Source organism: uncultured Ferrovibrio sp. (assembly GCF_937960835.1).
GTDB lineage: Bacteria > Pseudomonadota > Alphaproteobacteria > Ferrovibrionales > Ferrovibrionaceae > Ferrovibrio.
Window position 1 is genome coordinate 110,873 of sequence record NZ_CALGPC010000010.1, and the last position, 56,503, is coordinate 167,375.

The 56,503-nt window shown below is 63.1% G+C and carries 54 protein-coding genes and 1 tRNA gene (2 of these 55 cut by a window edge); 32 read left to right on the forward strand and 23 right to left on the reverse strand.

Features of this window, described 5'->3' with window-relative positions:
* Both Q0603_RS10590 and Q0603_RS10595 read left to right on the forward strand, forming a co-directional pair.
* On the forward strand, positions 1-691 hold the 3' portion of the coding sequence (locus tag Q0603_RS10590; RefSeq protein ID WP_298725393.1) for an EAL domain-containing protein. It extends 560 nt beyond the left edge of the window; only the last 691 of its 1,251 coding nucleotides appear in the window; its start codon lies off the left edge, out of view; its stop codon occupies positions 689-691.
* Between the two features lie 134 nt (positions 692-825).
* Entirely contained in the window at positions 826-1,197 is a 372-nt protein-coding gene (locus tag Q0603_RS10595) for a hypothetical protein (RefSeq protein WP_298725394.1), read from the forward strand.
* Between the two features lie 45 nt (positions 1,198-1,242).
* Here Q0603_RS10595 and Q0603_RS10600 read toward each other — a convergent pair whose 3' ends face one another.
* Positions 1,243-2,043 carry a hypothetical protein gene (locus Q0603_RS10600; RefSeq protein ID WP_298725395.1) on the reverse strand — a complete coding sequence of 267 codons (801 nt, stop codon included), beginning with the start codon at positions 2,041-2,043 and terminating at the stop codon, positions 1,243-1,245.
* A gap of 174 nt (positions 2,044-2,217) precedes the next feature.
* Here Q0603_RS10600 and purU point away from each other — a divergent pair, with 174 nt between their 5' ends.
* Positions 2,218-3,069 (forward strand): formyltetrahydrofolate deformylase, encoded by an 852-nt coding sequence (purU, locus tag Q0603_RS10605; protein WP_298725397.1) that lies wholly within the window; start codon positions 2,218-2,220, stop codon positions 3,067-3,069.
* Positions 3,070-3,320: 251 nt separating this feature from the next.
* On the forward strand, positions 3,321-4,070 hold the full coding sequence (locus Q0603_RS10610; RefSeq protein WP_298725399.1) for a DUF1194 domain-containing protein: 750 nt from the start codon (positions 3,321-3,323) through the stop codon (positions 4,068-4,070).
* 1 nt (position 4,071) lies between these two features.
* Here Q0603_RS10610 and Q0603_RS10615 read toward each other — a convergent pair whose 3' ends face one another.
* From Q0603_RS10615 to Q0603_RS10635, 5 genes are all read right to left on the reverse strand, one after another.
* Positions 4,072-4,359, reverse strand: coding sequence for a SelT/SelW/SelH family protein (locus tag Q0603_RS10615; protein WP_298725400.1), 288 nt, complete (start codon positions 4,357-4,359; stop codon positions 4,072-4,074).
* Between the two features lie 23 nt (positions 4,360-4,382).
* Positions 4,383-4,934, reverse strand: a complete 552-nt coding sequence (locus Q0603_RS10620) for a MarR family transcriptional regulator (protein WP_298725402.1) — start codon at positions 4,932-4,934, stop codon at positions 4,383-4,385.
* A 3-nt stretch (positions 4,935-4,937) separates the two neighbouring features.
* On the reverse strand, positions 4,938-6,242 hold the full coding sequence (locus Q0603_RS10625) for a TRAP transporter large permease (RefSeq protein WP_298725404.1): 1,305 nt from the start codon (positions 6,240-6,242) through the stop codon (positions 4,938-4,940).
* Between the two features lie 4 nt (positions 6,243-6,246).
* Complete coding sequence (locus Q0603_RS10630) at positions 6,247-6,711, reverse strand: TRAP transporter small permease (protein WP_298725406.1); 465 nt, start codon at positions 6,709-6,711, stop codon at positions 6,247-6,249.
* A 107-nt stretch (positions 6,712-6,818) separates the two neighbouring features.
* On the reverse strand, positions 6,819-7,880 hold the full coding sequence (locus Q0603_RS10635) for a TRAP transporter substrate-binding protein (protein ID WP_298725408.1): 1,062 nt from the start codon (positions 7,878-7,880) through the stop codon (positions 6,819-6,821).
* A gap of 172 nt (positions 7,881-8,052) precedes the next feature.
* On the opposite strand from Q0603_RS10635, the gene Q0603_RS10640 reads away from it, so the two are divergent.
* Positions 8,053-10,209, forward strand: a complete 2,157-nt coding sequence (locus tag Q0603_RS10640) for an indolepyruvate ferredoxin oxidoreductase subunit alpha (RefSeq protein ID WP_298725409.1) — start codon at positions 8,053-8,055, stop codon at positions 10,207-10,209.
* 2 nt (positions 10,210-10,211) lie between these two features.
* Positions 10,212-11,705, forward strand: coding sequence for an indolepyruvate oxidoreductase subunit beta family protein (locus Q0603_RS10645; RefSeq protein WP_298725411.1), 1,494 nt, complete (start codon positions 10,212-10,214; stop codon positions 11,703-11,705).
* On the opposite strand, the gene Q0603_RS10650 is transcribed toward Q0603_RS10645, so the two are convergent.
* From Q0603_RS10650 to Q0603_RS10660, 3 genes are all read right to left on the reverse strand, one after another.
* Entirely contained in the window at positions 11,706-12,680 is a 975-nt protein-coding gene (locus Q0603_RS10650) for a lipid A deacylase LpxR family protein (protein WP_298725412.1), read from the reverse strand.
* 176 nt (positions 12,681-12,856) lie between these two features.
* Complete coding sequence (gene arfB / locus Q0603_RS10655; protein WP_298725414.1) at positions 12,857-13,279, reverse strand: alternative ribosome rescue aminoacyl-tRNA hydrolase ArfB; 423 nt, start codon at positions 13,277-13,279, stop codon at positions 12,857-12,859.
* A gap of 58 nt (positions 13,280-13,337) precedes the next feature.
* Positions 13,338-13,718 carry a VOC family protein gene (locus Q0603_RS10660; protein ID WP_298725416.1) on the reverse strand — a complete coding sequence of 127 codons (381 nt, stop codon included), beginning with the start codon at positions 13,716-13,718 and terminating at the stop codon, positions 13,338-13,340.
* A 204-nt stretch (positions 13,719-13,922) separates the two neighbouring features.
* Here Q0603_RS10660 and Q0603_RS10665 point away from each other — a divergent pair, with 204 nt between their 5' ends.
* Genes Q0603_RS10665 through Q0603_RS10675 form a run of 3 tightly spaced genes read left to right on the forward strand, consistent with a single transcriptional unit; the run spans position 13,923 to position 19,315 of the window.
* Positions 13,923-14,612, forward strand: a complete 690-nt coding sequence (locus Q0603_RS10665; protein WP_298725418.1) for a hypothetical protein — start codon at positions 13,923-13,925, stop codon at positions 14,610-14,612.
* The gene (locus Q0603_RS10670; protein ID WP_298725420.1) at positions 14,545-16,026 is read left to right on the forward strand and encodes a DNA polymerase Y family protein; all 1,482 of its coding nucleotides are present in this window, start codon (positions 14,545-14,547) and stop codon (positions 16,024-16,026) included. The genes Q0603_RS10665 and Q0603_RS10670 overlap by 68 nt, the downstream gene beginning before the upstream one ends.
* 19 nt (positions 16,027-16,045) lie before the next feature.
* Positions 16,046-19,315, forward strand: a complete 3,270-nt coding sequence (locus tag Q0603_RS10675) for an error-prone DNA polymerase (protein ID WP_298725422.1) — start codon at positions 16,046-16,048, stop codon at positions 19,313-19,315.
* Between the two features lie 224 nt (positions 19,316-19,539).
* Here Q0603_RS10675 and Q0603_RS10680 read toward each other — a convergent pair.
* Positions 19,540-19,615: transfer RNA gene (locus Q0603_RS10680), tRNA-Glu, on the reverse strand.
* A 211-nt stretch (positions 19,616-19,826) separates the two neighbouring features.
* Here Q0603_RS10680 and Q0603_RS10685 point away from each other — a divergent pair.
* Both Q0603_RS10685 and Q0603_RS10690 read left to right on the forward strand, forming a co-directional pair.
* Positions 19,827-20,318 (forward strand): cupin domain-containing protein, encoded by a 492-nt coding sequence (locus Q0603_RS10685; RefSeq protein WP_298725424.1) that lies wholly within the window; start codon positions 19,827-19,829, stop codon positions 20,316-20,318.
* A 6-nt stretch (positions 20,319-20,324) separates the two neighbouring features.
* Positions 20,325-21,242, forward strand: a complete 918-nt coding sequence (locus Q0603_RS10690) for a DMT family transporter (RefSeq protein WP_298725426.1) — start codon at positions 20,325-20,327, stop codon at positions 21,240-21,242.
* Between the two features lie 12 nt (positions 21,243-21,254).
* Here Q0603_RS10690 and recJ read toward each other — a convergent pair whose 3' ends face one another.
* The 5 genes from recJ to Q0603_RS10715 all read right to left on the reverse strand — a co-directional run bounded on the left by recJ (position 21,255) and on the right by Q0603_RS10715 (position 27,813).
* Positions 21,255-23,054, reverse strand: a complete 1,800-nt coding sequence (gene recJ, locus Q0603_RS10695) for a single-stranded-DNA-specific exonuclease RecJ (protein WP_298725428.1) — start codon at positions 23,052-23,054, stop codon at positions 21,255-21,257.
* A gap of 3 nt (positions 23,055-23,057) precedes the next feature.
* Positions 23,058-24,011 carry a class II fructose-bisphosphatase gene (gene glpX / locus Q0603_RS10700; protein ID WP_298725556.1) on the reverse strand — a complete coding sequence of 318 codons (954 nt, stop codon included), beginning with the start codon at positions 24,009-24,011 and terminating at the stop codon, positions 23,058-23,060.
* Between the two features lie 74 nt (positions 24,012-24,085).
* Positions 24,086-25,405, reverse strand: a complete 1,320-nt coding sequence (locus tag Q0603_RS10705; protein ID WP_298725431.1) for a homoserine dehydrogenase — start codon at positions 25,403-25,405, stop codon at positions 24,086-24,088.
* Entirely contained in the window at positions 25,398-26,618 is a 1,221-nt protein-coding gene (locus Q0603_RS10710; protein WP_298725433.1) for an LL-diaminopimelate aminotransferase, read from the reverse strand. The genes Q0603_RS10705 and Q0603_RS10710 overlap by 8 nt, the downstream gene beginning before the upstream one ends.
* Positions 26,619-26,724: 106 nt before the next feature.
* Entirely contained in the window at positions 26,725-27,813 is a 1,089-nt protein-coding gene (locus Q0603_RS10715) for an OmpA family protein (RefSeq protein WP_298725435.1), read from the reverse strand.
* 168 nt (positions 27,814-27,981) lie between these two features.
* Between Q0603_RS10715 and phaC the strand changes: the two genes are divergently transcribed.
* The 3 genes from phaC to Q0603_RS10730 all read left to right on the forward strand — a co-directional run bounded on the left by phaC (position 27,982) and on the right by Q0603_RS10730 (position 31,072).
* A complete protein-coding gene (phaC, locus tag Q0603_RS10720) occupies positions 27,982-29,802 on the forward strand; it encodes a class I poly(R)-hydroxyalkanoic acid synthase (protein ID WP_298725437.1) in 1,821 nt (606 codons plus the stop codon).
* 126 nt (positions 29,803-29,928) lie between these two features.
* The gene (locus Q0603_RS10725; protein WP_298725439.1) at positions 29,929-30,576 is read left to right on the forward strand and encodes a muconolactone Delta-isomerase family protein; all 648 of its coding nucleotides are present in this window, start codon (positions 29,929-29,931) and stop codon (positions 30,574-30,576) included.
* 16 nt (positions 30,577-30,592) lie between these two features.
* Positions 30,593-31,072, forward strand: coding sequence for a YchJ family metal-binding protein (locus tag Q0603_RS10730; RefSeq protein WP_298725441.1), 480 nt, complete (start codon positions 30,593-30,595; stop codon positions 31,070-31,072).
* 6 nt (positions 31,073-31,078) lie between these two features.
* Here Q0603_RS10730 and Q0603_RS10735 read toward each other — a convergent pair whose 3' ends face one another.
* A complete protein-coding gene (locus Q0603_RS10735) occupies positions 31,079-31,864 on the reverse strand; it encodes an SDR family oxidoreductase (protein WP_298725443.1) in 786 nt (261 codons plus the stop codon).
* A 172-nt stretch (positions 31,865-32,036) separates the two neighbouring features.
* On the opposite strand from Q0603_RS10735, the gene Q0603_RS10740 reads away from it, so the two are divergent.
* The 9 genes from Q0603_RS10740 (at position 32,037) to rpmG (ending at position 41,841) form a co-directional block, all read left to right on the forward strand.
* Positions 32,037-32,558 (forward strand): PAS domain-containing protein, encoded by a 522-nt coding sequence (locus Q0603_RS10740; RefSeq protein ID WP_298725444.1) that lies wholly within the window; start codon positions 32,037-32,039, stop codon positions 32,556-32,558.
* A gap of 143 nt (positions 32,559-32,701) precedes the next feature.
* Complete coding sequence (gene topA / locus Q0603_RS10745) at positions 32,702-35,473, forward strand: type I DNA topoisomerase (RefSeq protein ID WP_298725445.1); 2,772 nt, start codon at positions 32,702-32,704, stop codon at positions 35,471-35,473.
* Positions 35,474-35,478: 5 nt separating this feature from the next.
* A complete protein-coding gene (rnr, locus tag Q0603_RS10750; protein ID WP_298725448.1) occupies positions 35,479-37,749 on the forward strand; it encodes a ribonuclease R in 2,271 nt (756 codons plus the stop codon).
* Positions 37,746-38,729, forward strand: a complete 984-nt coding sequence (locus Q0603_RS10755; protein ID WP_298725450.1) for a glycerophosphodiester phosphodiesterase — start codon at positions 37,746-37,748, stop codon at positions 38,727-38,729. Before rnr ends, Q0603_RS10755 begins: the two co-directional genes overlap by 4 nt.
* A 155-nt stretch (positions 38,730-38,884) precedes the next feature.
* On the forward strand, positions 38,885-39,871 hold the full coding sequence (locus Q0603_RS10760; protein ID WP_298725452.1) for a magnesium transporter CorA family protein: 987 nt from the start codon (positions 38,885-38,887) through the stop codon (positions 39,869-39,871).
* Between the two features lie 10 nt (positions 39,872-39,881).
* Positions 39,882-40,274 (forward strand): DUF983 domain-containing protein, encoded by a 393-nt coding sequence (locus Q0603_RS10765; RefSeq protein WP_298725454.1) that lies wholly within the window; start codon positions 39,882-39,884, stop codon positions 40,272-40,274.
* A gap of 3 nt (positions 40,275-40,277) precedes the next feature.
* Positions 40,278-40,991 (forward strand): NUDIX domain-containing protein, encoded by a 714-nt coding sequence (locus Q0603_RS10770; protein WP_298725455.1) that lies wholly within the window; start codon positions 40,278-40,280, stop codon positions 40,989-40,991.
* Positions 40,988-41,599: an NUDIX domain-containing protein gene (locus Q0603_RS10775; RefSeq protein ID WP_298725456.1), complete on the forward strand. Its 612-nt coding sequence runs from the start codon at positions 40,988-40,990 to the stop codon at positions 41,597-41,599. Before Q0603_RS10770 ends, Q0603_RS10775 begins: the two co-directional genes overlap by 4 nt.
* A gap of 74 nt (positions 41,600-41,673) precedes the next feature.
* A complete protein-coding gene (gene rpmG, locus Q0603_RS10780) occupies positions 41,674-41,841 on the forward strand; it encodes a 50S ribosomal protein L33 (protein WP_298725457.1) in 168 nt (55 codons plus the stop codon).
* A 286-nt stretch (positions 41,842-42,127) separates the two neighbouring features.
* On the opposite strand, the gene Q0603_RS10785 is transcribed toward rpmG, so the two are convergent.
* The gene (locus Q0603_RS10785) at positions 42,128-43,492 is read right to left on the reverse strand and encodes a PleD family two-component system response regulator (RefSeq protein ID WP_298725458.1); all 1,365 of its coding nucleotides are present in this window, start codon (positions 43,490-43,492) and stop codon (positions 42,128-42,130) included.
* A 12-nt stretch (positions 43,493-43,504) separates the two neighbouring features.
* A complete protein-coding gene (locus Q0603_RS10790) occupies positions 43,505-43,879 on the reverse strand; it encodes a response regulator (RefSeq protein ID WP_298725460.1) in 375 nt (124 codons plus the stop codon).
* A 102-nt stretch (positions 43,880-43,981) separates the two neighbouring features.
* Between Q0603_RS10790 and Q0603_RS10795 the strand changes: the two genes are divergently transcribed.
* Positions 43,982-44,677 carry a hypothetical protein gene (locus Q0603_RS10795; protein ID WP_298725461.1) on the forward strand — a complete coding sequence of 232 codons (696 nt, stop codon included), beginning with the start codon at positions 43,982-43,984 and terminating at the stop codon, positions 44,675-44,677.
* 11 nt (positions 44,678-44,688) lie between these two features.
* Complete coding sequence (locus tag Q0603_RS10800; protein WP_298725462.1) at positions 44,689-45,612, forward strand: ROK family protein; 924 nt, start codon at positions 44,689-44,691, stop codon at positions 45,610-45,612.
* Between the two features lies 1 nt (position 45,613).
* Here the strand turns inward: Q0603_RS10800 and Q0603_RS10805 are convergent, their stop codons facing one another.
* Entirely contained in the window at positions 45,614-46,453 is an 840-nt protein-coding gene (locus Q0603_RS10805; RefSeq protein ID WP_298725463.1) for a DUF1849 family protein, read from the reverse strand.
* A 129-nt stretch (positions 46,454-46,582) separates the two neighbouring features.
* Between Q0603_RS10805 and Q0603_RS10810 the strand changes: the two genes are divergently transcribed.
* The 7 genes from Q0603_RS10810 (at position 46,583) to Q0603_RS10840 (ending at position 51,880) form a co-directional block, all read left to right on the forward strand.
* A complete protein-coding gene (locus Q0603_RS10810; protein ID WP_298725465.1) occupies positions 46,583-47,551 on the forward strand; it encodes a D-glycerate dehydrogenase in 969 nt (322 codons plus the stop codon).
* Between the two features lie 123 nt (positions 47,552-47,674).
* The gene (locus Q0603_RS10815; RefSeq protein ID WP_298725467.1) at positions 47,675-48,406 is read left to right on the forward strand and encodes a GGDEF domain-containing protein; all 732 of its coding nucleotides are present in this window, start codon (positions 47,675-47,677) and stop codon (positions 48,404-48,406) included.
* Between the two features lie 81 nt (positions 48,407-48,487).
* Positions 48,488-48,949 (forward strand): RidA family protein, encoded by a 462-nt coding sequence (locus Q0603_RS10820; protein WP_298725469.1) that lies wholly within the window; start codon positions 48,488-48,490, stop codon positions 48,947-48,949.
* 4 nt (positions 48,950-48,953) lie between these two features.
* Positions 48,954-49,418: a RidA family protein gene (locus tag Q0603_RS10825; protein ID WP_298725471.1), complete on the forward strand. Its 465-nt coding sequence runs from the start codon at positions 48,954-48,956 to the stop codon at positions 49,416-49,418.
* Positions 49,419-49,429: 11 nt separating this feature from the next.
* A complete protein-coding gene (locus Q0603_RS10830; RefSeq protein ID WP_298725473.1) occupies positions 49,430-50,182 on the forward strand; it encodes a glycerophosphodiester phosphodiesterase in 753 nt (250 codons plus the stop codon).
* Positions 50,182-51,369 carry a GNAT family N-acetyltransferase gene (locus Q0603_RS10835; RefSeq protein ID WP_298725474.1) on the forward strand — a complete coding sequence of 396 codons (1,188 nt, stop codon included), beginning with the start codon at positions 50,182-50,184 and terminating at the stop codon, positions 51,367-51,369. The genes Q0603_RS10830 and Q0603_RS10835 overlap by 1 nt, the downstream gene beginning before the upstream one ends.
* 76 nt (positions 51,370-51,445) lie before the next feature.
* Positions 51,446-51,880, forward strand: coding sequence for an HIT family protein (locus tag Q0603_RS10840; RefSeq protein WP_298725476.1), 435 nt, complete (start codon positions 51,446-51,448; stop codon positions 51,878-51,880).
* Here the strand turns inward: Q0603_RS10840 and Q0603_RS10845 are convergent.
* From Q0603_RS10845 to clpA, 4 genes are all read right to left on the reverse strand, one after another.
* On the reverse strand, positions 51,877-52,800 hold the full coding sequence (locus Q0603_RS10845; RefSeq protein WP_298725479.1) for an ABC transporter permease: 924 nt from the start codon (positions 52,798-52,800) through the stop codon (positions 51,877-51,879). The genes Q0603_RS10840 and Q0603_RS10845 overlap by 4 nt on opposite strands.
* Positions 52,797-53,789 (reverse strand): ABC transporter permease, encoded by a 993-nt coding sequence (locus Q0603_RS10850; protein ID WP_298725481.1) that lies wholly within the window; start codon positions 53,787-53,789, stop codon positions 52,797-52,799. Before Q0603_RS10850 ends, Q0603_RS10845 begins: the two co-directional genes overlap by 4 nt.
* A 61-nt stretch (positions 53,790-53,850) precedes the next feature.
* The gene (locus tag Q0603_RS10855) at positions 53,851-55,449 is read right to left on the reverse strand and encodes an ABC transporter substrate-binding protein (protein ID WP_298725483.1); all 1,599 of its coding nucleotides are present in this window, start codon (positions 55,447-55,449) and stop codon (positions 53,851-53,853) included.
* Between the two features lie 154 nt (positions 55,450-55,603).
* A protein-coding gene (clpA, locus tag Q0603_RS10860) for an ATP-dependent Clp protease ATP-binding subunit ClpA (protein ID WP_298725485.1) crosses the window boundary here: on the reverse strand, positions 55,604-56,503 show its 3' portion. It continues 1,473 nt past the right edge of the window; only the last 900 of its 2,373 coding nucleotides appear in the window; the start codon falls outside the window, past its right edge; its stop codon occupies positions 55,604-55,606.

Below are 56,503 nucleotides of genomic sequence, written 5' to 3' on the forward strand. Positions count from 1 at the left end.
CGACGTTTCCACCTTCATGAAGCGGCAGCCGGTGACGCTGTGCTACGGCAACCAGCCGCCGAAGCCGATTTTCCAGGAAATCTTCGTCGGCGTGAACGAGCTGCGCCAGGCCATTGCTCCGAACGTCAACCTGCGCGGCGCACGCTCGCTGTTTCATCATCTGACCCGTACGCTGGATGGCCGTGTTTTCCGCGCCCTGCTGGACGGCTACGTGACCCGCAACAGCGGTCCGTTCAGCATCAACGTGAATGTCAGCACCATCCTGAGCGACACGTTCCGCGAATTCGACAGCCGGATCGGCAATATCATCAAGAAAGAACAGATCATCATCGAGCTGCAGCGCTACGATGTGTTCTGGGATTTCGGCGAATACCAGCTCGCCTGCGAATTCCTGCACAATTCAGGCTATCGCCTGCTGATCGACGGCATCACGCCCGACCTGCTGCAGCTTTTCGGGCGCAAGGAACTCAAGGCCGATTTCATCAAGCTGTTCTATTTCCGTGACCGGCACGACGAGTGGATCGACAAGGAACTGGCCAGCAAGATCACCGAAACCGATGCCAACCGTGTCATCATGGCACGCTGCGAAACCGAGGAAGCGCTGAAAGCCGGCATGGCTGCAGGCATCCGCCTGTTCCAGGGCTGGCATATCGACAATCTGATCCGCGCCTCGCGTGAAGTGGTGAATTGAGCGGAACTCTTCGTTCTGCTCATCCGTTTAGTCGTCATCTCAGCATCGGTAGTTGCCTCATGTGGAACCGTTCCAGTCACAAGACATCTTCAAGCGAAGCCCAAAACCAGCCCACCGAGGTTCGCGCGCAGCCCGTGGCCGCGACCACGGGGAAGAAGGTTGGCTCGGCGAAGGATAACGAGAGGATCGAGAAGATCCTTGCCAGCATCGCCATTGACACTTCGCAGACCTTCAATGCGATGCTCGACTCCCTGATGGGCGACCGGCCCGTTGCGCATCACGAAAGCAGTCAGACCCGCGACTTCATCCTGACGATGTTCGACGAGATCCGTCAGGAGAGCAATCGCGACGCCGTGGTGCTGGCGCGCAAGTTCGCGGATATGTGCATGCGCGCCGCGGATCAGCTCAACGACAATCACCAGCGCACAGTGGCGCGCTGCGTCAGCGAATTGTTCGAGCAGTTTGCTGCCAAGCTCGATCATCGCGAACCTGCAAACACCAACTAAGCAATACCGGTTGAATTGCCGAAAGCGTGGGTTGGAAAAAGCCGCTTAAAGCGCTTTCGGTCGATACTGCTCCAGTTCTTCGAGGAAATTGCCGGCGATGCGTGCAGGATCGTCGCCGGTTACAGCCGTGAACAGCTTCGCATCCTCCGGTGACAGCCGTGAAATCGGCCGGATCAGACTGTCGAAGAGCAGATAGAATTCCCGATCCCCGAATGGCAGCGCCTGCCCCTCGAAAGGCCGTTCGACATAGACGGTCGAGGAAATGCCGACCGCGGTCGGATCGTGCTGCATGATTTTCATGAGCCAGTCGCGGCGCGTCTCGAAGACGCGGAAGGCCCGGATCACGCGGCCGATGACCCTATAGAAAATCTGCTTGGCCCGGGGATCCTCATAGAACTGGTCCCAGTCCAGATTGCCCGCACCGCGCTGGCGGATGTCTTCGGCGATAGCCGCCGCCTCTTCCGCCATCACATCGACATCGTCGCCGAACAGCGAGCGGACGAAGAAGAAGTAGTTGCCGATCAGCCGGCGATCGAGTTTTTCGTCGGCGAACAGCTTGTCCAGCGGATGGACCAGCAGACGCCCGAAGGCATTCACACGGGCGCCGCGGCGCTGGTCTTCCTCGATGACACGCAGCAGGACTTCATAAGAAGCGCGGTAGTAATGATCGTAGTCAGGCGATGTCTTCATCGCCTCGATCATCCGCTGCAGCACGTCCAGCTCGACGGTCTTGGCCCCCTGGACATGCATGCTGACGCCCTGCATCAGGGCATCCAGCAGCTTGTTCGCCATCTGCCGGAGGTAATCCGGCCCCCGGTTCAACACAATACGTTCCAAGCGATCCATAATACGTTTCGGCCGACTCAGTTTCCGACGCTCGCAGATTAAGCCGCGTCCAGGCGCGATGCGAGGCAAATTTTGTGGCAACTACAGCCACTTGGACACATTTTGTTAACCCTGTCGTTGCAATACAGGCGCCTCGCCATTAGAGTGCCGGACCCTTTTGCTTTTCGTGCTCCAATGAACTTCATTCTTACCCTCTCCTGTCACGACCGCCCCGGCATTGTCGCCGCCGTGTCCGGTTTTCTGGCCGAGCACCGTTTCAACATCCGCGATTCCGCGCAGTTCGGGGATGCCGAAACCGGCCTGTTCTTCATGCGCGTCAGCTTTGAGGATCTTGAGGGCGACCGCCCGGCAGAGACCGTGCGGGCCGCCTTCGCGCCGGTGGCCGCGCCTTTTGCCATGACCTGGGCGATCCATGACGAAGCCGCCAAGCCGCGGGTCCTGATCATGGTGTCGAAGTTCGGGCATTGCCTGAACGACCTGCTGTACCGCTATTCGATCGGGGCGCTGCCGGTAGAAATTCCCGCCATCGTCTCCAATCACCGCGATTGGTATCAGCGCGCCGCCGCCCACGACATTCCTTACTATCACTGGCCGGTGACGCCGGAGACCAAGGCGCAGCAGGAAGAGCGCCTGCTGGATCTGATCCAAACGGAGAAGATCGAGCTGGTCATCCTAGCCCGCTACATGCAGGTGCTGTCGCCCACGCTATGCCACGCGCTGGCGGGCAAGATCATCAATATCCACCATTCCTTCCTGCCCAGCTTCAAGGGCGCCAAGCCCTATCATCAGGCGCATGCGCGCGGCGTGAAGCTGATCGGCGCCACGGCGCATTACGTCACCGACGATCTGGATGAAGGGCCGATCATCGAGCAGGAAGTCGCCCGCGTGGATCACGCCTATTCGCCCGATCAGCTTGCTGCAACCGGCCGCGATATCGAAAGCCTGGTGCTGGCGCGCGCTGTGAAGTACCACGTCGAGCACCGCATTTTTCTCAACGGGCACAAGACCGTCGTCTTCCGGGGCTGATCCCTCCAAGCGTTTTCTTCGCAAACGCAATATCGCGCGAACGGGAAGATATCCCCCATTCGGGAACAGCTTCGCATAGCTGGCGTTTCGTAAACGACGCGAAGAGCTGACTTAGCTCCGCCGGCGCAACAAGTTACGCCCGAATTGGCGGCTGTTACAGCCCGCGGAAAATGCAGAGCCGATCGCTAGAAAATCCTGCAAGCGCAGACCGGGGATTTTCTGCTAATCTTGCATCAGGCTTCTCTACGGCGGTGAACACTTTGACTGACGCCGTGATCGATCGCCGGAACTTTCTCATCGCTGCTGCCGGCCTGGCGGCAGCGGGCGGGGCTGCCGATAGCCTCGCGCAGCAAAAACTCACGGAGCAGGAAAGTGTCGACCTGGCTCTGGCCCTGGCCGCGGATTGCTCAGGCAGCATCAAGCCAGAGCATTATGTGCTGCAGCAGCAAGGCTATGCCGATGCCTTCAGTCATAAGGATGTGATCAAGGCCATCCGCTCCGGCGCGCGCGGGCAGATCGCTGTCTGCTATTTCCAATGGTCGGGCTACAGCCTCCAGGGCGTGAACATCCCCTGGACTATTCTCTCATCCGACGACAGCATCGCGCGTTTCGTTGCGGCGCTGAGAGAAACCGAACGCAGCATCTTCAGCGGTGGCACGGCGCCCGCTGGCGCCATCGCCTTCGGCCAGAAGTTGCTGGGCGAACTGCCGGTGAAAGCCGAGCGCAAGGTGATCGATATCTCCGGCGATGGCCGCACCAATACCGGCCCGCCGCCCGATGAGGACCGCGCCAACGCCCTCGCCGCCGGCATCACGATCAACGGCCTGCCGATCCTGCATCTGGAGCCGGACATCGATGAGTATTACGAGAAGTATCTGATCGGCGGCCCTGGCGCCTTTATCGTCTCGGCGCGCGATTTCGACTCTTTCAAGGACGCGATCCGGCGCAAGCTGGTGCTGGAGATCGCGGGCCTGACCCCAGACGCCCCCAAACGCACATAAACTATTGCCGGTCGATATGGCCGAGATCGCGGTCGGGGTCCAAGCGATCCCGCACCAGTTGCTTCAGCGTTTTTACATCCGGGAAGCCGCCGTCGCGCTTGCGCTCCCAGATTAGCTCGTCTTCATATTCGATACGGAAAACCCCGCCGGTGGCAGGCACGAGAACCACCTCCCGCAGATCGTCGGCGAAGGTGGAGAGCAGTTCCTGAGCCATCCAGCCGGCCCGCAACAGCCACTGGCATTGCGTGCAATAGGTGATGGCGATCCGGGGTTTACGTGGCTGTGTCATGGCAGGCTTTCCACGGCAAAAACTCACTCGACCGCACCGCTGCCCAGGCTGCGGGCGATCTTCTTCAACAGCCGCAGCAGTGTCGCCCGCTCCGAGGGGCTGAGCGACGCCACGATATTGCGTTCATGCTGCAGCACCTTGGCATTCAGATCGTCCAGCAGCGCCTTGCCCTTCTCGCTCAGGGACAAGGCATAGGTGCGGCGGTCGGCGGCGGTGCGCTGGCGCAGAATCAGGCCGTTGCGCTCAAGCTGGTCCAGCGCCGGCGTCAGGGTGGACTTGTCCAGCCCCACGGCGCGGCTGAGATCGGTCTGGTTGATGCCGGGATTGTGCTTCAGCAGGGTCAGCAGGCTGAAGCGGCCGGGCGTCAGTTCGCCCATGCGGTCCGCCATGCGTCCGACAATCCTGGCGAAATCCTCGAAGACGGCAACCTGAGCAATGCGCAGGTTATAGCCGTAGTAGCCAGGCAGCGGCCCGCGGTCGATCTTGCGTGTTATGCCATTGCCGCGCGCCGTAACGTTGGCGGCGGCAGTCTTCGGTGCTTTTTGCGCTGCGGCTGTCGTGCGGCTCCTTGCCATGGCTCAATTCATATGGCTTGGCAGGAAAAGCGCAATGGCCGGGAATGCGACAAGAAGCGTCAGCCGGATCAGGTCGGCGATGATGAAAGGCATTACGCCCTTGTAGATCTCCCACAGGCTGACGTCGCGGGCGATGGAGTTGATCACGAAGACGTTGATTCCGATTGGCGGCATCACCATGCCGAGCGTGGTGACCATGACGATGATCACGCCGAACCAGATCGGATCGAAGCCAAGCTGCAGCATCACCGGATAGATGATCGGCACCGTCACCAGAATGATCGCCAGCTCGTCCATCAGGGCGCCGAGTATGAGATACATGATCAGGATCAGCACAAGCACGCCGTAAGGCCCGACCGGCAGCCCGGTCAGGAAATCGCTGACCTTCTGCGGCGTCTGGGTAATCACCAGGAAATAGCCGAACAGGAAAGCGCCGACGACGATGGTGAAGATAGCGGCCGAGGTCCGCACCGCCTCGATCAGGCTGTCGCGGATCTTCGGCCAGTCCAGCCGGCCGCGCAGGATGCCGATGATCAGCGCGCCGATTGCGCCGCAGCCAGCCGCCTCGGTGGCTGTGAACACGCCGCCATACATGCCGCCGACGATGCCGGCGAAGAGCAGTACGGTCGCCCAGACGTCGCGCAGCGAGACAAGCCGCTCCGACCAGCTCGATTTCGGGCCGCGCGGCATGATTTCGGGTCGCAGGATGCCGAGGATCTGGACAGTGATGATATAGAGAACGATCGCCAGCAGACCCGGCAGAATCCCGGAGATGAACAGCTTGCCGATGTCCTGCTCTGTGAGAATGCCATAGAGCGCAAAGACCACCGAAGGCGGGATCATGATGCCGAGCGTGCCGCCCGCAGCGATCACGCCGGTCGACAGGCCGGGATGATAGCCAAAGCGCCGCATCTCGGGCAGCGCCACATTCGTCATGGTCGCCGCCGTCGCGACCGACGAGCCGTTGATGGCGGCAAAGCCGGCGCAGGCCGCGACAGTGGCCATGGCCAGCCCGCCCCGGCGATGCCCCAACCATGCCTCGCAGGCGCGGAACAGCTCGCGGCTCATGCCGGCGGCGGTGGCGAAGCATCCCATCAGGATGAACATGGGAATGACGGCAAGATCGTAATCGGTCGCCACCCGGATCGGCGACTGGGCCAGAAGATTGAGCGCCGGATTGAACGCCGCCAGCAGGGCGAAACCACCTACCCCGACGATGCCCATGGCAACACCGACCGGCACACGGAGCAGCATCATCACAAAGAGCACGACGAAGCCGCCGATCGCCACGAAATCTTGATCCAACACCCGGCTAATTCCCCCTGTTGCCGATCAGCCTGATCAGGCGCAGCAGCAGTAAGATGCTGGCCAGCAGGATGCCGAGCGCGGCCAAGGCGTGGAATGGCCATACCGGCAGGCGCAAGTCGAAGGTCTGCTCCGAAGAGGCATAAACGCTGACCACCTTCGTTTGCAGCATCCAGGCAAACAGCGCAAAGAAGGCCAGCGTGATCACCGTCGCAATGACGTCGATCACCCACTTCCCCTTTCTGGGTAGCATCTCCCATAAACCGTCGACCTGGATATGGCGGTTGCGGAAACCGGCTGAGGCAATGCCCCAGAACATCGCCGTTCCCAGCAGCAGGCGTGAGAAATCGAAAGCGTCGGGAATGCCGTAATTGAACAGCCAGCGCGCCATCACCGCCGAGAAGGTCAGCAGCGCAATCCCGCCCAGCAGCAGGCCGGCAATCAACTCCACCTTGTCGATGAATCGGTTCATAGGACGAAGCCTATACCAGCAGAAGAACTACTCCCAAGAGAGGGATTAAGGCGGCTGCCGTTAGCCGGCAGCCGCCCTTTCTTCCCCCACTCGACAAGAGTTCCCGATCAGGACGCGGCCGCGTTGCGCTTCTTCAGCTCGGCCTTCAGCTCGTCCAGCGCCGTTTTGCCATCGACACCGACCTTCTTCACGTCTTCGTACCAGGCCTTGGTCATCTCGTCGGCAATCTTCTGCCAGGCAGCCATGTCGTCCGCGCTCGGCTTTACGGCCTCATGTCCGGGCAGCGCCAGCATCTTGGCCTTGCCCGATGCCTCGGCATCCGACCACCTGGTATTCACCTTCTCCGACCATTCCGAAGTGCAATGTTCATCCACCGCCTTCTGCTGCGCCGGAGAGAGCTTGGCATATGCGCCCTTGTTCATCGCCAGCACGAAGTTGCTGATGTAGAGCGGCACGTCGGTGTGATACTTCACCGCCTTGTCGATGCCGAAGATGAAGATGCTGTCCCACGGGAAAGTGAGCGCATCGGCCACACCGCGCTCCAGCGCATCGCGGGCTTCCGGCGCGGTCACCTGCACATTGGTACCCCCGGCCAGAGTGACAAGGCGGGCGACGGTTGCATTGCCGGGACGGATCTTCAGCCCTTTGACATCGTCGGGCTTGGCGATCTTGACCTTGCTGTGGAAGGTGCCAGGATCATGCACGAAGGTCATGCAGACCTTCACATCCGCCATCTCCTTCTCTGCGTATTTGCGATACCAGGCATCGATGGCGGCGGAGCCGGACTTGCCGTTGGAGAACAGGAACGGCAGTTCGCTACCGGCAATGATCGGGAAACGGCCCGGCGTATAACCCGGGTTGACGTAAGTGAGGTCGGCCACGCCGTCGCGCGCCATGTCGTAGTGATCCTTGGCGGCGCCCAGCTGCTGGGCCGGGAAAATCTGCAGTTTCACGGTGCCGTTGGTTGCTGCTTCCAGCGACTTGCCCCATTCCTGCCAGGAGGGATGCAGCGGATGCGCGGGCGGCAGCCAATGCGCAAGCCGCAGGGTCACCGTTTTGTCCTGCGCAACAGACTGGGATGGTGCAGCAACGGACAGCGTCGCCGCCACAGCAAGCGCGGCCGCTCCGGCGAAGACATGACGCGTCAATGCCGACTTTTGGTGAGCCATGGGTGTTTCCTCCGTGTCATGGGCTGGCCATGCGTTAGCGCTGACCGCCCTTGTTATGCGGGTTCAGCCTAGCAGTGGCCCCTGGGGGAGTCCAGATGATTTCGTTTGAAGTCCAACTAATCATTGACGCTTTCCCATGCCGGTGCGAGAATCGGAATAATGGGAGGAAACGATGGAACGCTCTTTCGCGAAAGAGATCCAATCACTTCGGCTTGGCGCCGGCGCCACCTTCCAGGGCGAAGGCATTCTCGCCGTAACCAAAGCGCTGCTGCAATCCGGGGTTTCCTATGTCGGCGGCTATCAGGGCGCGCCGGTCTCCCACCTGCTCGACGTTCTGGTGCAGGCACAGGACATCCTCGACGAACTCGGCATTCATCTTGAAACCTGCACCAACGAAGCCTCGGCGGCTGCACTGCTGGGCGCATCCATCAACTATCCTGCCCGCGGCGCGGTGACCTGGAAATCCATCGTTGGCACCAATGTTGCCTCCGATGCCTTGAGCAATCTTGCGTCTGCCGGCGTAATCGGCGGTGCACTGATCATCCTGGGCGAGGATTACGGCGAAGGCGCCAGCGTAATCCAGGAACGTAGCCATGCCTATGCGATGAAATCATCCATGTGGCTGCTCGATCCGCGGCCGGATCTGCCGACCATCACCCGCTGCGTCGAACAGGGGTTCGCACTGTCCGAAGCATCGAATACCCCGGTGATGATGGAGCTGCGCATCCGTGCCTGCCATGTCACCGGCGAATTCCCAGCCAAGGACAATGTGGCCGCGAAGGTCTCGCGCAATGCCCGCCTGACCGATCCCGCCAGTTTCAATTACGACCGCCTGTCGCATCCGCCCGCCACCTTTATGCAGGAGCGGCTAAAGCTGGAACGGCGCCTGCCGGCCGCGCAGGAATTCATCCAAGAACGCGGGCTGAATGAGCTGATACCCGGCGATCTGCAGGAGATCGGCATCATCGTGCAGGGCGGCCTGTACAACACCCTCAACCGCGCCCTGATGAACCTGAATTTGAGCGACGCCTTCGGCCGCAGCCGGGTGCCGCTTCTGGTGCTGAATGTCACCTACCCCCTGGTGCCCGGGCAGATCAGCCAGTTCTGCGCCGGAAAACGTGCCGTGCTGATGGTCGAGGAAGGCTCGCCCGAATATATCGAGCAGGCGATCCACACCATCCTGCGCAAGGCGGATATCAACACGCGGCTGCATGGCAAGGGCATGCTGCCTGCTGCTGGGGAATATACGATCGAGGCGCTGACCCGCGGTCTGCTTGCCTTCATCAAGGCCGAGCAGCCGCAGATCGATATCAGCACGGGCGAAGCCGGCTTCCAGACTGCGCTCGATACCCGCAGGGCAGCCCAAGCCCTGATCGGTCCCGATCTGCCGATGCGCCCGCCGACCTTCTGCACCGGCTGCCCCGAACGGCCGGTCTTTACCGCCATCAAGCTGGTGGAACGCCAGGTCGGCAAGCTGCATGTCGCAGCCGATATCGGCTGCCATGCCCTGGCGACCTTCGCGCCGTTCAGTTTGGGCAATTCGATCCTCGGCTATGGCATGTCGCTGGCTTCCGCCGCCGGTGTCGGGCCTCTGTCCAGCAAGCGTCCGCTGGCGATCATGGGCGATGGCGGCTTCTGGCATAACGGCGTGCTGAGCGGCGTCGCCTCCTCCATCTTCAATCGCGGCGACGGCGTGCTGGTGGTGATGCAGAACGGCTATACCTCGGCCACCGGCGTGCAATACCTGCCCTCTTCCACCGGCAACCGCCTGGATCATCAGCCCGGCGGTTCGGATATCGAGACCACGGTGAAGGCTCTGGGCGTGCGCTGGGTGCGCCGCATCCGCAGCTATAGCCTGCCCGAAATGGTAAAAAGCCTGCGCGAAGCGATGACGACGGCCCAGAAGGGCCTGAAGGTGATCATCGCCGATGGCGAATGCCAGCTTGCGCGCCAGCGACGCTTGCGGGTGACCGAAGCCGAAGCGCTGAAATCGGGTGAACGCGTCGTGCGGACGCGGTTCGGCATCGATGACAGCGTCTGCACCGGGGATCATTCCTGCATCCGGCTGTCCGGCTGCCCGTCTTTGACGATCAAGCTCAATCCCGATCCGCTGCGCAGCGATCCGGTCGCCTCGGTGATCAGCAGCTGCGTCGGATGCGGTCATTGCGGCGAGGTCGCCCATGCCGCAGTGCTGTGCCCCTCCTTCTACAAGACCGAGATCGTGCACAATCCGACCTGGTGGGACCGCCTGAGCGACCGCCTCCATCGCACGATCATCGGCTGGCTCAATGGCAAGCCGGCCGCCATCCAGCCGGCGGCAGGAGAATAGCCATGGCAAGCCGTCCGCTGTGCATCCTGATTGCCGCCATGGGCGGCGAAGGTGGCGGCGTGCTGACCGGCTGGATCACCGGCGCGGCGCAGCGCGCGGGCTATCCGGTTCAGGCGACTTCAATTCCCGGTGTCGCGCAACGCACCGGCGCGACCACCTATTACATCGAAATTTGGCCGGAGAAGACCACGCAGCGTCCGGTGATGAGCCTCAACCCGGCGCCGGGTCAGGTGGATGTGATGATCGCCAGCGAATTCGTCGAGGCCGGACGCGCCATCGCCAACGGCTTCGTGACGCCAGACCGCACCTTGCTGATCGCTTCCACCCATCGCGTCTTCGCCATAGCCGAGCGCAGCGCCATGGGCGATGGCCGCTACGATACCGGCCGGCTGTTTCGCGCAGCAAAGGAATTCGCCAGGCAGAGCATCCTGTTCGACATGGATGCCGCCGCAAAGGAATCCGGCAGCATCCTGAATGCCGTGCTGCTGGGCGCGCTGGCAGGCTCCGGCGCTTTGCCTATTTCGCCGGGGGATTTTGAAGCCGGAATCCGCATGGAAGGCAAAGCGGTGGACAGCAACCTTGCTGGCTATCGCTTCGGTCTCGCCCATGGCAAAGGCGACATCAGCGCCACCCGGGAGGCTGTCGCGCCATTGGCAACTCACGCACCGCTGTTTCTTGATCGGATCGGCAGGCTGCCCGCGGCGGCCCAGCGTTATGCCGCAGAAGGCGTGAAGCGTCTGATCGATTATCAGAACGACGCCTATGCCCGACTCTATCTCGACCGTCTCGACACAATCGCGGCATTGGGCGACGAGCCCTTGACCGCCGAAGCGGCGCGGCATCTGGCGCTGCGCATGAGTTTCGAGGATGTGGTACGGGTTGCGCAACTGAAGCTGAAGCCTGAGCGCTTTGTGGCCATCGAACGCGAAACGCGCGTAAAGGCCGGCCAGCCCTATGCCGTGGCCGATTACGTCAAGCCCGGTATCGAGGAGATCGCGTCCCTGCTGCCACCCTCCCTCGCCCGCTGGATCATCGATATGAGCGCGCGCCGCGGCTGGCTGGACAAGGTGCATTTCGGCATGACCGTGCGCAGCAATAGGCTTGGTGGCTATCTGCGCTTCCGGTTGCTGGCCGGCCTGCGGTCATGGCGGCAACGCAGTTTCCGATATCAGGAGGAACAGCGGCATATCGAGGACTGGCTGGACCTGATCCGCCGCGCGGCGGCGCTGGACATCCAGCTTGCCCGCGAGATCGTCGAATGCGCCCGGCTGATCAAAGGCTATGGCGATACCTTCAAGCGCGGGATGGGCAATTACCTTGCGATCCGCAAGGCGATCATCCTGCCCGCCCTCAGCGGCCATATCGCACCGGCACAGGCTGTCGAGGCCATTGTACAGGCCCGCACGGCAGCTTTGGCCGATCCGGAAGGCCAGTCGCTGACGAAGACGCTGGCCGGTTTCAGGGCTACGTTGCCGCTCTCTCAGGCGGCCGAATAATCAGAATCGGAAAGACACGCTGAGGGCGCCGAATTCGTCGTCGTCGTTCTGGCCGTCATATTCCCGCGTGCGCAGGACATACGTATAGGCAAAGCGCACGCCGTCGATGATCACTGCCAGGCCGAACTGGGCATCGCCGACCAGGACCTTCTTGTCCACGCTGCGGCTGTCGCGGAAAGTGTTGCCGTCGAGGAAGATGTTGTGCGCAACGGCGCGACCGTCGACGCCGGCAAACAGATACCAGCCGATGCTGCCAGCGCCGCGTTTTTCGAAATAGCCCGATCCCGGCAGGCTGGGCTGCACCCGCAGCGGACCGTAATCGGTCGGCAGGTTCTGGCCTAAACGCAGCATCAGCCCCGTATTGCCGTAGGTGAAGACATTGCCGAGCGCAAAGCCTGCATGTGGTGTGGCGTCGATGCCGAAATCCCAGGGCAGCTCAAGTTCCGGCGACTGCCAGCTACGCTGATAGGTGAACTGCACCGTCGGCTCGTTCTTGAGCTGCGTATCCCAGCCCTCGGCCAGGGGGGAATTGACGATGCGATGAACGAAATCCTGCGTCTCATGCGCAAGCGATGCCGGGCCAACCACGCCGAGGCTGAGCGATGCCTGATCGAGCACCGGACCGGTCCGCGCCACCACGCCGACCGAGCCATAGAGCCAGCCGGCATAAGGCCGGTCATTCGCCGGCGGATCGCGCAGCAGCTTGTTGGTCGCCGTATACATGCTTTGGCCCAGCGCGTATTCAATGCGGATATCGCTCTGGGCATTGAACATTGGCAATTGCAGCGCCAGGTCGCGCAGCCATGGCGGCTCGTCGCCCTTCGGCGTCAGATAGGTGAGACGAACGCCATTGGTGTAACGCCGGTCGGTGTCATAGAAGAGATCGTTCTCCAGCACGAAGCTCCAGATGCCTGCCGTATCCTGACCGGGGTCTTTCGCCTCTTGCGCAGCCACCAGGGGGGAGAAAGCGATCAAGCCGCAAAGGCTGACGCAAAAACAGAGTTTAGAAGGCATTCGTAAACAGCAGTCTGTCGTGGGAGGTAGCCCGGTCTTGCCGTGCGATTATGGCATTATCGCGGCCTGACGGTCACCTTTGCCGATTACCGGTGTCGGTCACGTTTTGTGACAGGTGGTTTCAGGCCATCCCTCGGTTAATCCATCAGCGGCTTGGAACGGCGCAGCCCCTTGATGCCGCTGCGCTTGCTTTTGGAGTCCAGGCGGCGCTGCTGCGATCCCCTGGTCGGCTTGGTCGGACGCCGGGTTTTCGGCACGATGCAAGCCTGGCGGATCAGATCGGCCAGACGCGCCAATGCGTCCTCGCGATTGCGCTCCTGGCTGCGATGCTGTTGCGCGGTCAGCACCAGAACGCCGTCCTGCGTGAGGCGCTTGCCCGCAAGCTTCTCCAGCCGCGCCCGCACCGCATCGGGCAGAGACGGCGATTGCCGCACGTCGAAACGAAGCTGCACGGCGGTCGAGACCTTGTTGACATTTTGCCCGCCCAGCCCGGAGGCGCGGATGAAGCTGATATCAAGCTCGCGCTCGTCCAGGCTGATGCGGTTGTTGATGCGAATCATCTCCGCAGCCTAGCGGAAACCTTCCTCGGCTGCAGCGCTGCATCATTGCTGCATCATTTCAAGGCCACTCATTGCCGTTCTGCGCCAGCAGCGGCCGCTGCTGGCGCACCACGCAGAAGCGATGACCGCTGGGGGCTTCCATCACCACCCAGGTCTCGACCTTCTCGACGCGCTTCGCGCCCAGCTTTTCCAGTCGCGCCACTTCGGCATCGACATCATCGGTTTCGATATCAAGATGCACGCGGCTGGGATGCTGCACCTTCTGCAGCAGCACCTTCATATCGTCGCCGGGCACTTTGAACTCGGTGTATTTGCCGTTGGCTGTATCGGCCGCGGGATCGGCTTCGTATCCGAGGGCTGCAGACCAGAAACGCACATGCGGTTCTAGGTCGTCGGTTTGGCAATCGATTACCAAGGCGGCAAGTCGGCTTTTGTGCATGGCATATCCCCTTCGATTTGCGACCACCATAAATCTAACCTTTAAACCGGTTAATGCCATGCTTGGGTGAGGAATTTAGCCTTATTCCTCAGGCGTTCCACCATAACCCACTGATTTGCCTATAGTTCGATTAGGAATAAGAACATTTTGGCAATTTGTGAGATCAATATTAGAACATAGCCCCATAATCGCAGGAGCAAGGACATGGGACAGCAGCTTCATTCCGGCGTCATCGACCAGCTTCGTCAGCAGATGAACCGCCTCGCTCTCGGCGGCCGTCTTCTTACCGGCAAGATCTGCAGTTTCGGGGACCCGACCCTGGATGCCGCTCTGCCCTGGGGCGGTCTGCCGGCCGGCAGCCTGCATGAGATGGTCGGCTACGCGCCGGCCGTCACCGGCTTTCTCGGCGCCTATCTCGGACAGGTGCGCCCCAGCCGCCCCATTCTCTGGATCACACCCGAGCAGCAGATCTATGCGCCGGGTCTTGCCGCCTTCGGACTGGATCACCGCCGCCTCACCATCGCCTGGGCCCGCCGCGCGCAGGATCGCCTCTGGGCCTTCGAAGAGGCCTTGCGCACGCCCGGTTATGCCGCCGTCGTCGCCGAGATCGACGGCGCCGATCTCACTGCGACGCGCCGCCTGCAACTCGCAGCCGAAAGCGGCCATGGCCTCGGCATCCTGATCCGCCGCGACACGGTCGTCTCTGCCGCCCTCACCCGCTGGCGGATCGAACCCGCATTGAGCGACGGGTGCAATCCGCGCTGGACCGTATCGCTGGAACGCTGCCGTGGCGGGCAGCCGGCTTCATGGCTTGTGGATTGGGATCATGCGTCGCTTCATTTCCGTCTGGTTGCCGCACTGGCCGACCGATCGCTGGCTGCGGCAGCAGAGTAACGCCTCCTCTGGCGCAGCCGCGCGGGAACGCCCGCTTGCCCTCACGATGACGGCCAGCGGCGGCGTCCGCCTTGCCGCCGTGAATGCCGTTGCCGCCGATAGCGGCCTTGCACCGGGTATGACCTTGGCGGATGCGCGCGCGCTGGTGCCGGATCTTGTCACGGCGCCGTCCGATCCAGCCGGCGATGCAGCGGCGCTGGAGCGGCTTTGCGCCTGGTGCGGCCGCTTTTCGCCTTGGGTGGCGACCGATGGCGCGGACGGCCTGATCCTGGATATCAGCGGCGTCGCGCATCTTTTCGGCGGCGAAGCCAAGATGCTCGGCCTCATGCGGCAGAAACTGCAGCAGTTCGGCTGCAACGCGCGGCTGGCGGCAGCCGACACGCCGGCCGCTGCCTGGGCCTGGGCGCGTTACGGACGCGGCGGCGTGCTGCAGGGTTTTGGCGCGCTGCATGATCTGCCGGTCGAAGCGCTGCGCCTGTCTTGTGAACTCAGCGACGACCTCAAGCGCCTCGGCCTGCGCCTCATCGGCGATCTGGTCAAGCTGCCGCGCGGACCTTTGGCGCGCCGCATGGGCCATGGCCTGCTGGAACGGTTGGATGCTTTGTTCGGCCGGCGCGAAGAGCCGATCTCGCCGCGCCTGCCGCCCGCGCCCTGGCGCGCCCGCGCCGATCTGCCCGAGCCGGTCTGCACGCGCGAAGCCATCGATCATGTGCTGCGCCGTCTGCTCGATGCGCTTTGCCAGTTGCTGGAGCGCGAGCAGCGCGGCGCGCGGCGCCTGATGCTGCATGCCTATCGCGTCGACGGCATCGTCCAGAGCATCGGCATCGGCACCAGTCTCGCCAATCGCAATCCGGTTCACCTCTTCCGCCTTTATCGCGACAGGCTGGATGGCATCGATCCGGGTTTCGGCATCGAGACCATGCTGCTGGAAGCATCAGACTGCGAGATGCTCACGGGTGCGCAAACCGTTCTGCCGCAGGCCAAAGGCGACAGGCCCGCCGCCATCGCACAGATCGTCGATCGCTTGCAAGCGCGGCTTGGCCACGGCGCAGTGTTCCGGCAGCAGCCGGTTGAAAGCCATTGGCCGGAACGCAGCCTGCGCCGCGCGCCGCCTTTCGCCCGCTGGCATGTGACATCGTCTCCCGCTTCGCCACGGCCCGTCTCGTTGTTGCCCCGGCCGGAGCCGGTGGAGATCGAAACCAATGCCGCCGGCTGGCCCTCCGCTTTCCGCTGGCATCGCGTGCTGCGCCGCCTCAGCCGCCTGGAAGGCCCGGAACGTCTGGCGCCCGAATGGTGGCGCGATGGCCTGGTCGTCACGCATCGCGATTATTTCCGCGCCGAGGATGCCCAGGGGCGACGCTATTGGCTGTTCCGAGAACAGAGCGCGTGGTTTTTGCACGGGCTGTTCGCATGACGGTCCGTGAGCCATCGCCATGACCGCCTATGCCGAATTGCAGGTCACGACCAATTTCAGCTTCCTCGAAGGCGCCAGCAGCCCCGAGGAACTGGTGCGGCAGGCCATTGCGCTTGGCCTCTCGGCGCTGGCGATCACCGACCGCAACAGCCTGGCCGGCGTGGTGCGCGCCTATACCGAGGCCCGCGACAGGGATCTGAAGATCATCGTCGGCGCGCGGCTTGATCTGCGCGACGGGCCGTCCGTTCTGTGCCTGCCGGAGAACCGCGCGGCTTATGGCCGGCTGTCCAGGCTGATCACGAAAGGGCGCCGGCGCATCGAAAAAGGCGAATGCGAGCTTTATTGGGGCGATCTGCTGGACAGCCTGGAAGGCCAGCAGATCATTCTGCTGCCGCCCGAACGACTGGATCAGGCATTCGCGGATCGCGTCGCCGATTTGAAGCAGCGCTGCGGCGGTGCCCTGTCGCTGGCCGCCACCTGCCGCCTGGATGGCCAGGACCACACCCGCCTCTCGGCCTTGGCTGCTTTTGCCAAGGCCCATGATGTGGCGATGGTCGCCTGCAATGACGTGCTCTATCACGTCCCCGAGCGGCGCGTGCTGCAGGACGTTCTGACCTGCATCCGCCATGGCTGCACGATTGACGAAGCCGGCTTCCGCCTGCAGCCCAATGCCGAACGCTATCTGAAATCGCCCGCTGTCATGACGCGGCTGTTCAGCCGTTACCCGGAAGCCATCGAACGCACGATTGAGATCGCCGGACGATGCCGCTTCTGTTTAAGCGAATTGCGCTATGAATATCCCACCGAAACCCGCGGCGACAGCGCCTCGCCGCAGGAAGAGCTGGTCCGGCTGACCTGGGAGAATGCCAGGGAGAAATTCCCGAACGGCATCCCCGACAAGGTCCGCAAGCTGGTGGAATATGAGCTCAAGCTGATCGGTGAGCTGGAATACGCGCCCTATTTCCTCACCGTCTATGACATTGTCCGTTTCGCCAAGAGCCGCGGCATTCTCTGCCAGGGGCGCGGCTCGGCTGCCAATTCCACGGTCTGCTTCTGTCTCGGGATCACCTCTGTCGATCCAGAGAAGATCGACGTGCTGTTCGAGCGTTTCGTCTCGGCCGAGCGGCGCGAGCCGCCGGATATCGATGTCGATTTCGAGCATCAGCGTCGCGAAGAAGTCATCCAGTACATCTATGAAAAATACACCCGCGACCGGGCGGGTCTTACCGCCACCGTCATCCATTATCAGCCGAAAAGCGCGATCCGCGATGTCGGCAAGGCGCTGGGCCTGTCGCTTGATACCATCACCCGCCTGTCGAAAACGCTTTGGGGCTGGGGGCGCGACGGCATCAAGGAAGAACAGATCCGCGAGATCGGCATCGACCCGGATGCGGACCGCATCGCGCTGACGATTGGCTTGGCGCGCGCGCTGGTCGGCTTCCCGCGTCACCTGTCGCAGCATGTCGGCGGCTTCGTCATCAGCCGCGGACCGCTGGACGAACTCGTGCCGATTGAGAATGCCGCCATGGACGACCGCACCGTCATCCAGTGGGACAAGGACGACATCGCCGCCTTAGGGATCATGAAGGTGGATGTGCTGGCGCTCGGGATGCTCACCTGCATCCGCAAGGCTTTCGATCTGATCGAGCGCCATGAAGGCAAGCGCTACACGCTGGCCACCATCCCGCAGGACGATCCAGAGGTTTACGCCCTGCTCTCGCGCGCCGACACGATTGGCGTGTTCCAGGTGGAAAGTCGCGCGCAGATGTCGATGCTGCCAAGGCTTCGGCCGAAAGTTTTTTACGATCTTGTGATCCAGGTCGCGATCGTGCGCCCCGGCCCTATCCAGGGCGACATGGTTCACCCATATCTGCGGCGCCGGAATGGCGAAGAAGACGTGAACTACGTGAAGCCGGAACTGGAAGCCGTGTTGAAGAAGACCCTGGGCGTGCCGCTGTTCCAGGAACAAGCGATGCGGATTGCCATCGTCGCCGCCGGTTTCACGCCGGCGGAATCCGACCGCCTGCGGCGCGCCATGGCCACCTTCCGCCGCGTCGGCACGATCGGCTATTTCGAGGACAAGCTGATCGAAGGCATGGTGAAGAACGGCTATCCGCGCGACTTCGCCGAACGCTGCTTCAATCAGATCAGGGGGTTCGGCGAATACGGCTTCCCGGAAAGCCATGCCGCCGCCTTCGCGCATCTCGCCTATATCTCGGCCTGGATCAAATGCCATCATCCGGCAGTCTTTGCCGCCGCGCTGCTGAACAGCCAGCCGATGGGCTTCTACGCCCCAGCCCAGATCGTGCGCGATGCGCGCGAGCATCATGTCGAGGTGCGGCCGGTCGATGTCAATCACAGCGACTGGGACTGCACGCTGGAACGCACGCCCAGCCGCCGCCTCGCCCTGCGGCTGGGATTCCGCCAGGTGAAAGGCTGCCGCCAGGACATCATCGACAGGCTGGTGGAAATGCGCGGCGATGGCTATGCCACCTTGCGCGATCTGTGGCGCCGCACCGCCCTGCCGCTGCATCATCTGGAGGTCATCGCGCGCGCCGATGCCTGCGCCTCGCTCGGCCTCAACCGCCGCCAGGCGCTCTGGCATATCCGCGCACTGGGCGAGAAGCCGCTGCCGCTCTTCGAACAGGCCGATGCTCTGGCCCAACCGGGCGACAACCAGCCGCCGATAGAGTCCGGCAACGAGCCTGAAGTCGCCCTGCCGCCGCTCACCATGGGCGAGCAGGTGCTGCAGGATTACCGTGAGATCAGCTTGACTTTGCGGCAGCATCCGCTGGCCCTGCTGCGCCCCAAACTGGCCGGCGAAGGCTTCGTCAAGACGCGCGACCTGCGCAGCATGAAAGAGCATCAGAAGGTTAAGCTGGCCGGTCTTGTACTGATCCGCCAGCGGCCGGGCACGGCCAGCGGCGTCATCTTCGTCACCATCGAAGACGAAACCGGCATCGCCAATCTGATCGTCTGGCCCAAGGTGACCGAATGCTACCGCCGCGCGCTGCTCGGCTCTCGCCTGCTCGCCGTGGAAGGCAAGCTGCAGTTCCAGGAATTGCCGAAGAACCAGACCGACCTGAGCCCCGATGACCGCGTCATGCATGTCATCGCCGACCGCCTGATCGACCGCAGCGACATGCTCACGACATTGGGCGACCTGCCCGACCCAGAACTGTTCGATCACACGGCCGCGCAGGGTGATGAGCTGCGCGTTTCGCTGCCGCCGCCGCTTTCGATGCGCGAGGTCCAGGTGGTGATCCCGGATGCGCGCAATTTCAAATGATCATGCCTCGCTTCAGACAGAAGGAGTCAAACCATGGCCTATGCAGATCCGACTGAAGACAATCCCACGCCCGGCTATATCCGCATCCTCCTCGCCCTGGCGGTTCTGCTTCTGCCGCTTTGCGTGGTAGCGTAGCACAGGCGGGTGAGCATCAGCGCAGCCATGCAATCGTAGGCATGTCAGAACGTTGAATGCTTATTGGAAGGATAAGCCGCCGGATGTGATGGCGACCCCAACGGGAGTCGAACCCGTGTCTTCACCGTGAAAGGGTGACGTCCTAGGCCTCTAGACGATGGGGTCGGCCTGGCGGCGCGGCCGAAGCTGCGCGGCGCAGGGTGTGTACCGGGTCCGCCCCCATAAATCAAGCATCCCGTGGCCCAAACATCCACCTGCGGGCCAGATTATCCGATTCCCGCTAAACCTCTGGCCCAGCATCAGAAAAATCGGCGGCCGCTTGCCCTCGCCCGGCCTCTCTCCTACCATCAGCGGTACCGTTCACTGGAGTCCGCCCATGTCGCACGATCACGATCACCCGACCGACTGGAAACATAACGGCGTACGGGTGATTCCCGGCGACAAGCTCGACCCCACCTCGGCAGGCAAGACGGCAGGCATGAACCGCGCCACGGCGATCAATTTCGCCCGCGTCGGCGCCCAGAAGATCTGGGCTGGCACCGTGCATATCCACGCCAATGCCAAGACCGGCGCCCATCATCATGGCGATCTGGAAAGCGTCATCTACGTGGTGAAGGGCAAGGCGCGGATGCGCTGGGGCAACAAGCTGGAATATGTGGCCGAGGCCGGGCCCGGCGACTTCATCTTCGTGCCGCCCTACGTGCCGCATCAGGAAATCAACGCCAGCACCGACGAGACGCTGGAATGCGTGCTGGTCCGCTCGGGCCAGGACCCGGTGGTGGTCAATCTCGATATCGAACCGGTGGAAAAGCCGGAAAATGTCCCCTGGGTCGATCCCATCCACGCCGATCCAAACGCCAAAAGCTGATCTTCCGTGCCACGACTTGAACGGTTTCTGGGCACCGGCAACCGCCGGGGCATCATCACTTTCTCGCTTGCCGTTCTGCTCTTCGTCGTCAACGAGGCCTTCTGCAAGCTGGTCTACGGCAATCTGCCCTCCCACCAGATCATCGCCGTGCGTGGCCTGATCGCGACGGCGATCATCCTGGGCGTGATCCAGACCTCCGGCGCCATGCCCCGGATCGGCCGCATGTTCAATCTGCATGTGGTGATGCGCAGCACCATCGATCTCGTGGGCAGCTATCTCTACATGATCGCGCTGTTTCACATCCCGCTCGCCAACATGGCGGCGATCCATATGTCGTCGCCGCTGATGATGACGGCGGTGGTGGCGCTGTGGATGCGCGAGCCGGTTGGCTGGCGCCGCTGGCTGGCCGTGATCGCGGGCTTCCTTGGCGTGCTGCTGGTGGTCCAGCCGAGCGCCGGAAACTTCAACGCCTATTCCATCCTCGCCGTCGGGGCGGCGATCTGCATCGTCGGCCGCGATCTGGTGACGCGCCGGATCGATGCGGGCATCCCCTCGTCCATCGTCATTTTCACCAATGTCGGGATGATGGCGCTGGTGGCGCTGGCGCTGGCTTTGGCCGATGGCTGGGTGGCGATGAGCTGGCAGGACACGGCCCTTCTGACGGCGGCCTCGCTGTGCATTTCCGCCGGCTATATCGCTGCCGTCGATGCCTTCCGGCATGCCGAAGTCCCGGTGATCGTGCCGCTGCGCTATACAGGCCTGCTCTGGGCCCTGCTGATCGGCTATCTGATCTGGGGAGACGTGCCGAATGAACTGGCGACCGCCGGCATCGTGTTGATCGCGGCAAGCGGCCTGTATGTGCTGCACCGCGAGCGGGTGCGCGGCGTCACGGCCGCCAGCGTGGCCGAAATCCCGAAGCCCTGACGCTGTCCTGAATCAGGCGGCCGGCAGGGCCGCATCCTCCAGCACGAACTGGATCTGCCGCTCGCCACGCCAGTAGCTGCTGCGCAGATGGCCACCGATATGCAGCGCCGAGCCGGTCTGGCGCGCCTGCAGCAAGGCCGGGCCGAGATCGCCATCGAGCGAGCGGAAGGCAATGGCGCGCAGACGGGCACCCTGCCCGTCGCCTGCCGTGATCAGGCAGCGCACATGCTTCTCGCCCACCACATCGGCCTGCACGACGCGCGCCGAGGCCAGAGCAAAACGCGGCTCCGGATTGCCCGAGCCATAGGGGCCAAGCTGCTCCAGCTTGTCGCACAGATCGGCATTGCAGCCACCGACGCCGATCACGCCATCGAAGCCCAATGATGCAGAGGCGCCGGCTTTCGCCACAGGCCCCGCCAGACGCTCGTTGAGGAAGGCTTTCAGTTCGTTCAGCTTGGCGGCTTCGACCGTCAGGCCCGCGGCCATGGCATGGCCGCCGCCATTGATCAGCAGACCGGCCTGGCTAGCCGCAACCACTGCGGCGCCAAGATCGACGCCGGGGATCGAACGGCCGGAGCCCTTGCCGATGCCGTTTGCATCCAGCGCGATCACAAAACTCGGACGGCCGGCCGCTTCGCGGATGCGGGCAGCGACAATCCCGATCACGCCCGGATGCCAGCCCTGCCGCGCCACCAGCGCCAATGGGACGTCTTCCGGCAGATGTTCGAATTCCTGCATCGCCTCCGCGAGCACGACGGCTTCGATTTCCTGGCGCTCGCGGTTGTAGCGGTCGAGTTCGGCAGCAATCGCCTGTGCCTCGCGCGGATCGTCGCAAGACAAAAGCCGCGTACCAAGATCGGCTTGGCCGACGCGGCCGCCTGCATTGACCCGCGGCCCCAGCAGGAAACCAAGGTGATAAGCGCCCGGCGGCTCGTTGATGCCGGCAACATCGGCCAGAGCCGCAAGTCCGACATTGCCGCGGCTGCGCAGCACCTTGATACCCTGAGTGACCAGTGCGCGGTTGAGGCCTGTCAACGGCACCACATCGCAGACCGTGCCCAGTGCCACCAGATCGAGCCATTGCAGCAGATCGGGCACCGGGCGGCTGGCGGAATAGAAGCCCCGCTCGCGCAGGCGGCGGTTGACCGCCACGACCAGCAGAAAAGCGACGCCGACCGCCGCGAGCTGGCCGTAACCTTGCGCTTCGTCCAGCCGGTTGGGGTTGATCACCGCCAGCGCCTTGGGCAGTTCTGGTTCGGCCAGATGATGGTCGACGACAACCACCTCGAGACCGATGGACGCGGCGTCTTCCAGCGGCGCGAAGGCCAGCGTGCCGCAATCGACGGTGATGACGAGCTTGACGCCTTCCGCCGCCAGCTTGCGCAAGGCAGGCGTATTCGGGCCGTAGCCCTCTTTCAGCCGGTCTGGGATATAGACGCGCAAATCCCGGCCGATGGCGCGGAAGAAGCGGTTGAGCAAGGCCGTCGATGTCGCGCCATCCACATCGTAATCGCCGAAGACGGCAACCTTCTCACCCATCTCGATGGCGTGCGCGATGCGGTCGGCTGCCGCATCCATGTCGCGGAAGCGCGACGGATCGGGAAGCATGCGCCGCAGGCTGGGATTGAGATGATCCTCTAAAAGATCGAGATCGACGCCGCGTCCGGCCAGGACACGGCCCAGGATTTCCGGCAGTCCCGCCTGCTGCGCAATCGCCAGTGCCAGACGGTCGTCCATGTTGCGCAGGCGCCAGCGCCGCCCCTGCACCGAGCGGGTGACGCCTAGGAACGGGCTGCTGTCGCCGCCCAGCATCGCTCAGACCTGCGGGTTGCGGATCACCGCTTCGATGCGGCGGATGGTTCCGGTCTGCGTGCGCATGACGATGGAATTCACCTTGTAGCCACCCGGCACACGCTTCACCCCATGCAGCATCGAGCCGTCGGTGACACCTGTTGCGGCAAAAATCACGTCGCCGGATGCGAGGTCGGTCAGATTGTATTTACGGTCCAGCTTCTCGATGCCGAGCCGGCGCGCACGGCTGCGCTCGTCTTCATTGCGGAAAATCAGGCGCGCCTGCATCTGGCCGCCGATGCAACGCAGAGCGGCGGCAGCCAGCACGCCTTCCGGCGCGCCGCCCGAACCCATATAGATGTCGATGCCGGTTTCCGGATCGGTCGTCGCGATGATGCCGGCCACGTCGCCATCGGAGATCAGCGCGATCCGCGCGCCGGTAGCACGCACCTGATTGATCAGTTCGGCATGGCGCGGGCGATCCAGGATGCAGACAGTAAGATCGGCAACCGCAACGCCTTTGGCGTCCGCCAGCCGCTTCAAATTCTCTGCCGGCGGCAGATCGAGATCGACCACGCCTTCCGGCAGGCCGCCGCCGACCGCGATCTTGTCCATGTAGACGTCCGGCGCGTTCAGGAAGCAGCCCGCATTGGCGAAGGCGATCACCGTCAGCGCATTGGTACCGCCCTTGGCGGTAAGCGACGTGCCTTCCAGCGGATCGAGCGCGATATCGATGCGCGGTCCCTTACCGGTGCCGACCTTCTCACCGATATACAGCATCGGCGCTTCGTCGCGCTCGCCCTCACCGATCACGATGGTCCCATCGATATTGAGGCTATTCAGCGCTTTGCGCATCGCATCCACGGCAGCCTCATCGGCGGTCATCTCATCGCCGAGACCAACCAGCTTGGCAGCAGCGATGGCAGCCGCCTCGGTGACGCGCACGGCTTCCAGCGTCAGGTTGCGCTCCACCGACATGCTGGCAGAAACGGCTTCCAGCCGGGTCGTCTTCTTCGCAGCCTCGCTCGCTTTCTTCGCCGCCATGGTCCACCTCAGAGCGGTTCGATACGGATCAGCGCCGGCGGCTTCAGAACCGAGCGCAGCTTGGCGATCCGCTTCAGCGCGCGCTCCATATCGGCCTCGCGCGCATCGTGGCTGATCAGCACCACCGCGACCGGCTGGTTCTCGGCCTCGGCCCGGCCGCGCTGCACCAGGCTCTCGATCGAGATCTTATGATCGCGCAGCACGGCGGACACATCGGCCAGCACACCGGGCTGATCGCGCACGATCAGGCGGATGTAATAGCGGCCGACACGCTCGGCCATCGGTGCGGCCTTGAGCGGCTGCAGCTTCATCGCCGGCACGCCGAAGGCGGGCGCCGTGCGGCCCGCCGCGATATCGGCCAGATCGGCGACCACGGCCGAAGCAGTCGGATTGCTGCCTGCGCCGCGGCCTTCGAACATCACGCGGCCGACATAATCACCCACGGCGGAGACGGCGTTGAACACGCCATCGACATGGGCAATCGGCGTGTCATGCGGCACCATGCAGGGATGCACGCGCTGCTCGATGCCGCGCGGCGTGCGGCGCGCAATCGCCAAAAGCTTGATGCGGTAGCCGAACTCGCTGGCAAACGCTATGTCGATGGCCGAGACATGGCGGATACCTTCGACATGCACGGCCTTGAAATCGGCCTTGGTGTTGAAAGCAAGAGACGTCAGCACCGTCAGCTTGTGGGCGGCATCCACACCGTCGATATCGAAGCTGGGATCGGCCTCGGCGTAGCCCAGCTTCTGCGCTTCGGCCAGCACCTCGCCGAAATCGCGCCCCGTGGTACGCATCTCGGTCAGGATGTAATTGCAGGTGCCGTTGAGGATGCCGGTGATCTGCTCGACGCGGTTGCCGATCAGCCCCTCACGCAGCGCCTTCACAATCGGAATGCCGCCTGCCACCGCCGCCTCGAAAGCCAGCGGCGCGTTGTTGGCTTCAGCCAGCGCAGCGATCTTGGCGCCATGCATGGCCAGCATCGCCTTGTTGGCGGTGACCACGCCCTTCCCTGCTGACAGTGCCGCTTCGACCAGCGCGCGCGCCGGGCCGTCAGCGCCGCCGATCAGTTCGACGACGACATCGACTTCCGGATCTTTTGCAAGATCGGCGGCTTTTTCGAACCAGCGCCAGTTGCCTTTCGGCATATCGCGCTTCTTGCGCCTGTCGCGCGCCGAGACCGCCACCACCTTGATCGGCCGGCCGGCCCGCGCCGCGAGAATATCGGCCTGCTGATCCAGCAGCCGCACCACACCTGCGCCGACCACACCAAGACCGGCGATACCCACCTTGAGCGGCGGGGCAATGTTCTTGATACCTTTAACCATTGGCGACGGCTTTCTCCGCAGGGCTGGGGAGATTGGACGGCGAGCTCAGCAGCCGCTTGATGTTCTTCACCGCCTGACGCGTGCGGTGCTCGTTTTCGACGAAGGCCAGGCGCACGAAACCGTCGCCATGTTCGCCGAAGCCGATGCCCGGCGCCACAGCGACTTCCGCCTCGCGCAACAGCAGCTTGGAGAATTCCACCGAACCGAGATGCGCGTAACGCTCCGGGATCGGCGCCCAGCAGAACATCGATGCGCGCGGCATGGGAATGTCCCAGCCCGCCGCCTGAAGCCCCTTCACCAACACGTCGCGGCGCGACTTGTAGGTTTGGCGGATTTCCTCAACGCAGTCCTGTGGTCCGTTCAGCGCCGCGGTCGCCGCCACCTGGATCGGCGTGAAGGCGCCGTAGTCGAGATAGGACTTCATACGCGCCAGCGCCGCGATCAGCGTCGGATTGCCGGCGCCGAAGCCGATGCGCCAGCCCGGCATGTTGTAGGTCTTGGACAGCGAGGTGAATTCGATGGCAATGTCCTTGGCACCCTTCACCTGCAGGATGGAGGGCGGCGGGTTGCCGTCGAAATAGATCTCCGAATAGGCCAAATCGGAGATCACCCACATGTTGCGCTTCTTGGCGAAATCGACAACGGCTTCATAGAAGTCGAGATCCACGGTCATCGCGGTCGGATTGGCCGGGAAGCTGACGATCAGCGCGATCGGCTTGGGGATGCTGTGCTGATAGGCGCGGTCCAGACCGGCGAAGAAGTCGATGCCCGGGCCGATCTGCACCGAGCGCACATTGGCGCCGGCGATGATGAAGCCGAAGGCATGCATCGGGTAGCTGGGATTGGGCACCAGCACGGTGTCGCCCGGTGCCGAGATCGCCATCGCCAGATTGGCCAGACCCTCTTTGGAGCCAAGCGTGACGATGGCCTCCTTCTCCGGATCCAGTTCGACACCGAAGCGGCGGCCATAGTAGTTCGCCAGCGCCTTGCGCAGGCCGGGCACGCCGCGGCTGGAGGAATAGCGGTGCGCGCGCGGATTCTGGGCTGCCTCGATCAGCTTGGCGACAATATGCGGGGGCGTCGCGTTGTCCGGATTGCCCATGCCGAAATCGATGATGTCCTCCCCGCGAGCTCGAGCGGCGGCCTTCATACGGTTCACTTCCTCGAACACGTAAGGCGGCAGGCGCTTGATGCGGTAGAACTCGGTATCCATGGTCCTCTGGTCCAGTCGAAACAGGCTTCAGTTACGCGAAGGCGCGGTAGCTGTTCGCCCCGCGCCCCCGCCAATCTAGCCTAGTCAGGCTTTCGGTGAAATCCGTTCAGTTCACAAGATAGATTTCAACCCGGCGGTTATAATCCTCGGCCCGCGGCATGGCTTCGTAATAGACCGGGGCCGCATCAGCCCTGGCCTCGACCCGCACCTGATCGGCGGCGATGCCCCGGCGGCGCAGTTCTGCGGCCACGGCCTCGGCCCGCTTTTGCGACAGGCTGTAGTTGAGCTGCCGGTGGGCGCTGGCATCCATGTTGCCGGTCCGGCTGGAGGCATAGCCGACCACGGCCAGCACACCGCGGCCGCCCGCGGTTCCCTTGTAATATTCGGCGACCCGCCGCAGCAGGGCGCGGTCATCACTGCCCAGCGACGTGTCCGCGTTGGCGAAGCGGACCACCGCCAGCAAGGTAGAGCCGCTCGGCGCGAGGCCGCCATTGCCCGGAACGGCGGCGCCCCCCATCTGGGGCGCGCTTTGCGCCAGATTCGGCGGCAGCGTCGTCGCCGCAGACTGCGCCAGGCTCTGGGAAAAGGTGTCCACCACCCCGGCACCGCGCGGCACCTGATTCTGCGCCTGGACCGGCTGTGTCGGGACCGGCTGTGTCGGGACCGGCTGAGTCGGAGCCGGCAAGGTCGGAGCCGGCAGGGTCGGAGCCGGCGGCTGCAGCGTCACCGGAGCTTCAGCCTGCTGTGCGGGCAGGGCCGGCTGGGCAGAAGAAGCTGCGGGAAGCTGGGTCACCGGGGCCCGGGGTGCCGGTGGCGGTGTGTTGCTGTCAGCCGGACGGGCACGCAGTTCCTGATCGGTATGGCGGGCATTGTCGCGGTCGGCGGCCAGCGAATCCATCGCACGGCGGCGTTCGCCCTCGCTGCTGACCTCGACAGGACGCGGAGGAACGCGGCCAAGATTGGGGAAACGGTCGCTGGTGACGGATTCGGGGGCAGCGCTCCCGGTCGGCGTGGTGACCGGGGCAGGCTCGTCATCCTCGAACCAATCGGTGGGGTCTGCCCAGGTGCCGCAGCCGCTCAGTCCGAGGACCGCAGCAAGCAACGCCGCCGCAGTTACGCTACGGAAACCGGCGACACGCACCTCGGCAGCGCCGCGCATCCTTTTGGCGGCGATAACCGAGCCCAATCCTGCCATATGACAATCCCCCTAAATCACACTCACAACCGCCACCCAATGACCCTTCGCGTCAGCCTTGCGAGGCGATTCCCTATCCCGTAACCTCCATATCCTACGTGAAAATCCGAGTTTTGGCCGGATTTGCGCGACGGGAGGAAACGGGGCCCCGAGAATAAGGACTGTCGGATGGCGAAGCAACCGGACAGTGACATCAAGCTTCCCGATCCAGCGACCTGGGCGAAGAACTGGGCGCGGATTACGGAGCAGAGTCACAAACTATTGGCAGAATTTGCCAGCCGGCAAACCACCGAGGGTGCACCACTCGTTCCGGGTCATTTCGATGTCGATCCTCTGAATCTCGGCAAGGCCTATCTCGATTTCACCGCCAAGCTGCTCGCCGAGCCGGACAAGCTGGTTGAAGCGCAGATGAAGCTGTGGCGCGACTACGCCACGCTCTGGGCCAACGCCACCGATCGTTTTCTTGGCAAGGAAACCCAACCACTGGTAGAGCCAGCCAAAGGCGACAAGCGCTTCAAGGATCCCGCTTGGCAGGAAAATGTCGTCTTCGACTATCTCAAGCAATCCTACCTGCTCACCGCGCGCTGGGTACAGGACACGATGCGCCAGGCCGACGGCATCGATCCCAAGGTCGCGAAGAAAGTCGACTTCTACACGCGGCAATTCATTGACGCGATGTCACCGTCCAACTTCCTGCTGACCAATCCGGAAGTGCTGCGCGCCACGTTCGAAAGCAACGGCGAGAACCTGGTCAAAGGCCTGGAGAACCTGCTCAAGGATCTGGAGCGCGGCAAGGGCAAGCTCAACATCAAGATGGTGGATTCCAAAGCCTTCACTGTGGGCGGGAACATCGCCGTCACGCCGGGCAAGGTAATCTACCAGAACGATCTGATGCAGCTCATCCAGTACGAGCCGACGACCGAAAAGGTCTACAAGCGGCCGCTGTTCATCGTTCCGCCCTGGATCAACAAGTTCTACATCCTCGATCTGAAGCCGGAGAATTCCTTCATCCGCTGGATGACCGACAAGGGTTACACGGTCTTCGTCGTGTCGTGGAACCAACCGGATGAGTCCCTCGCCGACAAGACCTTCGAAAGCTACATGCGCGAAGGCATCCTCGAAGGCCTGGATGCCATTCAGAAGGCTACCGGCGAAAAAGAGGTCACCGCAATCGGCTATTGCATCGGCGGCACCTTGATGGCTGCGACCTTGGCCTGGATGGCGGCCAAGGGTGATGACCGAATCAAGGCCGTTACCTTCTTCGCCGCGCAGGTCGATTTCTCCGATGCCGGCGAGCTCAGCGTCTTCACCGACGAGGATACGCTGCGCTATCTCGACAAGCTGATGGCCGACCGCGGCTATCTCGAAGGCGGCGAGATGGCAACCACCTTCAACATGCTGCGCGCCAACGACCTGATCTGGTCGTTCGTCGTCAACAACTACCTTCTGGGCAAGGAGCCTTTCCCCTTCGACCTGCTGTACTGGAACTCCGACTGCACGCGCATGCCGGCGAAGATGCATCAGTTCTATCTGCGCAACATGTATCAGAAGAACCTGCTGTCGCAGCCTGGCGCGCTGGAACTGGCGGGCGAACATCTCGATCTGCGCAAGATCAACATCCCGGTCTATCTACAGGCCAGCCGCGAAGACCATATCGCGCCCTATCGATCAGTCTACAAGGCGACGCAGCTTTACAGCGGTCCGGTACGCTTCGTGCTGGCCGGCTCGGGCCATATCGCCGGCGTGATCAATCACCCGAACCAGAAGAAGTACCAGCACTGGCTCAACGACACGAAGAAGAACCCGCCCAAGGTCGAGGACTGGCTGAAGGATGCCAAGGAATATCCCGGCTCCTGGTGGGATGATTGGGACAAGTGGCTTTCCGCCAAGTCCGGCCCGAAAGTGCCCGCGCGCAAACCCGGCGGCGGTAAGCTCAAACCCATCGAGGATGCGCCGGGCTCTTACGTGAAGAAGCGGATCGTGGATTGATCCACGCCGATCCTGTCCAAGTGTCATGGCCGGGCTTGACCCGGCCATCTTGCTGGGCTTGATCTCCTTCAGGAGAAACCAAGGCGGCCTGCCGCCCGGGATGACAATGCGCAAAGGAGCCGGACAATGCTGTTCCTCATCGACGTCACCTTCAATTTCACCAGCTTGGGCGACAAGGCGCAGCAGTTGGTCCGCGCCGAATGGGATGAGGAAGAGGGTCTGCTGGAGAAAGGCCAGTTCGTCGGCATCTGGCGCAAGGCCAACGGCATGGGCACGATGTTCATCCTCGACATGCCGAGCCACGAGGCGCTGGCAAACCAGCTCCGCGCCATGCCGCTCTATCCCTATTTCACGCGGATTGAGGCAACGCCGCTGATCGCGCATCCCAATTTCCCGCAATTCGCCCGCGGCGCGACCTTCCACGAGAAGCCGGATTCAAAACCGAAGCCCGACAGCAACCTGTTCCTGCTGGACGTGCGGATCGAGTATCTGCGCGCCGGCGACAAGATGAACGACTGGGTGAAGGCCGAATGGCGCGTCTCGGAAGAGATGATCGAGAAGCGGCAACTGGTCGGGATCTGGCGCCGCGCCAATGCGCTCGGCACTTTCGTGCTGTGGAACCTGCCAACGCCGGAAGCCGTCGGCAACCAGCTCCGCGCCATGCCGCTCTACCCCACCTTCACCGATGTGACCGTCACGCCGCTGGTGATGCATCCGAACTTCCCGCAATTCGCCCGACCCGCCGAACATCATGAAAAGCCGGCGCAATCGTAAGCTGGCGCGTTCTTAGATGACTGCTTGCCCTTGCCAGTCCGGCCTGGATTTCGAGCGCTGCTGCGGCCCGATCCTGGCCGGCGCGCCGGCACCCACGGCGCTTGCCCTGATGCGTTCGCGCTATACGGCCTATGCGCGCGGCGATGTGGCGCATCTGGAACGCACGCTGGCACCAGAGCATCGCGCAGGCTTCGATGCAGCCGATGTCAGCGCCGGCATGCGCGAAACCCAATGGCTGGGCCTCGAAATCCTCGACACCAAGGATGGTGGCACGGATAACAGCACCGGCATCGTGGAATTCGTCGCACGTTTCAAGATACAGGGCCAGATCCGCGCGCTGCATGAACGCTCACGCTTCCGCCGCGACGAAGCAAACGGCCGCTGGGTCTATGTCGATGGTGAAACCGATCTGCGGCCGGCGAAGAAACCCGGCCGCAACAATCCCTGCCCCTGCGGATCCGGCAGGAAGTTCAAGCAATGCTGCGGGCGAGCATAAATCACCTCAGCTATTTCGCCGTCGTCCGCGTAACGTGGGTAAACCGATGCCGGTCGCGTCAAACCCGCCATCGACGCACAGCACCTGTCCGGTGATGTAGCTCGCCTGATCGCTGCACAGAAAATAGATCGTGTTGGCCAGTTCGCTTTCCTCGCCATAGCGGTTGAGCGGGATGTGGTCGTGGTAATCGGCACGGATCTCGGGCGTATGCACGGCTTTCGCCATCGCCGTATCCACCGGACCCGGCGCCACCGCATTCACCCGGATGCCGTATTCGCCAAGCTCGGCCGCCTGCTGCTTGGTCAGATGCGCCAGTCCCGCCTTGCTGGTGCCATAGGCGACGCGAAGTGTGGATGCGCGCAGGCCGGAGATGGATGTGATATTCACGATGGCGCCGCCGCCCTGATCGCGCATGATCGGCGCCACCGCCTGCGCCATCAGGAAGGGCCCGGTCAGGTTGACCGCCAGCACGCGCTGCCAGTCCTCCAAAGAGACTTCGAGGATGGGCTTGAAGATGGCGATGCCGGCATTGTTCACCAGCGCATCGATGCGGCTGAAATGCGCATGCGCCCTTTTCACCGCTGCCTGCACGGCGGCGGGATCGGAAACATCCGCTTCCAGCGCCAGGGTCGCGTCGGGCTGATTCAGGCCTTGCACGGCATCGCGCAACGCGTCGCCCAGAATGTCGAGCATCGCCACGCGCCAGCCATCCGACAGAAACCTGGTTGCAGCCGCCAAGCCCAGACCGCGCGCCGCGCCGGTGATCAACGCAACCTTATTCATTACGCCCATTCTACTCCTCCCAGTTTTGCACAGGCTATCCGGCACCTCGGGCTTCAGCCAGATATTGTTGCGGCATTTCGCGCAAAGCCTGACGGCGCGTCGAGCGGCTGACAATCGGCGGGCTTTCCGTTATCCTGCGAAACATCCGGATGTTGGGGTCGGCGTCCGGCAGGCATATTGGATGGGGGATATCGTCAACCGCATGGGTCGGATGCTGGAAGCTGCGCCGCAACTGACGCTGGAGACGCTCCAGGCGCTGTATGCCTACTGGGCCAGCAAGCGACGGGGCCGTCCGATGCCCGATCGCGCCGATATCGACCCGATCGAGATGAAGCCCTGGCTCGGCAACCTCATGCTGGTTGAGCGCAAGGATGACGGCGATTACGTCTATCGCCTTTACGGCTCCACCTTCGTCAATCAGTTCAAGGTCGACATGACCGGCCGCAGCATCAGCGGCCTGCCCGAGCAGCAGGCGGAACTGCTGCGCACGGAGTATGACGCCGTGGTGCACAGCCGGATGCCGATGTCGCGCCGCTATACTGCTACCTTCGATTACACTTCCCGCGATAAACGTTCGGCCTGGCAGGTTGAGCGAAGCTGGGAGAGACTCGCCCTCCCATTGACGGCTGGGGGCGACGAGGTCCGCATGCTGCTGGTGGCCGCCTTCCCGCTGGAGTCGGCAGCAGAAGACCGGCTTTCCTAATTTTCACCAGAAATCCGCGAAAAATTTTCACAGCGGAGCCCCCCTGATTTGACAAGGGGGTTTGCATCGCCCATGTTCCCCGGGCCGCGCCGGGACCGCCGTCGCTGTATTGTTTGTGATTTTTTGTTGGAAAACCGCCCCGTATGAAAGTCGTTGTCGTCGAAAGCCCGGCGAAGGCAAAGACCATCGAGAAGTATCTCGGTCCAGGCCACAAGGTTTTGGCCTCCTTCGGCCATGTCCGCGATCTGCCGCCGAAAGACGGCTCGGTCGAGCCGGACAAGGACTTCACGATGCATTACGAAATGTCCGGGCGCGGCTCCGAATCGGTGCGCGCTATTGCCGGCGCGCTGAAGGATGCCGACACCCTGATCCTCGCCACCGACCCGGATCGCGAGGGCGAAGCGATTTCCTGGCATGTCCTGGAGGCCCTGAATAACCGCAAGGCCATCAAGGGCAAGACCGTCAAGCGCGTGGTCTTCAACGAGATCACCAAGACCGCCGTGCTGGACGCGATGGCCCAGCCGCGCGACATCGACATGGACCTGGTGAATGCCCAGCAGGCGCGCCGCGCGCTGGATTACTTGGTCGGCTTCACCCTTTCTCCGGTACTGTGGCGCAAGCTGCCGTCTGCCAAGTCGGCCGGCCGCGTGCAGTCGGTGGCGCTGCGCCTGATCTGCGAGCGCGAAACCGAGATCGAGGCCTTCAAGCCCCGCGAATACTGGACCATCAGCGCCGAATTCCTGAATGGCGACGGCCAGAAGGTCGCCGCCCGCCTGGCCGAGCTGGGCGGCCGGAAGCTGGACAAGTTCGACCTCGCCAGCGAAGCCGCCGCCAAGGAGGCCGTCGCGAAGCTGCAGGACCTGCGCTACGCCGTTGCCGATATCCAGATCAAGCCGGCCAAGCGCCATCCCGCGCCGCCCTTCACCACCTCGACCCTGCAGCAGGAAGCCGCCCGCAAACTCGGCTTCTCGGCGCAGATGACCATGCAGATCGCCCAGCGGCTCTATGAAGGCGTCGATATCGGCGGCGAGACGGTCGGCCTCATCTCTTATATGCGTACCGACGGCGTCAGCATGGCCGACGAAGCGATCCGCGCCGCGCGCGACGTGATCGCTGAGGATTACGGCCGCGACGCCGTGCCGCAAAGCTGGCGCGTCTACAAGTCGAAGCAGAAGAACGCCCAGGAAGCGCACGAGGCGATCCGCCCGACCGATTTCCGCCGCCGCCCGCGCGCTGTCGCCCGCTATCTCGACGATGCGCAGCTCAAGCTCTACGAGCTGATCTGGGTGCGTGCCTTGGCCAGCCAGATGGAATCCGCCGAGCTGGAACGTACCACCATCGACATTACCGACGATAAAAAGACCGGCGTGTTCCGCGCCACCGGCACCGTCGTGCTCTCGCCCGGCTTCCTCAAGCTTTACGAGGAAGGCGTCGACGACAAGAGCGCCGATGAAGAAGACGGCGCCCGCCTGCCCAAGCTGACGGTCGGCGATGCGCTGAAGAAGGAGCGCATCACGCCCGAGCAGCATTTCACCGAGCCGCCGCCGCGCTATTCGGAAGCGAGCCTGGTGCGCAAGCTGGAAGAACTCGGCATCGGCCGCCCCTCCACTTACGCGGCCATCCTCGAGGTGCTGAAGGCGCGCAATTACGTCCGGCTGGAGAACAAGCGCTTCCAGCCCGAGGATGCCGGCTGGCTCGCCTATGCCTTCCTGGTCTGCTTCTTCGAGCAGTATTTCGCCTACAGCTTCACCGCGAGCCTGGAAGAAAAGCTCGACGAAATTGCCGAGCATAAGCTCGACTGGAAAAAGGTGCTGCAGGATTTCTGGCAGGATTTCAGCCTGCATGATGCCGGTGCAGATCCGCGGCCTTCCTCGGTGAAGGACGCAGTCGCGCGCATCGACGACAAGATGGGCCGTCGCGGCGAAGTGCTGGAGGCGATCAACCGCCTGCTGGAGCCGCATTTCTTCCCGCCGCGCGAAGACGGCAAGAATCCCCGCCTCTGCCCGGCCTGCAGCAAGGGCCAGCTTTCGATCAAGGCGGGCCGCACCGGCGCCTTCATCGGCTGCTCAGATTATCCGGAATGCAGCTACACCCGGCCGCTGAGTGCCGGCGGCAATGGTCATGGCGAAATCGCCATCTCCGGACCGCAGGAGCTTGGCATCGATCCGCAGAGCGGCCTGCCCGTTACGCTGCGCCAGGGCCCGTTCGGTCCTTACGTGCAGCTTGGCGAAGCCGAGGGCGAAGGCAAGGCAAAGACGAAGCCCAAGCGCGCATCCCTGCCCAAGGGCGTGACCATCGAAGACGTCACCTTGGAGATGGCGCTGAAGCTGCTGTCACTGCCGCGTGTGGTCGGCCTGCATCCCGATACCGGCAAGGAGATCGTCGCCGGTCTCGGCCGCTTCGGGCCGTATCTGCTGCATGACGGCGCCTATACCAAGCTGAAGGACCCGATCGAGGCCATCGAGATCGGCATCAACCATGCCGTCGAGAAGATCGCCGAAGCCGACAGCCGCCGCAAAGGTCCGCGCCAGAAGGCAGAACTGAAGGTGCTGCGCGAGGTCGGCAAGCATCCCGATGACGGCGAGCCGATCAACGTCATCGATGGCCGTTACGGTCCCTATCTGAAGCATGGCGCGACCAACGCGCCGCTGCCGCGCGGCGTCGAGGTCGACGACGTGACGCTGGAAATGGCCGTTGCGGCGATTGCCGCGCGCGCCAAGAAAGGCGGCGGCAAGAAGAAAGCCGCTGTGCCCAAGAGCGCACCTAAGAAAGCGGCGGCCGCCGCGAAGAGCGGGGGCGCCGAGGCCGAAGCCAAGCCCAAGAAGGCTGCAGCCAAGAAGCCGGCTGCAAAGAAGGCGGCGGCGAAGAAAGCACCCGCCAAGAAGGCGACTGCCAGAAAATCGGCAGCGGCATAGACGCTGTGGCGAGGAAGAAAGCCGCAACCCAGCGCCTTCCGTCCAAGCAGGACATTCTTGCCTTTATCGCCGAGAATCCGGGCAAGGTCGGCAAGCGCGAGATCGCGCGCGCCTTCAATGTTGGCCCGTCCGGCCGCGTTGCGCTCAAAGCGCTGCTGCGTGAACTGAAAGCCGAGGGCGACATCAATCAAAGCCACGGCAAGAAGATGACGCCGAAAGGCCAGCTGCCGGAAGTGGTGCTGGTCGATCTGGTGCGGCTGGATCGCGACGGCGATCTGGTCGGCCGCCCGGTGGAATGGGCCGCGGGCGGCGAGCCGCCGCGCATCGTCTTCGAATTGAGCAACCGCGCCCGGCGCGAGCTGGGCGATGTCGGCATCGGCGACCGCGTGCTGGCGCGCGTGCAGCCTGCCGGCCAGAACCGCTATCGCGGCCGCATCATGAAGCGGCTGGAGCAGGAAGAGCAGCCCGTCCTCGGCCTGCTCAGCCGCACCGAGAATGGCGAGTTCCGGCTGCAGCCGACCGACAAGAAGGTGCGGCACGAATACATCATCGCGCCGGAGCATCTTGCCGATGCCAAGCCGGGCGAATTCGTCGTCGCCCAGCCGCTGGCTGGCCGCCGCTTCGGGCTGAAGATCGCCAAGATCACCGAAGTGATTGGCAGCGCCACCGACCCGAAGGCGCTCAGTCTCATTCCGATCCATGCCCTGGGCATCCCTACCCGCTTCTCCGATGCCGCGATCCGAGAAGCCGAAAAGGCCAAGCCGGTGCCGCTGGGCAACCGCGAGGACCTGCGTCACATTCCGCTGATCACCATCGATCCGGAAGACGCGCGCGATCACGACGATGCCGTTTTCGCCGAACCGGATGACGACCCGAACAACGAAGGCGGCTGGCATGTCATCGTCGCCATCGCCGATGTGGCGCATTACGTGCGTCCGGGCAGCGCGCTCGACCACGAGGCGCGCATGCGCGGCAACTCCACCTACTTCCCGGACCGCGTCGTGCCGATGCTGCCTGAAGCGCTATCGGCCGATCTGTGCTCGCTGGTCGAAGGCAAGGACCGCGCCTGCATGGCCGTGCATCTGTGGTTCGATGCCGACGGCAACAAGATCCGTCATAAATTCGTGCGCGGCCTGATGCGCTGCGCCGCCGGGCTGAACTACCGCCAAGTGCAGCAGGCCATCGACGGCCAGCCCGACAAGATCGCCGCCGAATTCTTAGAGCCGGTCCTGAAGCCGCTTTATGCCTGCCACGCCGCGCTGAACAAGGCGCGTGAAGCGCGCCAGCCGCTTGCCATCGTCACTACCGAGCGCCGCGTCTTCATCGGCAAGGATGGTCATATTGCTGCCATCAAACCGCGCGAACACCTGCTCAGTCATCAGGTGATTGAAGATTTCATGATCGCGGCGAATGTCGCGGCAGCGGAAGAACTGGAAAAGCGCCGGCAGCCATGCATGTACCGCGTGCACGAGCCGCCGTCCGACGACAAGATCGACAGCCTGCGCAAATTCCTCAACAGCCTGGATTACCGTCTTGCCAAGGGCCAGGGCCTGCGGCCGATGCATTTCAACGCCATCCTGGAACGCGCGCGCGGCAGCGAGCATGAACGGCTGATAAACGAAGTCGTGCTGCGCACGCAGATGCAGGCCTATTACACGCCGGAAAATCTCGGCCATTTCGGCCTCAATCTGTCGCGCTATGCGCATTTCACCTCGCCGATCAGACGCTATGCCGACGTATTGGTGCATCGCGCTCTGATCCGCGGCCTGAGGCTTGGCGATGACGGGTTGCCGCCCGAAGATGTCGAGAATTTCGAACAGATCGCCGAGCATATCTCGCTGACCGAGCGCCGCTCGATGCAGGCCGAACGCGATGCCCTGAGCCGCTTCATCGCCGCCTATATGGCCGAGCATGTCGGCGCTACTTTCGAGGGAAGCATCACCGGTGTCACCCGCTTCGGTCTATTCGTCGCGCTCACCGAAACCGGCGCCGAAGGTTTTGTGCCCATCGCCACGCTCAGCGACGACTACTATGAGCATGACGAAGCGCATCGCGCGCTCGTCGGCAAGCGCAGCAAAAAACGTTTCCGGCTCGGCGATGCCATTACCGTGCGTCTGGAGGAAGCCACTCCGGTTACCGGTGGCCTGCGTTTCGATGTCGTTGGCAGCGGCGATGACACGCAACGCCGGTCGCGTGTCGGACGCCCGGCACTTTCTGCTAAAAAATCTACGAACCGCCCGTCATGGGCCAAACACCGAAGCAGAAAACGCCGATGATCCGTTCCATTGCCTTTGCCGCTTTGATGGCTGTCACTGCCAGTTCAGCACTGGCTCTTGAAATTCAGGGGCATCGCGGCGCCCGCGGACTGGCGCCGGAAAACACGCTGCCAGCTTTCGCCACCGCCCTGTCGCTGGGCGTCGACAACATCGAGATCGATCTTCAGCTCACCAAGGACGGCCATCTGGTGATCGGCCATGACCCGGTGCTGAAGTCCTACACAACCCGCGGTCCTGACGGAAAATGGATCAGCGATCCGGGCCCGGCGGTCTATCATCTCACCCTTGAGGAACTCCGCCGCTACGATGTCGGCCGTCTCAATCCGAACAGCAAATACGGCCAGACCTATCCCGATCAGAAGCCCGTCGACGGCACGCGGATGCCGAGCTGGGACGAGTTCATCGCGCTGGTGAACAAGTCCGGCAACGACAAGCTGCGCTTCAACATCGAGCTCAAGCTGGACCCCGGCCTCGCTTCCGTCAGCGCAACGGCCGAGCAATATGCTGAAGCAGCCGTGAAGGCGATCCGCGCTGCCGGAATCGAAAAGCGCAGCACAGTGATCTCCTTCAACTGGGCGACCACGGCTGCAGTGGCCAGACTGGCGCCGGAGATCGACCTCGGCCTAATCACCTTCGAGGCCAATTCGCCCGCCGCCAACATGGCACGCGGCCAGCCGGGCCCCAGCCCCTGGCTGAACGGCTTCGACGTCGACGACTATGCCTCCGTGCCCCAGCTGGTGAAGGCCGCTGGCGGCAAGGTCTGGGTGCCCTTCTGGCGCAACGTGACGCCGGAACTGGTCAAAGAGGCCCATGATCTGGGGCTCAAGGTTAATGTCTGGACCGTCAACGACACGGCAACCATGGAGAAGATGATCGACATTGGCGTGGACGGCATCACCACCGACTACCCGAACCGCCTGCGCAAGGTGATGGAGGCCCGAGGCCTGCCGCTGCCGCCGGCTACGCCCGCGCCCCCCTGAGAGCAGCTTGAGGGCAGCCGATTGAGGGAACTGGCGGCCCGAACCGGCAAAATCGCCCAAGCTGTCAGCAAGGCCTTCCAATGGTCAATTTCCGGGGTTAAAAGGGCGCCGCGCCGCGCCGCTGGAGTGCGGCGCCGGAACCAGGGATGGCCAGCATGATCACTGCCTACCTGCCGCAAGGCGGCCAGCTCCAACGAATCGTATTGACGCCCGACTCCACCCTGCCCAGTGGCGTCGTGTGGATCGACCTGCTCGAACCGACTCCGGATGAGGAGAAGGCGGTCGAACGTCTGCTTGAGCTGGAAATGCCGACCCGCGAAGAGATGCAGGAGATCGAAATCTCCAGCCGTCTCTATCGCGAGGGCGATGCCAGCTACATGACGGCCAACATCCTCTATCAGGCGGAAACGCCGCATCCGCAGACTACCGCGGTCACCTTCATGCGGACGCCCAAGGCCGTGGTCACGCTGCGCTATGCTGACCCGCTGTCCTTCCGCCAGTTCGTCGCCCGCGCCCAGCGCCAGCAGAGCCTCAGCTCCACCCCGGACGCCGTGCTCTGCGGCCTGCTCGACTCCATCGTCGACCGCGCCGCCGACGTGCTGGAAAGCGCCGGCAAGGATCTCGACGGCGTGTCGCGCAACATCTTCGGCTATGGCACCGCCGCCGAATACGAATCCGCCGACGAAATGGATCTCGAAGACGCTGTGCGCAAGCTGGGCCGCGTCGAGGATCTCACCTCGCGCATCCGCGACAGCCTGGTCTCGCTTACCCGCCTGATCGCCTTCCTGACGCTCAGCATGACCGAGCAGCGCGGCACCAAGGAAGCCCGGCAATGGCTGAAGACGCTGTCGCGCGACGTGCAGTCGCTGAACGAGCAGGCAGCTTTCCTGGCGCATAAGGGTAACTTCCTGCTCGATGCGACGCTCGGCCTGATCAACATCCAGCAGACCAAGATCATCAAGATTTTCTCGGTGGCGGCCACAGTCTTCCTGCCGCCGACCCTGATCGCCAGCATCTACGGCATGAACTTCGAACACATGCCGGAACTGAGCTGGCCAATCGGCTATCCGATGGCTCTGCTGCTGATGCTCGCCTCGGCCGTGCTGCCCTATTGGTGGTTCAAGCGGAAGGGGTGGCTCTAGGATGCCGGAAATGGAGTTGCGGATGGACGATCTCATCGAGCGGCCGATCGGCGATGCCATGCTGCGCGGCTGGCGCTGCCGCTGCCCGCAATGCGGCCATGGCCGCATCTTCGGCCGCTATCTGAAGGTTAACGACGCCTGCGCATCCTGCGGCCTCGGCCTGTCCGGCCATCGTGCCGACGACGCGCCACCCTATTTCACCATCCTGATCGTCGGCCATATCATCGTGCCGCTGATGCTGCTGCTGGAGCAGCATGTCGAGCCGGCCGAATGGGTGCATATGGTTCTGTGGGTGCCGCTGACGCTGATCCTGTCGCTCTGGTTCCTGCCGCATATCAAGGGCGCGCTGATCGGGCTGCAATGGTCGCGCCGCATGCACGGCTTCGGCAGCGAGCCGCACTGACGAATGGCTGGGAGCGAGATTTGGGCTGAGGACAAAACCGGCCGCAAGGCTTCGCCGCCGATCCGCGATGCCGCAACGCTCATCCTGTACCGGCGCCATGGCGGCAAGCTTCAGGTCCTGATGGGCGAGCGCCACGGCGCCAGCGCATTCCTTCCCAACCGCTTTGTCTTCCCGGGCGGCCGCCTGGATCTCACTGACTACCGCCTGCGCCCCATCCCCTCGCTCAATCCCGTCTCCCAGGCCCGTCTGGCGCGCAGCCGCCGCACCGGGCCGCGCAAGGCGCTGGGGCTCGCCCTAGCCGCGATCCGGGAGACCTTCGAGGAAAGCGGCCTGCGGCTGGCCGTGCCCGGCGCCGCTGCCGCCTGCCCCTCGGATAGCTGGGTCAGCTTCTGCGAGGGCGGCCTGCTGCCCGATCCCAGTCATCTGCTTTATGTCTGCCGCGCGATCACCCCGCCCGACCGGCCGCGCCGGTTCGATGCCCGCTTCTTTGCTGCACCCGCCGAAGCCGCTGAAGGGGCGTTGCGGCCCTCGCCGGAACTCGACAAGCTGGACTGGATCACTCCGGAGGAGGCCCAGGCCCTGTTGCTGCCCAACATCACCAAATACGTGCTGGCTAACCTGGAAGGCTGGCTCGACCCGGCCAGGGCCGGTGATCCGGCCCAGCCAGTGCCCTTCCGCTATGTCCGCCGCGGCGAATGGAAGCTCGACTGGGAATGATCCGCGCGACGCCGCGGGATGCCGCAAGCCTAGTTCTGGTCCGTCACTCGCATGGCCGCCTGGAGGTGCTGCTGGGCCGCCGGGCCGCCAGGCACCGCTTCCTGCCCGATGTCTACGCCTTTCCAGGCGGCCGGGTGGATAAAAGCGATCTCTTAGAAAAGCCGTATAAACCATTGCCAAGCCATGTAATCCCGGCGCTCGGCGCGTCGCCACACCTCGCCCAGGCTCTTGGCATCGCCGCCGTCCGGGAGACCTGGGAAGAAACCGGCATTGCGCTCGGGCCGGTCGAGGCTGGCTGCCTGCGGCCGGACCTGTCCGGCCTGCGCTACCTCTGCCGGGCGATTACGCCATCCGAAAGCCCGATCCGATTCCATGCCCGCTTTTTCCTGCAGGATGTCAGCGGCCGGGATTTGGTCTTAAGCGGTTCCGGGGAACTGCTCGATCTCGCCTTCAGGCCGTTGGACGAGGCCCTGCGGCTGCCGCTGGCCGACATCACCGAATTCATCCTTGGCCTGGTCGGCCGGCTGGGCCCCGACCTCGCGCCTCCGGCCACCGCTTTCTGGCGATACCGCGCCGGTAAACCCATGATCCGCTGGGAAAAGCCTTAGTTGGTTGACATCGGGGCGCGAATCCCTATGCTGCGCCGCCAATCCTTGCCGTCCGAACCTGTGGAATTTGCGTCATGGCCAAGCCGACAACCCTGAAGATCAAGCTGGTGAGCACTGCCGATACCGGCTACTTCTACGTCACCAAGAAGAATCCGCGCACCAAGACCGAAAAGCTGTCGTTCAAGAAGTACGACCCGGTCGCGCGCAAGCACGTCGAATTCAAGGAAGCCAAGATTAAGTAAGGTCTTGGCCGGCGCCATGGCGCCGCTGTCAGACGCAAGCCCCGCCCCGCGGCGGGGCTTTTCGTTTTTGGACCGCTTGATCCAGCGGCAAAGTTCCCCATCTGTTCAAAATGCCGGCTGGCATCGCCGTTTTGAGCATCATCAATCCTCAAAACGCTTCTCGCTGCCCTTGCGGGTTCGGTTCTAAACGGACTTGAACGGTTCCAAACAACCCAGCCGGACCTGAAACAGGCCGTTTTGATATCAGTGATATCACTGATATCACTCCACAGCAGGCGCTGTGGTTTTATGCCCGGCGGAAGACGATCCGGTTGCGCCCGCCATTCTTGGCTTCGTAGAGCGCGTCGTCGGCGCGCTTGAGCAGGCTCTCTGCGGTATCCCCCGCCCCCTGCGAGGTGCAGCCAATCGAGCAGGTCACGGTCAGCGACAGGCCCTCCTTGGTCGTCACCGGCTTGCCGCCGATGGCCTGCAGCAGGCGGTTCGCCACCACCTCCGCCGCGTCGAGATCCGTATCAGGCATCAGCACCACGAATTCCTCGCCGCCATAGCGGCAGGCCATGTCGATGCCGCGGATGTTGCGCACGATGCGGTTGCCGATCTCACGCAGCACTTCGTCGCCGATCGGATGGCCGTGGCTGTCGTTGATCTGCTTGAAATAGTCGAGATCGAGAATCAGCACCGCCGTGCCATGCTGGCTGGCGCTCTGGCTTAGAAGCGTCGCCAGATGCGAGGCCATGTAGCGGCGGTTGTAAAGCCCGGTCAGCGGATCAGTGACCGCCATCTCCATGCTCTGCTGATAATGCAGGCGCAGGCGTTCCTGATAGCGCTTGCGCCGCACCTGGGCGCGCAGGCGGGCGATGAATTCATTGCGGTCGATGGGGCGTACGACATAGTCGGTGACGCCAATCTCTAAGCCCTTCACAAGCTGCTTCTGGTCGTCTGGCCCGACCAGCAGAAGGATCGGCACGTTACGCGTCTCTTCCGTGGTGCGGAACTGCGAGCAGAGCCGCAGGCCATCGGGATTTTGCAGTCCGAGGCTGACTACGACGGAATCGTATTCCTGCTGCCGCGCGCGGGCCAGTGCATCGGCGCCGTCGGCGGTCACCTCGATCTGGAACTGACCTTCGATCATGCGCTGAAGACGCAGTTGATCACGCGGATTGTCTTCCACCACCAGGATGCGGGCGCTGGCATAGTCCTCGTCCAGGCTCGGCACGGGCGGCGAGATCACGCCGAGCGCTGCTGAAGTACGTTCGCGCATCCGCAGCTCGTCGAGCATCAGCTTGACGCGCAGCAGCGACCGCACGCGCGCGAACATCGAGGTGTCGTCGACGGGCTTGGTGAGGAAATCGTCGGCGCCGGCACTCAGTCCCTGCACGCGATCCTCCGGATCGCCCAGCGCAGTCACCATGATCACCGGGATATGGGCTGTTTCGGGATTTGCCTTCAGGCGGCGGCAAACCTCAAAACCGTCCATGCCGGGCATCATCACGTCGAGCAGGATCAGATCCGGCTTCTGCGTGACCGCAGACTCAAGCGCCTCCGGCCCGCTGCTGGCGGTGATCACTTCGTAGTATTCGCTCGTCAGCTTGGCTTCCAGCACCTTGATGTTGGTGCGGATGTCATCGACGACCAGAATGCGCGCGGTCATCGGAAAATGGCGTCAGGCCTTGGGATCGAGGAACTGCTTGACCGTCTCGATGAATTTGCCCACGGAGATAGGCTTGGCGATATAGGCGTCGCAGCCACCTTCGCGCATCTTCTCCTCGTCGCCTTTCATCGCAAATGCGGTGACCGCCACCACGGGGATGGAGCGGAGGTTATCGTCTTCCTTGATCCACTTGATCACTTCCAGGCCCGACACCTCCGGCAGCTGGATATCCATCAGGATCAGGTCGGGCCGGTGCTCGCGCACCATGGCCAGGGCTTCCATCCCGTCTTTGGTCTGCAAAGTCTTGTACCCATGAGCGTCCAGAAGATCGTGAAACAACTTCATGTTGAGTTCGTTATCCTCAACAATCAAAACTGTCTTGCTCATGAGGTGCCTTCCCCGGATATTCTATGCCGTGCCTGCGCAACTTTTCCTAGCGTCTCCAGAGTTTTGTAGCATCCCGGCCCTGCCCGGCCAAGCCGTTTGAGGATGACAATCCAAGCCTCCACCGCACCAGAAAACCGCCACCTGCCGGTCCCTCCCGTAACGGTAACCGAGCAGTTAGCGACCCTGTCTCTGCAGGCGGGACGGCCGCTGCTGATCGCCGATGCCGATGAGGTGCTGTTCTACTTCATGCGCGGTCTGGAGCGTTTCCTGGAGGGTCGCGGCCTGTATTTCGACTGGCAATCATATGCCCTGTACGGGAATATCCGCCATCGGCATGACGGCAGCCCGATGCCGGCCGAGGAACTGCATCCCCTGCTGCAAGGCTTCTTCGCCGAGGCGACCGAATTGCTGGAGCCGGTGGATGGCGCTGCCGCTGCCCTTGCGGAACTGGCGAAGGACGTTCAGGTCGTCGTGCTCAGCAATGTGCCGCTGGCGGCCCGGGCGGCGCGGGAGCGTGCCCTGGCGCGTCATGGCATGGCCTTTCCCCTTATTGCCAATCATGGCGTCAAAGGCCCTGCAGTGGCTGCGCTAATGCGCATGGCGGCGGCGCCTGCCGTCTTTATCGACGACATTCCGCACAATCACACTTCCGTTGCGCAAACGGCGCCAAAGGTGCATCGCGTGCATTTCATCGCCGACCCGCGTCTGGCGGCCTTGCTCGGTCCCGCCCCCGACTGCCATCATCGGGCAGGATCGTGGGAGGAAATCCGCGACCATGTCGCGGCCTTGTTGCGTTAGGGAGTGAATACATGCGTATAGGCATCGATCTGGGCGGCACCAAGATCGAGGCCATTGCACTGGCCGATGACGGCACTATCCGCGCCCGCCGCCGCATTCCCGCGCCGCGCGGCGATTATCGCGCAACTGTCATGGCCATGCGGGATCTGGCTCATGCCCTCGAAGCGGAGATCGGCCAGCCCGCGCCCATCGGCGCCGGCATCCCGGGTAACATCTCGCCGGCGACCGGTCTCGTGAAGAATGCCAACTCGGTCTGGCTGATCGGACATCCGCTCGACCGCGATCTGCAGGAAGCGACCGGCCGCCGCGTCCGTCTTGCCAACGATGCCGATTGCTTCGCCCTGTCGGAAGCCAGCGACGGCGCCGGCGCTGGCAAGAACGTGGTCTTCGGTGCGATTCTCGGCACCGGCTGCGGCTCAGGCCTGGTCGTCGGCGGACGGCCTTTGCTGGGCCCGAACGCGATCACCGGCGAATGGGGCCATAATCCGCTGCCCTGGCGCCTGCCCGAAGAGACGCCCGGGCCGCTATGCTATTGCGGCAAGCATGGCTGCCAGGAAACGTTTCTCTCCGGTCCGGGCCTGAGCATGGATTTCGAAGCGGCCACCGGCCGCAAGCTGGATGGCGCAGCGATTGTCGCTGCCGCCGAAGCCGGCGATGCCGAAGCCGAAAAGGCACTGCAGCGCTATGAGCATCGCCTGGCACGCGGGTTGGCCGCGATCCTCAACGTGATCGATCCCGATGTGGTGGTGCTGGGCGGCGGCCTGTCCAATCTCGCCCGGCTGTATGAGAATGTCCCGAAACTTTGGGGCGCGTTCGTTTTCTCAGATACCGTCACCACGCCGCTGGTGAAAAACATGCATGGCGACAGTTCCGGTGTGCGCGGTGCGGCCTGGCTCTGGCCGGTCGGCACGCCGCCGGAGCCAGAGGCAGCTTAAGTCAGCAGGCATCACGCGGCTTGACGTCAAGCTGGCGCAGCGTGGCGCGGATGGCGTAGTCGCCGTAATCGAAGACCACGTCATCGACGATGCCGCTTTCATAGAGGCGATAGCCGATCTCGTAGTCCGGCGTATCCTGCATCTTCTCGGACGTGAAATAAGCCAGCCGGACCCGCCAGGACCGCTGGCCCTTCAGCGGCGCGAGAACCTCCTTCTCGCCGGTTTCGACCGGCAGCTCGGCGCTGATGAAGGCGCCGATATCGGCATAAGAGTCCGCCGAAGAACCGTCATAGACGGGAAGCTGCAGCCAGTTGGTTCCGGCCCGCGCCATCGCCAGCAGGCGGATCGTATGTTCGGTCGGAAACACCACGTTGCGCGGCAGCGCCAGCTCGGTATCCGGCGGCAAGGTGAAGCGGACGATGCCTTCCCCGCCCGGCTCCGACACCGTGGCCTCGCCATCCAGTTCCTGATCGAGGTCGCCGTTGACCTCATCCTTGAGCCGGAAGCGAAAGCGCTGGCCATCTTGCGATTCCCAGGAGTTCAGCGTCATGTCGTTCAGAATCGGACCGTCGTCGGTGGTGGTCTCGATGAGAAAGCGCTGATTCAGGGCATAGCCATCGCACGCATTGACGAAGTCCAGTTTCAACCCGCCGCTGATGCCGTGGCGGTAATTGCGCGGGTCCATCCGGGAAACCGACAATGTGTAGAACGCCCGGTGGGATAGCAGCTCCCGGCCGATGGCCCGCAATTCGGCGATGTCGACAGCGCGACCGGCGCCAGCCGGCACGACGCTCATGCTGGTCAGCAGAAGCAGCCAAAGGAACAGCCGGAAAACAGGCAAGCGCGCATCTCTAGGGTTGATCTGGGCTTGTGCTAGATTAGCCGTGGCAGCACAAGAAGAAAACATGCGGTCAGCCGAAAAGTACCAATACCCCCCTTTAGATCACCGGCTAAAATCAGCCTGGAGGAAATGATGCGCAAACCGACCATCCTCGTGACACGCCGAATGCCGCCTGCCGTGGAGGCAAGGCTGAAACGGGATTACGACGCCCGGCTGAATCCGGACGACCGGATCTACAGCAGCGAGGAATTGATCGCCAAGGCGGCTGGCGCGGACGGGATGCTGATCTGCTCCTCCGACAAGATCACTCCGGAGGTGGTGGCCCATCTGCCGGAAAGCGTGAAGATCATCGCCACCTTCTCGGTCGGCTATGAGCATATCGACGTGATGGCCTGCGAGGCGCGCGGCGTGATCGCGACCAACACGCCAGGCGTGCTGACCGATGCGACGGCGGATATCGCATTCCTTCTCATCCTCGCCGCCGCCCGGCGAGCCTATGAAGCGCAGACCATGCTGCGCCAGGGGCAATGGACGGGCTGGCATACCACCATGCTGCTGGGCATCGACCTCGCCGGGAAACGCCTGGGCATCTTCGGCATGGGCCGAATCGGTCAGGCCGTGGCGCGGCGTGCCCTCGGCTTCGGCATGGAGATCCACTACCACAATCGCAGCCGCCTGCCGCAGGAGCTTGAGGCCGGCGCGACCTACCACCCCACCCTGGAATCCCTGCTGCAGGTCAGCGATGTCCTGTCGATCAACGCGCCCTCGACGCCGGAGACGCGCAACATCCTGAACGCCGAACGGATCGCCCTGCTGCCCGACGGAGCTATCGTGGTGAACACGGCCCGCGGCGACATGGTGGACGATGCAGCCCTGATCGGCGCTCTGCGCTCCGGCAAGCTGCGTGCTGCAGGACTCGACGTCTTCGCCGGCGAGCCGAACCTGAACAAGGAATACCTGAGCCTGCCGAATGCCTATCTGCTGCCGCATATCGGCAGCGCCACCATCGAAACCCGCGACCGCATGGGCTTTACCGCGCTCGACAACCTCGACGCGGTGCTTCTGCACGGCAGGCCGGCGCCAAACCGTCTCTGGTAGGACATCGCCGGCAGGCGGCAAAAACTGCCGGATCTGCATAGTTAATAATGACGGTTTTCCGGCAAAATCGTCTGGCACATCGCTTGCTTTAAAGGTGGCGAACGAAGTTTAGACAGTGTCGCCATGACCCTTGCGATCCCTGCCAACGATACCAGGCCCAATCACTGGGCGACGACCGCGCATGATGCGCATGACGCGAATGCCCCCTCGCCCGGCTTTGCCAGCCTGGTGCTGCGCCTGCGGCTGGCGATGCGGCGCGATCCCGATCCGCGCAAGCATACGCTGATCGACCAGATCCTGACGGCGGCAGCGGAAAGCGAGCAGAAGCTGGTCGATCAGGCGGACCGCATCGCTGCGCTGGAAGCGTTGTCCACAACCGACGACCTGACCGGCTTGCCCAACCGCCGTGCCTTCCACCTGTATATGGAAACCGAACTGGCGCGGGCGCGGCGCGAAAGCCGCGGCGGCGTGCTGGCCTTCATCGATCTCGATCATTTCAAGGCGATCAACGACCGGCTGGGCCATGCCGCCGGCGATGCCGTGCTGTGCCAGGTGGCCATGCGGCTGCGGCCTGCGGCGCGCGCGGCAGATTTCCTGGCGCGCCTGCATGGCGACGAATTCGTGCTGGCGCTTTCCGGCGCCCAGACCGAGCAGGCGGAAGCCCGCCTGGCCGATCTGGCCGCCCGCATCGAGCGGCAGCCGCTGCGGTTCGGCGATCACCTCATCCCGGTGGCACTCAGCTATGGCCTGACCGCCTATGACGGCAATAGCGAGTTGAATTCGCTGCTCCGCCGTAGCGACCGGGCGATGTACGACCATAAACAGGCCAAACGGACGTCGCCTGCCCAGTCCTGAGCGTCCATCCTGAGCGCGTTGCCAGCCTGCCGCCTTCGGGCTAGAACCGGCTAAAGCCCCCTATAAAGGATGGAAGCCGCTATGAGCCACGAAGCCCGCCTTGCCGCCCTGAAAATCGAACTGCCGCAGCCGGCCGCGCCGGCAGCGAATTACGTGCCCTATGTCATCAGCGGCAACCTCGTTTTCGTTGCGGGCCAGATCACCATCTGGAATGGTGAGGTCCGCTATCTTGGCCGGATCGGCGAAACCCTGTCGGTTGAAGACGGCGTGGCGGCTGCCCGCCTGTGCGGCCTGAACATCATCGCGCAGGTCCGCGCGGCTTGCGGCGGCAATCTGGACCGGGTGAAGCGCTGCGTGAAACTGGGCGGCTTCGTCAATTGCACGCCCTCCTTCACCGAGCAGCCGAAGGTGATCAACGGCGCCTCCGACCTGATGGTCGAAGTCTTCGGCGAGGCCGGCAAGCATGCCCGCTTTGCCGTCGGCGCCAATGTCCTGCCGCGCGGCGTCGCCGTTGAGGTCGACGCGATCTTCGAAATTGAATGATGCCATGGCGGGCCAGATCGAAGCTCGGCTTGCCGCACTGGGCCTGACGCTGCCGCCGGCACCTCAGCCCGTCGCCAATTACGTCGGCTTTGTCGTCGTCGGCCGGGAAATCCATGTCGCCGGCGTCGGACCGACCTGGGGCCGGGAGGTGCGCCATAGCGGCAAGCTGGGCGCGCAGCTCGATGTCGCGCAAGGTTACGAAGCGGCTCGCCTCACGGCGCTGAATCTTCTGGCGCATGCCAAAGCCGCCATAGGCGATTTGGATCGCATTACGCGCTGCGTGAAGCTGTTCTGCCTGGTCAATGCAGTGCCGGAATTCCTGGACGGCACCAAAGTGGCGGACGGCGCGACGGATCTGCTGAACGATCTGTTCGGTCCCGACAAGCGGCCGGTGAGATCGACGACAACGGCGCCGTCGCTGCCCTTCGATATCGCCTTCGAAGCGGACGGCATTTTCCTTTTCGAGTAAAGCGATTTCACATGAGCAAACGCGATCTTCCCAAGTGGCTGACAAAAACGCCGATTGCGCATCGCGGTCTGCATGACATCGCCAAGGGCGTGCCGGAGAACTCCCTGCTCGCCTTTCAGAAAGCCATCGAGGGTGATTACGCCATCGAACTTGACGTCCGCCTCACCGGCGACGGTCAGGTGGTGGTCTTCCACGATCCGGACCTGCGACGTCTCTGCGGCCGCGAAGGCATCGTGGCGCAGATACCGCTGGCGGAACTGAAGGAACTGACGCTGCTCGGAACCCAGGAAAAGGTGCCGAGCTTCCGCGACGTGCTCGATATGGTGAAGGGCCGTGTGCCGCTGGTCGTCGAAATAAAGAAGGAAAAAGGCGAACCGGCGGGCATCCTGGACGCCAGCGTCGCCCGCATGCTGCAGCATTATCCGGGCCCCTTCGTGGTGCAGTCCTTCAATCCGCGCACCGTGAAGTGGTTTCAGAAGAACGCGCCGCAAATCGTGCGCGGCCAGATTTCAACTGACCTTGCCAACATGACCAAAGGCCTTAGCTGGTTCAGCCGGCTGCAGTTGAAACGCGCGCTGATGACCGGCTACGGCGAACCCGACTTCCTTGCATACGATGTCCGCGACCTGCCATCCGAGATTACGGCGGCGGCGCGGCGGCGCGGCCTGCCGATTTTAAGCTGGACGGTGCGGACCCCGGCCGAGCGCGCGCGTGCCGCAGCACATGCCGACAACATCATCTTCGAGGAGCTGTCGACCAACTGATGCCAGGGGCCACCGGACCGGCAGACACGATCACCATACGCAGCCTCAAGCGGGTATCAGACATACCCGCCGCGCGCTGGGATCGCTGTGCCGGGACCGAAAACCCTTTCCTCGCGCATGCCTTCCTCGATGCACTGGAACAATCGGGCTGCGTTACGCCGCGGACCGGGTGGCAGCCGATCCATCTGGTGGCCGAGACACCGGATGGCGAAATCGCCGGCATCCTGCCGCTTTATGTCAAAGGCCATAGCCAGGGCGAATACATCTTCGATCATGCCTGGGCTGATGCCTATGCCCGCGCCGGCGGGAGCTACTATCCAAAGCTGTTATCCGCCGTCCCTTTCACCCCGGTGACAGGTCCGCGGTTTTTAGTCGCGCCCGGACAGGATTTCGCGGCCATTGCAGGCGCGCTGCTGCAGGGCGCCAAGGAAATTGCGCGCGAACACGGCCTTTCGTCTCTGCATGTGAATTTCCTGCCCAAGGCGCAGAGCGACTGGGCGCAGAGCGCAGGCATGCTGTTGCGGCTGGGCGAGCAGTTCCATTGGACGAATGACGGCTATCGCGACTTTGACGATTTCCTGGAGCAACTCGCCTCACGCAAGCGCAAGACGATCCGCAAGGAACGCCGCGAGGCGGTGGCGGCAGGCATCGACATCGTCACGCTTTCCGGCGGCGACCTGACCGACGAGCATTGGGATGCCTTTTTTGGGTTCTACATGGATACCGGCAGCCGCAAATGGGGCCGGCCGTACTTAAACCGCGAGTTCTTCCGCCGCCTGCATGCCAGCATGGCCGACCGCGTGGTGCTGGTAATGGCGCGCCGAGAGGGCCGCTGGATCGCGGGCGCCTGGAACATGCTGGGTAGCGACACGCTATATGGCCGCAACTGGGGCTGTATCGAATATCACCCCTGCCTGCATTTCGAATGCTGCTATTACCAGGCCATCGACTATGCGATCCGCCATGGCCTGAAGCGTGTGGAGGCCGGCGCCCAGGGCGAACACAAGCTGGCCCGCGGCTATCTGCCCGTGCCGATCTACTCGGTCCACTGGCTGACCGATCCCGGCTTTCAGGCTGCGGTGGCGCGCTATCTGGAAGAAGAGCGCGCCTATATGGAGGGGGTGATCGAGGCGCTGGATCAGCATTCTCCCTTCCGCCAGGCCGGTCCGCCGCCGGATAGCGATTAGCCCCCCAGAACTGCGCCAACGAATGGCGTGCATTACCGCGTCAGGCTAAGATAGCCCCGTAACACGGAGGGGTATCATGACCAGCCTGCCGCATGATGCGGGATGCATTTTCTGCAAGATCGTCGACGGCGAGGCGCCGAGCTTCAAGCTTTACGAAGACGAGCTCAGCTTCGCGATCATGGACATCAACCCCTTCAATCACGGCCATGCCCTGGTGCTGAGCAAGGGGCATTACGCCAATATCCATGAGGTAACGGACGACAGCATTTCGGCTGTGGCGCGCACCGCCAAGAAGATCGCTGCCGCCGTGAACGACGTGGTCAAGCCGGATGGCATCAACATCGTGCAGGCCAACGGCCAGGGGGCAGCCCAGTCCGTGCAGCATTACCATGTCCATGTGCTGCCGCGCCGCATCGGCGATAACGCCAGGCTGAACTGGAGCCTGACGCCCGGCGATCAGGACAGCATTGCCAAGCTGGCCGCCGATATCCGCGCGATCTTGAAGACCTAGCGCAGTTTCGGGTTCAGCGCGTCGCGCAGCCAGTCGCCCAGCACATTCACCGCCAGCACCAGCAGCACCAGGGTCAGCGCCGGGAAGAAGGTGATCCACCACTCGCCGCTGAACAGGAAGCTTTGGCCGATGCGGATAAGAGTGCCGAGCGAAGGCTGGGTCGGCGGTACGCCGACGCCGAGGAAACTCAGCGTCGCCTCCGACAGCACCGCCAGAGCCAAGCCGACCGTGGCCAGCACCAGCACCGGCCCCAGCGTATTGGGTAGCACATGGCGCCAGACGATGCTCCAGGACGGCAGGCCGATCACCTTGGCGGCGGCCACGTAATCCTTGTTGCGCTCGACCAGCGCCGCAGACCGCGCCACGCGGGCGAATTGCGGCCAGTCGGCAATCCCGATGGCGAAGATCAGCACGAAGATCGCGATCTCATGATGCAGGTCGCGCGGCAAAGCGGTACGCGCAATCCCGTCAATCATCAACGCGATCAGGATGCTCGGGATGGTTAGCTGGACGTCGGCGATACGCATCACCGCCACATCGAGCAGGCCGCCGCGATAGCCGCAAAGCACGCCTAGGAGCGTGCCGAAGACCGCTGCGAAGGCAATCGCCGCGAAACCGACCAGCAGCGAAATCCGGCTGCCGTAGAGGATCGTGGAAAACAGATCACGGCCCTGATCGTCGGTGCCCAGCAGGAAGTCGGCCGAACCGCCCTCGCTCCAGGCCGGTGGAGTGAAGGCATTCATCAGCCGCACGGCGCTTGGGTCGAACGGATTGTAGGGCGCGATCCAGGGCGCCAGGATAGCGGCGGCGATGATCACCAAAGCCACGATGGCGGCGATCACCACCGAGGGCGAACGGCGGAAGCTGTAGGCGATGTCGCTGTCATACCAGCGGCGCAGCGCGGTCGTGGCCTGGCTCATGTCGCCTTCCCCGCCGCCTTGCTGCGGTCCAGACGCAGCCGCGGATCGATCACGAAATAGACCAGATCGACCGCGAGATTGAGCACGACGAACATGAACCCTACCATGACGAGATAGGCCGCCATCACGGGGATGTCGGCAAAGCCGACCGCCTGGATGAACAGCAGGCCCATGCCCGGCCACTGGAAGACGGTTTCGGTGACGATCGAGAAAGCAATCAGCGAGCCGATCTGCAGGCCGATGATGGTGACCACCGGCATCAGCGTGTTCTTCAGCGCATGACGGAAATGCACAATCCGGTCGGTCAGTCCCCGGGCGCGGGCGAATTTGATGTAATCGGTGCGCAGGACCTCCAGCATCTCGGTCCGCACGAGGCGCAGCACCAGGGTGAGCTGATACAGGCTGAGCGTAATGGCGGGCATGATGATGGCAGCCCAGCCCGACTTGGTCAGAAAGCCAGTACTCCACCATCCGAGCGAGACCACCTCGCCGCGGCCGAAGCTTGGCAGCAGATCGAACTGCACAGAGAAGAGATAGATCAGGCCGATGCCGATCACGAAAGTGGGCAGCGACACGCCGACCAGGCTGGAGGTCAGCACGAAACGGCTCAGCCAGCTATCGCGCCGCAAGGCCGTGTAGATGCCGAGCGGCAGGCCGATGGCGATGGCCAGCGCGGCAGAGAGAAAGACGAGCTCCAGCGTCGCCGGTAGACGCTCCTGGATCAGCACCGAGACCGGACGCTTGAGACGGTAGGACAGCCCAAAATCGCCCTCCATCGCATTGCCGATGAAACGGGCGAACTGAACCAGAGCCGGATCGTCCAAGCCAAGCCGCTCGCGCAGCTCCTGACGGTCGGTCGTCGTGGCTTCCTGGCCGACCATGTTGTTGATCGGATCGCCGACATAATTGAACAGCAGGAACGCGACCAGCGCGACGGCAAGCATGACAGCCACCGCCTGGGCCAAGCGTCCGATAACGTAACCGAGCATGGGGCCCTATAGGAAAAATGCCCCGGCCGGTTGGGCCGGTCGGGGCGCGTCGCACTGCGGCTTACTTCATTCTGGCGAAATGGAAGCGCGGCACATTGTCCGCGATGATCGGCATGTCGAGCTTATCGCTCATCGCCCAGTTCAACACCTGGTGATGCAGCGGCAGGTAGATGATCTCGTCATTGACGATCTGCCAGGCGTCGGCGATCAGCTTGTCACGCTTGCCCTGATCCAGTTCGGTCAGCATGGCGTTGATCATGCCGTCCAGCTTCGGGTTCGAGTAATTGGTGAAGTTCCAGGTGCCGTTCTTGCCGTCGGGTGTCTGCACCAGATACGAGAACACGTAGTGGGAGTCGAAGGTCGGCACGCCCCAGCCGAGCAGGAAGAAGCTGGTATCCTTCTTCTGCAGCTTGGGGAAATGCAGTGTCTTCGACTGCGCCGCCAGATCGACCTTGATGCCGACCTGCGCCAGCATGCCGACAACGGCCTGGCAGATGCCCTCATCGTTGACATAGCGGTCGTTCGAGCAATCGAGCCGCACGCCGAATCCGTTCGGATAACCGGCTTCCGCCAGCAGCGCCTTGGCCTTGTTCACGTCATAGGGCAGACGCTTGTCGATGGCCTTGTCATAGCCATGCACACCCGGCGAGGTGATCATGCCGGCGATCACCGCGTCGCCGCGCATGATCTTCTGCTGGATCGCGTTCATGTCGATGGCGTGATACATCGCCTGACGCACGCGTTTGTCTGCGAAGGGGTTCTTGCCCTTCACATCGGAGTATTTCAGCTCCGGGCTGCCGACATCGAGGCCCAGGAAGATCGAGCGGATCTCGTTGGTCTTCTTCACCTGCAGGCCGGGCGAACGCTTCACGCGCTCCACGTCCTGCACCGGCACGTCGAGCACGAAATCGAGCTGGCCCGAGATCAGCGCCGCGACGCGGGTTGCTGGCGTGGTCACGGGGGTGTAGACGATCTCGTCGATGTTATGCGGATTGTCCTTCAGGCCCCACCAGTTCGGGTTCTTCACCATCACCGTGCGAACATCCTGCTCGCGCAGCTTCAGCATGAAGGGGCCGGTGCCATTGGTATTGCGAACAGCGAAGGTCTCTTCCTTGTCCTTGTAGGATTGCGGGTTGACCACGTTGTTCTTCTCAGCCCAGACCTTGGACATGATGAAGATGTTGGCGATCTGGTTCGGCAGGATCGGATTCGGGCCGTTGGTCTCGACATGCACCGTGTGCGAGTCGGCCTTCCTCACATCCTTGATGCTGGCGATGTAGGTCTTGAAGTCCGAGTTCGGATGCTGTGCGCGCTTCACCGAAAAGACGACGTCATCGGCGGTGAAGTCGGAGCCATCGTGGAACTTCACGCCCTCGCGCAGCTTGAATTCCCAGGTGGTGTCGTTCACCGGCTTCCACGAGGTGGCGAGAGCCGGCACGAACTTCAGATCGGCGCTGTAGCCGACGAGACCTTCATAGCTCTGAAAGCTGCCGGTACGGGTCAGGCCTTCATTCTGACTATGCGGATCCATCGTCAGATAGTCGCCCTGGCTCGCCCAGCGCAGCGTCTTTGCCTGCGCCAATGCATCGCCATGAACGATTGGAGCGGCCAGCATGAAAGCCCCCGCCAGCAGCGCGGCCTTCAAACGGATAACGGCCATGGATAAGCCTCCTGTTAAATTATTTTTTGTTGTGCACGGACGTGCGGTTTTACTGGACACGGAGGTTGAACCCTCGCGTCTCATTGTCCGCGATGGTAATTTTTATTCGCTTTTATGTCTATGATTTCGCCGCCAACTAACCTAATGGTAGCGGTCAGTTCGCGTATTCCGGTACCTTGCCGTCGGATGGCTTTCCAGCGGACGGTTTGCCGGCAGTCCCGCCCCCCTTCCCGCCTTTGTCGGCTGTGATTTCGAAGGCGAGCTTGTCGTCGACGACCTTCACCAGAACATGCCCCCCCTTCACGAGCTGACCGAACAATAGCTCGTCGGCCAGAGGCTTCTTGATGTTTTCCTGGATGACCCGGCCCAGCGGCCGCGCGCCATAGAGCTTGTCGTAGCCGCGCTCGGCCAGCCATGCGCGTGCCTCGTCGGTCAGCGCGATGGTAACGTTGCGATCGGCCAACTGGCCTTCCAGCTGGGCGACGAACTTGTCGACCACGCGGTTGATGACTTCCGAAGACAGCGGTGCAAATGCAATCGTCGCATCCAGACGGTTGCGGAATTCCGGCGTGAAGAGCCGCTTGATCGCCTCTTCGTCCTCGCCTTCCTTGGTGCCGCGGCCGAAGCCGATCGCCTGCTTCGACATTTCGCTGGCGCCCGCATTGGTCGTCATGATCAGCACGACATTGCGGAAATCGACATGCTTGCCGTTGTTGTCGGTCAACTTTCCGTGATCCATGACCTGCAACAGGATGTTAAACAGGTCGCCATGGGCCTTTTCGATCTCATCGAGCAGCAGCACGCAATGAGGATGCTGGTCGACCGCATCGGTCAGCAGGCCGCCCTGATCGAAGCCGACATAGCCCGGAGGCGCACCGATCAGACGCGAGACACTGTGGCGCTCCATGTATTCCGACATGTCGAAGCGGATCAGCTCCACGCCCATGATCTGAGCAAGCTGACGCGCCACCTCGGTCTTGCCCACGCCGGTCGGGCCAGAGAAGAGATAGCAGCCGATCGGCTTCTCCGGCTCGCGCAGGCCCGCGCGCGCCAG

Bases quoted from the DNA above. Each gene is read 5' to 3' on its own strand.
- Q0603_RS10660 (WP_298725416.1), bottom strand. From the start codon at position 13,718: ATGCACAAAAGCCGACTTGCCGCCTTGGTAATCGATTGCCAAACCGAC.
- Q0603_RS10670 (WP_298725420.1), top strand. From the start codon at position 14,545: ATGCGTCGCTTCATTTCCGTCTGGTTGCCGCACTGGCCGACCGATCGC.
- Q0603_RS10600 (WP_298725395.1), bottom strand. From the start codon at position 2,043: ATGGATCGCTTGGAACGTATTGTGTTGAACCGGGGGCCGGATTACCTC.
- glpX (WP_298725556.1), bottom strand. From the start codon at position 24,011: ATGTCGGTGGAGCGCAACCTGACGCTGGAAGCCGTGCGCGTCACCGAG.
- arfB (WP_298725414.1), bottom strand. From the start codon at position 13,279: ATGATTCGCATCAACAACCGCATCAGCCTGGACGAGCGCGAGCTTGAT.
- Q0603_RS10800 (WP_298725462.1), top strand. From the start codon at position 44,689: ATGCGTATAGGCATCGATCTGGGCGGCACCAAGATCGAGGCCATTGCA.
- Q0603_RS10615 (WP_298725400.1), bottom strand. From the start codon at position 4,359: ATGACACAGCCACGTAAACCCCGGATCGCCATCACCTATTGCACGCAA.
- Q0603_RS10820 (WP_298725469.1), top strand. From the start codon at position 48,488: ATGAGCCACGAAGCCCGCCTTGCCGCCCTGAAAATCGAACTGCCGCAG.
- Q0603_RS10710 (WP_298725433.1), bottom strand. From the start codon at position 26,618: ATGGATACCGAGTTCTACCGCATCAAGCGCCTGCCGCCTTACGTGTTC.
- Q0603_RS10760 (WP_298725452.1), top strand. From the start codon at position 38,885: ATGATCACTGCCTACCTGCCGCAAGGCGGCCAGCTCCAACGAATCGTA.
- Q0603_RS10620 (WP_298725402.1), bottom strand. From the start codon at position 4,934: ATGGCAAGGAGCCGCACGACAGCCGCAGCGCAAAAAGCACCGAAGACT.
- Q0603_RS10790 (WP_298725460.1), bottom strand. From the start codon at position 43,879: ATGAGCAAGACAGTTTTGATTGTTGAGGATAACGAACTCAACATGAAG.
- Q0603_RS10785 (WP_298725458.1), bottom strand. From the start codon at position 43,492: ATGACCGCGCGCATTCTGGTCGTCGATGACATCCGCACCAACATCAAG.
- Q0603_RS10725 (WP_298725439.1), top strand. From the start codon at position 29,929: ATGCTGTTCCTCATCGACGTCACCTTCAATTTCACCAGCTTGGGCGAC.
- Q0603_RS10665 (WP_298725418.1), top strand. From the start codon at position 13,923: ATGGGACAGCAGCTTCATTCCGGCGTCATCGACCAGCTTCGTCAGCAG.
- Q0603_RS10735 (WP_298725443.1), bottom strand. From the start codon at position 31,864: ATGGGCGTAATGAATAAGGTTGCGTTGATCACCGGCGCGGCGCGCGGT.
- rpmG (WP_298725457.1), top strand. From the start codon at position 41,674: ATGGCCAAGCCGACAACCCTGAAGATCAAGCTGGTGAGCACTGCCGAT.
- Q0603_RS10675 (WP_298725422.1), top strand. From the start codon at position 16,046: ATGACCGCCTATGCCGAATTGCAGGTCACGACCAATTTCAGCTTCCTC.
- recJ (WP_298725428.1), bottom strand. From the start codon at position 23,054: ATGCTGGGCGGCGACAGCAGCCCGTTCCTAGGCGTCACCCGCTCGGTG.
- Q0603_RS10850 (WP_298725481.1), bottom strand. From the start codon at position 53,789: ATGCTCGGTTACGTTATCGGACGCTTGGCCCAGGCGGTGGCTGTCATG.
- Q0603_RS10825 (WP_298725471.1), top strand. From the start codon at position 48,954: ATGGCGGGCCAGATCGAAGCTCGGCTTGCCGCACTGGGCCTGACGCTG.
- Q0603_RS10755 (WP_298725450.1), top strand. From the start codon at position 37,746: ATGATCCGTTCCATTGCCTTTGCCGCTTTGATGGCTGTCACTGCCAGT.
- Q0603_RS10835 (WP_298725474.1), top strand. From the start codon at position 50,182: ATGCCAGGGGCCACCGGACCGGCAGACACGATCACCATACGCAGCCTC.
- Q0603_RS10685 (WP_298725424.1), top strand. From the start codon at position 19,827: ATGTCGCACGATCACGATCACCCGACCGACTGGAAACATAACGGCGTA.
- Q0603_RS10740 (WP_298725444.1), top strand. From the start codon at position 32,037: ATGGGGGATATCGTCAACCGCATGGGTCGGATGCTGGAAGCTGCGCCG.
- topA (WP_298725445.1), top strand. From the start codon at position 32,702: ATGAAAGTCGTTGTCGTCGAAAGCCCGGCGAAGGCAAAGACCATCGAG.
- Q0603_RS10855 (WP_298725483.1), bottom strand. From the start codon at position 55,449: ATGGCCGTTATCCGTTTGAAGGCCGCGCTGCTGGCGGGGGCTTTCATG.
- phaC (WP_298725437.1), top strand. From the start codon at position 27,982: ATGGCGAAGCAACCGGACAGTGACATCAAGCTTCCCGATCCAGCGACC.
- Q0603_RS10845 (WP_298725479.1), bottom strand. From the start codon at position 52,800: ATGAGCCAGGCCACGACCGCGCTGCGCCGCTGGTATGACAGCGACATC.
- Q0603_RS10840 (WP_298725476.1), top strand. From the start codon at position 51,446: ATGACCAGCCTGCCGCATGATGCGGGATGCATTTTCTGCAAGATCGTC.
- Q0603_RS10810 (WP_298725465.1), top strand. From the start codon at position 46,583: ATGATGCGCAAACCGACCATCCTCGTGACACGCCGAATGCCGCCTGCC.
- Q0603_RS10630 (WP_298725406.1), bottom strand. From the start codon at position 6,711: ATGAACCGATTCATCGACAAGGTGGAGTTGATTGCCGGCCTGCTGCTG.
- Q0603_RS10705 (WP_298725431.1), bottom strand. From the start codon at position 25,405: ATGGTTAAAGGTATCAAGAACATTGCCCCGCCGCTCAAGGTGGGTATC.
- Q0603_RS10815 (WP_298725467.1), top strand. From the start codon at position 47,675: ATGACCCTTGCGATCCCTGCCAACGATACCAGGCCCAATCACTGGGCG.
- Q0603_RS10730 (WP_298725441.1), top strand. From the start codon at position 30,593: ATGACTGCTTGCCCTTGCCAGTCCGGCCTGGATTTCGAGCGCTGCTGC.
- Q0603_RS10645 (WP_298725411.1), top strand. From the start codon at position 10,212: ATGGCAAGCCGTCCGCTGTGCATCCTGATTGCCGCCATGGGCGGCGAA.
- Q0603_RS10770 (WP_298725455.1), top strand. From the start codon at position 40,278: ATGGCTGGGAGCGAGATTTGGGCTGAGGACAAAACCGGCCGCAAGGCT.
- Q0603_RS10635 (WP_298725408.1), bottom strand. From the start codon at position 7,880: ATGGCTCACCAAAAGTCGGCATTGACGCGTCATGTCTTCGCCGGAGCG.
- Q0603_RS10765 (WP_298725454.1), top strand. From the start codon at position 39,882: ATGGAGTTGCGGATGGACGATCTCATCGAGCGGCCGATCGGCGATGCC.
- purU (WP_298725397.1), top strand. From the start codon at position 2,218: ATGAACTTCATTCTTACCCTCTCCTGTCACGACCGCCCCGGCATTGTC.
- Q0603_RS10640 (WP_298725409.1), top strand. From the start codon at position 8,053: ATGGAACGCTCTTTCGCGAAAGAGATCCAATCACTTCGGCTTGGCGCC.
- Q0603_RS10715 (WP_298725435.1), bottom strand. From the start codon at position 27,813: ATGGCAGGATTGGGCTCGGTTATCGCCGCCAAAAGGATGCGCGGCGCT.
- Q0603_RS10775 (WP_298725456.1), top strand. From the start codon at position 40,988: ATGATCCGCGCGACGCCGCGGGATGCCGCAAGCCTAGTTCTGGTCCGT.
- Q0603_RS10830 (WP_298725473.1), top strand. From the start codon at position 49,430: ATGAGCAAACGCGATCTTCCCAAGTGGCTGACAAAAACGCCGATTGCG.
- Q0603_RS10795 (WP_298725461.1), top strand. From the start codon at position 43,982: ATGACAATCCAAGCCTCCACCGCACCAGAAAACCGCCACCTGCCGGTC.